The organism is Methanosarcina baikalica (genome assembly GCF_031461075.1).
GTDB classification, from domain to species: domain Archaea; phylum Halobacteriota; class Methanosarcinia; order Methanosarcinales; family Methanosarcinaceae; genus Methanosarcina; species Methanosarcina baikalica.
The window spans coordinates 57,672-115,342 of record NZ_JAVKPK010000001.1 but is presented as its reverse complement, the minus strand read 5'-3'; the positions used below and the strand labels follow the sequence as shown (position 1 = coordinate 115,342).

Annotated in this window: 42 protein-coding genes and 1 tRNA gene (2 of these 43 cut by a window edge); 8 read left to right on the top strand and 35 right to left on the bottom strand. The window is 41.2% G+C overall.

All coding sequences use genetic code 11. The features are described 5' to 3' along the window. The 7 genes from RG963_RS00475 to larE all read right to left on the bottom strand — a co-directional run. On the bottom strand, window positions 1-151 hold the 5' portion of the coding sequence (locus RG963_RS00475; protein WP_310574307.1) for a PKD domain-containing protein. It extends 1,760 nt beyond the left edge of the window; the window shows 151 of its 1,911 coding nt (coding positions 1-151); the start codon lies at window positions 149-151; the stop codon falls past the left edge of the window. 649 nt (window positions 152-800) lie between these two features. Next, complete coding sequence (locus RG963_RS00470; protein ID WP_449566831.1) at window positions 801-2,174, bottom strand: PKD domain-containing protein; 1,374 nt, start codon at window positions 2,172-2,174, stop codon at window positions 801-803. A 460-nt stretch (window positions 2,175-2,634) separates the two neighbouring features. After that, complete coding sequence (locus tag RG963_RS00465) at window positions 2,635-5,205, bottom strand: PKD domain-containing protein (protein WP_310574305.1); 2,571 nt, start codon at window positions 5,203-5,205, stop codon at window positions 2,635-2,637. Between the two features lie 417 nt (window positions 5,206-5,622). Further along, window positions 5,623-6,987 carry a PKD domain-containing protein gene (locus RG963_RS00460; protein ID WP_310574304.1) on the bottom strand — a complete coding sequence of 455 codons (1,365 nt, stop codon included), beginning with the start codon at window positions 6,985-6,987 and terminating at the stop codon, window positions 5,623-5,625. Window positions 6,988-7,564: 577 nt separating this feature from the next. After that, window positions 7,565-8,932: a PKD domain-containing protein gene (locus RG963_RS00455; RefSeq protein WP_310574303.1), complete on the bottom strand. Its 1,368-nt coding sequence runs from the start codon at window positions 8,930-8,932 to the stop codon at window positions 7,565-7,567. A gap of 380 nt (window positions 8,933-9,312) precedes the next feature. After that, a complete protein-coding gene (locus RG963_RS00450; RefSeq protein WP_310574302.1) occupies window positions 9,313-9,756 on the bottom strand; it encodes a GNAT family N-acetyltransferase in 444 nt (147 codons plus the stop codon). Next, window positions 9,753-10,604 (bottom strand): ATP-dependent sacrificial sulfur transferase LarE, encoded by an 852-nt coding sequence (gene larE, locus RG963_RS00445; RefSeq protein WP_310574301.1) that lies wholly within the window; start codon window positions 10,602-10,604, stop codon window positions 9,753-9,755. Before larE ends, RG963_RS00450 begins: the two co-directional genes overlap by 4 nt. Before the next feature lie 309 nt (window positions 10,605-10,913). Here larE and glmM point away from each other — a divergent pair, with 309 nt between their 5' ends. Then, entirely contained in the window at window positions 10,914-12,275 is a 1,362-nt protein-coding gene (gene glmM, locus RG963_RS00440) for a phosphoglucosamine mutase (protein WP_310574300.1), read from the top strand. 688 nt (window positions 12,276-12,963) lie between these two features. On the opposite strand, the gene RG963_RS00435 is transcribed toward glmM, so the two are convergent. The 9 genes from RG963_RS00435 to RG963_RS00395 all read right to left on the bottom strand — a co-directional run bounded on the left by RG963_RS00435 (window position 12,964) and on the right by RG963_RS00395 (window position 26,006). Continuing rightward, window positions 12,964-14,124, bottom strand: coding sequence for a TIGR04013 family B12-binding domain/radical SAM domain-containing protein (locus RG963_RS00435; RefSeq protein WP_310574299.1), 1,161 nt, complete (start codon window positions 14,122-14,124; stop codon window positions 12,964-12,966). Window positions 14,125-14,158: 34 nt separating this feature from the next. Next, on the bottom strand, window positions 14,159-15,271 hold the full coding sequence (locus tag RG963_RS00430; RefSeq protein ID WP_310574298.1) for a site-2 protease family protein: 1,113 nt from the start codon (window positions 15,269-15,271) through the stop codon (window positions 14,159-14,161). A 93-nt stretch (window positions 15,272-15,364) separates the two neighbouring features. Next, window positions 15,365-15,799, bottom strand: a complete 435-nt coding sequence (locus tag RG963_RS00425) for a DUF126 domain-containing protein (protein WP_310574297.1) — start codon at window positions 15,797-15,799, stop codon at window positions 15,365-15,367. Continuing rightward, on the bottom strand, window positions 15,786-16,991 hold the full coding sequence (locus RG963_RS00420) for an aconitase X (protein WP_310574296.1): 1,206 nt from the start codon (window positions 16,989-16,991) through the stop codon (window positions 15,786-15,788). Before RG963_RS00420 ends, RG963_RS00425 begins: the two co-directional genes overlap by 14 nt. Window positions 16,992-17,085: 94 nt before the next feature. Beyond that, window positions 17,086-18,354, bottom strand: a complete 1,269-nt coding sequence (locus tag RG963_RS00415; RefSeq protein ID WP_310574295.1) for a UbiD family decarboxylase — start codon at window positions 18,352-18,354, stop codon at window positions 17,086-17,088. 163 nt (window positions 18,355-18,517) lie between these two features. Further along, the gene (locus tag RG963_RS00410; protein ID WP_310574294.1) at window positions 18,518-19,585 is read right to left on the bottom strand and encodes a citrate/2-methylcitrate synthase; all 1,068 of its coding nucleotides are present in this window, start codon (window positions 19,583-19,585) and stop codon (window positions 18,518-18,520) included. A 392-nt stretch (window positions 19,586-19,977) separates the two neighbouring features. Further along, window positions 19,978-22,812, bottom strand: a complete 2,835-nt coding sequence (gene acnA / locus RG963_RS00405; protein WP_310574293.1) for an aconitate hydratase AcnA — start codon at window positions 22,810-22,812, stop codon at window positions 19,978-19,980. Window positions 22,813-23,962: 1,150 nt separating this feature from the next. Then, window positions 23,963-24,112 carry a hypothetical protein gene (locus RG963_RS00400; protein WP_310574292.1) on the bottom strand — a complete coding sequence of 50 codons (150 nt, stop codon included), beginning with the start codon at window positions 24,110-24,112 and terminating at the stop codon, window positions 23,963-23,965. 520 nt (window positions 24,113-24,632) lie between these two features. Beyond that, entirely contained in the window at window positions 24,633-26,006 is a 1,374-nt protein-coding gene (locus RG963_RS00395) for a COG1470 family protein (RefSeq protein ID WP_310574291.1), read from the bottom strand. A gap of 386 nt (window positions 26,007-26,392) precedes the next feature. On the opposite strand from RG963_RS00395, the gene RG963_RS00390 reads away from it, so the two are divergent. After that, window positions 26,393-27,124: a hypothetical protein gene (locus RG963_RS00390; protein ID WP_310574290.1), complete on the top strand. Its 732-nt coding sequence runs from the start codon at window positions 26,393-26,395 to the stop codon at window positions 27,122-27,124. A gap of 41 nt (window positions 27,125-27,165) precedes the next feature. Here RG963_RS00390 and RG963_RS00385 read toward each other — a convergent pair whose 3' ends face one another. Both RG963_RS00385 and RG963_RS00380 read right to left on the bottom strand, forming a co-directional pair. Beyond that, window positions 27,166-28,878, bottom strand: coding sequence for a vWA domain-containing protein (locus tag RG963_RS00385; RefSeq protein ID WP_310574289.1), 1,713 nt, complete (start codon window positions 28,876-28,878; stop codon window positions 27,166-27,168). 94 nt (window positions 28,879-28,972) lie between these two features. After that, entirely contained in the window at window positions 28,973-30,487 is a 1,515-nt protein-coding gene (locus RG963_RS00380) for an AAA family ATPase (protein ID WP_310574288.1), read from the bottom strand. A 451-nt stretch (window positions 30,488-30,938) separates the two neighbouring features. On the opposite strand from RG963_RS00380, the gene RG963_RS00375 reads away from it, so the two are divergent. Both RG963_RS00375 and RG963_RS00370 read left to right on the top strand, forming a co-directional pair. Beyond that, a complete protein-coding gene (locus tag RG963_RS00375; protein ID WP_310574287.1) occupies window positions 30,939-31,682 on the top strand; it encodes a HesA/MoeB/ThiF family protein in 744 nt (247 codons plus the stop codon). Window positions 31,683-31,798: 116 nt separating this feature from the next. Next, window positions 31,799-32,740: a hypothetical protein gene (locus RG963_RS00370; RefSeq protein WP_310574286.1), complete on the top strand. Its 942-nt coding sequence runs from the start codon at window positions 31,799-31,801 to the stop codon at window positions 32,738-32,740. A gap of 215 nt (window positions 32,741-32,955) precedes the next feature. On the opposite strand, the gene RG963_RS00365 is transcribed toward RG963_RS00370, so the two are convergent. From RG963_RS00365 to RG963_RS00330, 8 genes are all read right to left on the bottom strand, one after another. Then, window positions 32,956-33,414 (bottom strand): peroxiredoxin, encoded by a 459-nt coding sequence (locus RG963_RS00365; protein ID WP_310574285.1) that lies wholly within the window; start codon window positions 33,412-33,414, stop codon window positions 32,956-32,958. Between the two features lie 449 nt (window positions 33,415-33,863). After that, window positions 33,864-35,087 carry a SufB/SufD family protein gene (locus tag RG963_RS00360; protein ID WP_310574284.1) on the bottom strand — a complete coding sequence of 408 codons (1,224 nt, stop codon included), beginning with the start codon at window positions 35,085-35,087 and terminating at the stop codon, window positions 33,864-33,866. Continuing rightward, a complete protein-coding gene (locus RG963_RS00355) occupies window positions 35,069-35,812 on the bottom strand; it encodes an ABC transporter ATP-binding protein (RefSeq protein ID WP_310574283.1) in 744 nt (247 codons plus the stop codon). Before RG963_RS00355 ends, RG963_RS00360 begins: the two co-directional genes overlap by 19 nt. A 382-nt stretch (window positions 35,813-36,194) precedes the next feature. After that, window positions 36,195-36,857, bottom strand: coding sequence for an MBL fold metallo-hydrolase (locus RG963_RS00350; RefSeq protein WP_310574282.1), 663 nt, complete (start codon window positions 36,855-36,857; stop codon window positions 36,195-36,197). Between the two features lie 9 nt (window positions 36,858-36,866). Beyond that, window positions 36,867-37,838 (bottom strand): DUF128 domain-containing protein, encoded by a 972-nt coding sequence (locus tag RG963_RS00345; RefSeq protein ID WP_310574281.1) that lies wholly within the window; start codon window positions 37,836-37,838, stop codon window positions 36,867-36,869. A gap of 506 nt (window positions 37,839-38,344) precedes the next feature. Next, a complete protein-coding gene (locus tag RG963_RS00340) occupies window positions 38,345-38,878 on the bottom strand; it encodes a DUF5817 domain-containing protein (protein ID WP_396654675.1) in 534 nt (177 codons plus the stop codon). 5 nt (window positions 38,879-38,883) lie between these two features. After that, complete coding sequence (locus RG963_RS00335; RefSeq protein ID WP_310574279.1) at window positions 38,884-39,558, bottom strand: undecaprenyl diphosphate synthase family protein; 675 nt, start codon at window positions 39,556-39,558, stop codon at window positions 38,884-38,886. A gap of 107 nt (window positions 39,559-39,665) precedes the next feature. Continuing rightward, entirely contained in the window at window positions 39,666-40,850 is a 1,185-nt protein-coding gene (locus RG963_RS00330; RefSeq protein ID WP_310574278.1) for a redox-regulated ATPase YchF, read from the bottom strand. 173 nt (window positions 40,851-41,023) lie between these two features. Between RG963_RS00330 and RG963_RS00325 the strand changes: the two genes are divergently transcribed. From RG963_RS00325 to RG963_RS00315, 3 genes are all read left to right on the top strand, one after another. After that, window positions 41,024-41,095 (top strand) — tRNA-Arg (locus RG963_RS00325). A 315-nt stretch (window positions 41,096-41,410) separates the two neighbouring features. Then, window positions 41,411-41,821, top strand: coding sequence for a cupredoxin domain-containing protein (locus RG963_RS00320; RefSeq protein WP_310574277.1), 411 nt, complete (start codon window positions 41,411-41,413; stop codon window positions 41,819-41,821). A gap of 471 nt (window positions 41,822-42,292) precedes the next feature. Further along, window positions 42,293-42,724, top strand: a complete 432-nt coding sequence (locus RG963_RS00315) for a hypothetical protein (RefSeq protein ID WP_310574276.1) — start codon at window positions 42,293-42,295, stop codon at window positions 42,722-42,724. A gap of 1,618 nt (window positions 42,725-44,342) precedes the next feature. Here the strand turns inward: RG963_RS00315 and RG963_RS00310 are convergent. Then, window positions 44,343-46,178, bottom strand: a complete 1,836-nt coding sequence (locus RG963_RS00310) for a hypothetical protein (protein ID WP_310574275.1) — start codon at window positions 46,176-46,178, stop codon at window positions 44,343-44,345. 606 nt (window positions 46,179-46,784) lie between these two features. Here RG963_RS00310 and RG963_RS00305 point away from each other — a divergent pair. Next, window positions 46,785-46,949 carry a hypothetical protein gene (locus RG963_RS00305; protein WP_310574274.1) on the top strand — a complete coding sequence of 55 codons (165 nt, stop codon included), beginning with the start codon at window positions 46,785-46,787 and terminating at the stop codon, window positions 46,947-46,949. Between the two features lie 103 nt (window positions 46,950-47,052). Here RG963_RS00305 and RG963_RS00300 read toward each other — a convergent pair whose 3' ends face one another. The 8 genes from RG963_RS00300 to mtaC all read right to left on the bottom strand — a co-directional run. After that, entirely contained in the window at window positions 47,053-47,841 is a 789-nt protein-coding gene (locus tag RG963_RS00300) for a helix-turn-helix transcriptional regulator (RefSeq protein ID WP_310574273.1), read from the bottom strand. Window positions 47,842-48,179: 338 nt separating this feature from the next. Further along, entirely contained in the window at window positions 48,180-48,965 is a 786-nt protein-coding gene (locus RG963_RS00295) for a helix-turn-helix transcriptional regulator (RefSeq protein WP_310574272.1), read from the bottom strand. Window positions 48,966-49,111: 146 nt separating this feature from the next. Further along, window positions 49,112-51,040: a hydantoinase/oxoprolinase family protein gene (locus tag RG963_RS00290; RefSeq protein WP_310574271.1), complete on the bottom strand. Its 1,929-nt coding sequence runs from the start codon at window positions 51,038-51,040 to the stop codon at window positions 49,112-49,114. A gap of 151 nt (window positions 51,041-51,191) precedes the next feature. After that, window positions 51,192-53,201, bottom strand: coding sequence for a hydantoinase/oxoprolinase family protein (locus RG963_RS00285; protein ID WP_310574270.1), 2,010 nt, complete (start codon window positions 53,199-53,201; stop codon window positions 51,192-51,194). A gap of 394 nt (window positions 53,202-53,595) precedes the next feature. Continuing rightward, on the bottom strand, window positions 53,596-54,549 hold the full coding sequence (locus tag RG963_RS00280) for a cation diffusion facilitator family transporter (RefSeq protein ID WP_310574269.1): 954 nt from the start codon (window positions 54,547-54,549) through the stop codon (window positions 53,596-53,598). Between the two features lie 359 nt (window positions 54,550-54,908). Next, window positions 54,909-55,493, bottom strand: coding sequence for an acetate uptake transporter (locus RG963_RS00275; protein WP_310574268.1), 585 nt, complete (start codon window positions 55,491-55,493; stop codon window positions 54,909-54,911). 57 nt (window positions 55,494-55,550) lie between these two features. Next, a complete protein-coding gene (gene mtaB / locus RG963_RS00270; RefSeq protein ID WP_310574267.1) occupies window positions 55,551-56,936 on the bottom strand; it encodes a methanol--corrinoid protein co-methyltransferase MtaB in 1,386 nt (461 codons plus the stop codon). 14 nt (window positions 56,937-56,950) lie between these two features. Continuing rightward, window positions 56,951-57,671, bottom strand: the 3' portion of a protein-coding gene (gene mtaC, locus RG963_RS00265; RefSeq protein WP_310574266.1) for a methanol--corrinoid protein MtaC. It continues 56 nt past the right edge of the window; 721 of the gene's 777 nt are visible here — the last part of the coding sequence; its start codon lies beyond the right edge, outside the window; the stop codon is at window positions 56,951-56,953.

The window sequence follows — 57,671 nt, the reverse complement described above, 5'->3', positions numbered from 1 at the left end:
CATAAACATATCCAGATGGATTTGCAACAATAGCACATGGTCGATAAAATTGTCCAGCGCCATTGCCCGAAGAACCCCATTTAGTAACAAACGAGTAAGTTTCAGCGTGTGTAATAGAAGCACTCATTAATCCGAGAAAAAGGATAATCAAGCAGATTGACGTTATTCTGAACGTATCAGTTTGTTGATACTTTATTTTAAATTCCTCCTTTGTCTTTCTATTATTTTTTATATAAAAATATTAATAATTTAGACTTATCTACATTCTTAAACTTTCGTATTTGAATTGCACTTTTATAAAAATCATGTAATTTGGACTCAGTACCAAAATCTAGTGATGAATATAAAATTAAAAATCACTAGATTTTGTAATTGGTTACAATCCTTGTGATTCTACTTCTAGGTTAAAGTCTTTAGATATCGAATGTTAATTTTGATTGGAGGCTGAATTCTTCTTACGAATTCAGATTTTCAATCAAGAAATGCAAAAATCACTAGATTTTGGATCAGAGTCGTAATTTGAGAAAATTTATCTGGGGATAAGGATAGAAAAGAGACAAATCTGTGCAAAAATACCGGGTTGTATCAGCACAAAAAAGTAAGAGGAAGACTTTGAGCATCTTAAATTGACTTGAATAAGTTAAAAAATTGGATTGTGAGGATCAGTTACTGAAAATCGTAAAAAAGTACTTCAAATCTGACCAAAAAAGTGAAAGTACTCTTTTTGTCAGACTTGATCGATGATCCTCACTATCCTTTAGCCCTGAACTTTTTATCTGTTTTTCAATTGAAGCTATTCATTACTTTTTGGAGACTTTAATATATCCTGACATTGTTTTAGTGTTACTTCCGACAGCATTCTTTACTGTTAAACTAACAGTGTATTTTCCTGCCGCAGTATATTTATGTACAGGATTCTTGGCTGTTGAATATGTTTTATCTCCAAAACTCCATTTCCATGAAGTGGGTGTTCCTGTACTTTTGTCAGTAAATGTTACTTTCAGTGGGGCTTTCCCAGAGATTGGAGATGCAGAGAATGCAGCAACCGGGAAAGTGGAAAGGGTACCCATATAGATATCCGGGTTTCCATTCCGATAATCCTGCCACACTATCTTGTCACCATAGATATCTGGATAGAACTGATCCGATTTATCGGTAGTGTGACTTTCCTGGCGAGTGGCGAGATCGTACACATAGATATCGAAGTTTCCATTACGATCATCCATCCACGCTATCCTGTCGCCATAGATTGCAGGATAATATGAAGCTGATGGATTGGTGGTTATCCTTTTTTCCTTGGAAGTGGAGAGATCATACATGTAAATATCCCAGTTTCCATTGCGGTCATCCGACCACACTATCCTGTTACCGTAGATTGCAGGAAAGTTTTGACTTGATTCATTTGTGGTTATCCTTTTTTCCTTGGAAGTGGATAAATCGTACATGTAAATATCGGAGTTTCCATTGCGATCATCTTCCCATACTATCCTGTCACCGTAGATAGCTGGAGCGAAATGAAATGATTCGTCGGTGGTTATCCTTTTTCCCTTGGAAGTGGAAATGTCGTAAATATAAATGTTACCATAGTAGTTTTCATCGCGATAACCTGTCCAGACAATCTTGTTACCGTAGATTGCAGGTTCCCACGACCCTAATGTATCGGTGGTTATCCGAGTTTGCTTTTTAGTAGAAAGGTCTTGCATATATATTTCAGAGACTCCATTGCGATCATCTGTCCACACCACCCTGTTACCGTAGATATCAGGGCCCCACTGATGTGATGCATTGAGAGTAGAGATTTCCTTTTTAGTGGAGAGATCATATATGTAGATATCCCAGTTTCCATTACGAAGATCGTGCCATACGATCTTGTTACCATAGATAACCGGGCTCCACTGCTCTGACGTATTGGTGGTGATACGCTTTTCAGTAATCTTGGGTGCGGCAGCTTGTACAGATTCCGTGTCTGTAACAATTTCTTCACCAGATAACTCATCGGACAGAACCTCATCATCGGAGGGGTCCCCTGCTCCACTGGTGATACTCGGTAGGGTGGTGGTGCTCGGTGGATTTTGTCCAGAAGATGCCGATGCCATAGATGAGACGAGAATTAAAAATATAATCATGACTGTTGAAGCTAAAGCTATTGAATAAGCTTTTTCTTTATTTTTCATTTCTCCTTCCTCTTCTATCTTTTCCATTTATTTTAGTGCTTATTATTCCCCGGCGTTGTCAAAATAGAGCATTAATTTTGCTTGCAATTGGCTACCATCGCTAGACAACCTGGGAAACATTAAAAGCTTCTTTTCTTAAGATCCCAACTATTTGCAATGGTTGCTTAATTAATGAAGATATATCCTTATATAAAATACCTTTGAAACTTTTTAATTCCGGGTTGTTTCGGCACAAAAACGTAAGAGGAAGACTTTGAATCTCTCAAATTAACTTAAAATCAGTTAAGAAATTGGATTGTGAGAGTCAGTTACTGAAAATCGTAAAAAAGGTAGTTCTCAAATCTAACAAAAAAAGCGAAAACACTCTTTTTGTCAGACTTGATTTGTCAGACTTGATCGATGACCCTCACTATCCTTTAGCCTTGACCTTTTTATTGGTTTCTCATTTCATATATTCATATTATTTGGAGACTTTGATATATCCCGACATGGTTTTTGTGTTACTTCCGACAGCATTCTTTACTGTTAAGCTGACAGTGTATTTTCCTGCTGCAGTGTATTTATGTACAGGGTTCTTGGCTGTTGAATATTTTTTATCTCCAAAACTCCATTTCCATGAAGTTGGCGTTCCTGTACTTTTGTCAGTAAATGTTACTTTCAGTGGAGCTTTTCCTGAGGTCGGAGATGCAGAAAATGCAGCAACAGGTTTTGTCACAGTTGTAACATTTATGTAGTTGGACTTTTTTAGCGTATTACCGCCCGCCGCATTTTTTACTGTCAAGCTGATGGTATATTTTCCGGCTTTACTGTATGTATGTGTTGGGTTCTTGGCAGTTGAAGTTGTTTCGTCTCCAAAACTCCATTTCCATGAAGTAGGTGATCCTGTACTTTTGTCAGTAAATGCAACTACCAATGGTGAATATCCAGATGTTGGGAAAGCTGAGAAGGCAGCAACCGGAATTTGGGATACTCCCATAGACATCCCGACAGCGACCGGCCTGTTACCTACCTTCACATTGTCTGTGACTTTATTTGTTGCTGTGTCAATTACAGAAATATTATTACTGCCGGAATTTGCCACATATACCTTTTTTCCATCTGGTGTGACTGCAATTCCATTAGGGTTCTTTCCTACAGGTATCGTGGTAACCGTATTCGTTGCAGTGTCAATTACAGAAACAGTGTTTCTTTCGTAATACGTCACATATACTTTTGTTCCCGCCGGATTGACTGCAACTTCGTAAGGATGAGTTCCTACAGTCACTGTGGCTGTAACAGTGTTTGTAGCTGTGTCAATTACAGAGACAGTGTTGCTTTGTTCGTTCGCTACATATATCGTTGATCCATCCGAACTAACTGCAATTCCATAAGGCTGGGATCCTACAGGCACAGTGGCAGTAACATCATTTGTGGCTGTGTCAATTACATCAACATGGTCATCAGCCGCCTCCGTCACGTATACCTTTGATCCATCAGGATTAACTGCAACTTCAGCTGCATCACGTCCATCAATAGACTCAATGTCTGTAACCTTGTTTGTGGCGGTGTCAATTACTAAAATCTTGCTGCCGCTCTGGTCGCCACCCAGCATATATACCTTTTTTCCATCAGGGCTGACTGCACTTCCACGAACACTACCGTCGATTTTTATATATATGGTGTCTATAACCTTGTTTGTGGCTGCGTCAATTACAGAAACAGTATTGCTGCCGGAATTTGCCACATCCACATATACCTTTTTTCCATCTGGTGTGACTGCAACTCCACTAGGCCCATATACTACAGGCACTGTGGCTGTAACTTTGTTTGTTGCTGTGTCAATTACAGAAACAGTATTGCTTGCGTAGTTTGTAATATATGCATATGGCCCCGCTTGCGAAAGAGTGCCCATGTAGATATCGAAGTTTCCATTGCGATCATCCATCCACACTATCTTGTCACCATAGATATCTGGATAGTACTGATTTGATTTATCGGTAGTATGACTTTCTTGGTGAGTAGCAAGATCATACATGTAGATATCGAAGTTTCCATTGCGATCATCCATCCATACTATCCTGTCACCATAGATTGCAGGATAATATGACGCTGATGGATTGGTGGTTATCCGAGTTTCCTTGGAAGTTGAGAGATCATACGTGTAAATATCCCAATTTCCATTGCGATCATCCTGCCACATGATTCTGTTACCATAGATAGCAGGAGCCATCTGAGTTGATTCATTGGTTGTGATCTGACTTTCCTTTTTAGTGGAAAGGTTGTACATGTATATATCGCCGTTTCCATTGCGGTCGGAGTTTTTATCATTGCGATAATCTTCCCATACTATACTATTACCGTAAATTGCAGGAGAGTACGCTGATCCACTATCGGTGATCTGACTTTCCTTTTTAGTGGAAAGGTCGTATACATGAATATCGCTACCTCCTTCGTCACCGTAGTAAGAACCTTCCCAGACGATCTTGCTGCCGTAGATTGCAGGAAAGTATGCTGATCCAGGTTTGTTGATCTGAGTTTCCTTGGAAGTTGAGAGATCATAAATGTAAATATCCCAGATATTATCCATCCACACCACCTTGTTATCGTAGATATCAGGGCAGTACTGATCTGATTCATTGGTGGTAGTAGAAATTTCCTTTTTAGTAGAAAGGTCATATATGTAGATACCCACGTTTCCGTTACGATAATCTTCCCACGCGATCTTGTTACCATAGATAACAGGTTTCCACTGATCTGATGGATTGGTTGTGATCCTTTTTTCAGTAATCTTTGGCGCGGCAACTTGTATAGATTCCGTGCCTGTAACAATTTCTTCGCCAGATAACTCATTGAACACAACCTGGTCATCGGAGGAATCCCCTGCTCCACTGGTGATCTCCGGTAGGGCGATGGTGCGCGGATTTTGTTCAGGAGATGCTGATGCAATAGATGAGACGAGAATTAAAAATATAATCATGACTGTTGAGGCTAAAGCCATTGAATAAGCTTTTTCTTTATTTTTCATTTCCCCTTCCTCTTCTACCTTTTCCATTTGTTTTGGTGTTTATTCTTCTCCAGGATTGTCAAAATCTAACATTGCTTCTACTTGCAATTGGCTACCATCGCTAGAAAACCCGGAAAATGTTGAAATTTTTCCTTCAATCAAAATTCCAATTATTTGCAATAGTTGTTAGATTAATGAAAGCCACGTCCTTATATAAAATACCTCTGAGACTTTTTAACACCAGGTTGTTTCGGCACAAAAACGTAAGAGGAAGACTTTGAATATCTCAAATTAACTTAAAATCAGTTAAGAAATTTGATTGTGAGGATCAGTTACTGAAAATCGTAAAAAAGTACTTCAAATCTGACAAATAGATTACTTTCGTCTTTTTTGTCAGACTTGATCGATGACCTTCACTATCCTTTATCCTTGACCTTTTTATTTGTTTTTCATTTCACATGTTCATTACTTTTTGGAGACTTTGATATATCCCGACATGGTTTTTGTGTTACTTCCGACAGCATTTTTTACTGTTAAGCTAACAGTGTATTTTCCTGCTGCAGTGTATTTATGTACAGGGTTCTTGGCTGTTGAATATGTTTTATCTCCAAAACTCCATTTCCACGAAGTGGGTGTTCCTGTACTTTTGTCAGTAAATGTCACTTTCAGTGGAGTTTTCCCTGAGGTTGGAGATGCAGAAAATGCAGCAACCGGAGAGGTTGAAAGAGTACCCATGTAGATATCCCAGTTTCCATTGCGATAATCCTGCCACACTATCTTGTCACCATAGATATCTGGATAGAACTGATCCGATTTATCGGTAGTGTGACTTTCCTGTCGAGTGGCGAGATCGTACACATAGATATCCCAGTTTCCATTGCGATCATCCTCCCACACTATCCTGTCACCATAGATTGCAGGAGAATATGAAGCTGATGGATTGGTGGTGATTCTTTTTTCTTTGGAAGTGGAAAGGTCGTACATGTAGATATCAGTGTTTCCATTGCGATCGTCACTCCATACTATCCTGTTACCATAGATTGCAGGAGATAATTGATCTGATGCATTGATGGTGATCTGACTTTCCTTTTTAGTGGAGAGATCGTACATGTATATATCCCGGTTTCCATTACGATCATCCATCCACACTATCCTGTCACCATAGATAGCAGGAGAATATGCTAATCTGCTGGTGGTGATCTGAGTTTGCTTTTTAGTGGAAACGTCGTACATGTAAATATTGTACTCTTCGTGTCCTTCATTGGGATAACCTGTCCAGACGATCTTGTCACCATAGATAGCAGGAGAAGATGCTAATCCGGTGGTGGTGATCTGAGTTTGCTTTTTAGTGGAAAGATCTTGCAGGTAGATGTTTTCGCCTCCATTGCGCTCATCTGTCCACACTACTCTATTACCGTGGATATCAGGGGAGTACTGACCTGATAAATTGGTAGTATAGATTTCCTTTTTAGTAGAAAGGTCATATATGTAGATATCGGCTCCATTGCGATAATCTTCCCACGCGATCCTGTTACCATAGATAACAGGGTTCCACTGAATTGATGTATTGGTGGTGATCCGAGTTTCAGTAATCTTTGGCGCAGCAGCTTGTATAGATTCCGTGGCTGTAACAATTTCTTCACCAGGTAACTCATCGGACATAATCTGGTCATCGGAGGAATCCCCTGCTCCACTGGTGATCTCCGGTAGGGCAATGGTTCGCGGATTTTGTTCAGGAGATGCCGATGCCATAGATGAGACGAGAATTAAAAATATAATCAGAGCTGCTGATGCTAAAGCTACTGAATGAAACTTTTTGTTAATTTTCATTATCCTACTCCTTTATCTTTTGTTTATTTTTCATATAAAAAATGTTAATAATCTTAACTCACTTACATTCTTAAACTCTCTCTTTTGGTTCTAAATTTCATAAAAATCGTGTAATTTGAGAGAATTTTCCAGAAAAAAGGTATCCTCTTCAAATTCAAGGGAGAATTTTTCAACCAGAAAAATATGCAACAATTTTATCCTACATTTGGGAAGTTGAATGCGCCTTTTGAGCCTGTTTTTCAGACTTGGTTAAATTTTTAAGTTTTCCGCAAATATGTGAAATTTACTTTTTCCCATACAATTTGAAGAGGATACAAAAAAAGTATGATTGAAAAAAATCCGCAAAGAAATATCAGGTTGTTTCGGCACAAAAACGTAAGAGGAAGACTTTGAATATCTCAAATTAACTTAAAATCAGTTAAGAAATTTGATTGTGAGGATCAGTTACTGAAAATCGTAAAAAAGTACTTCAAATCTGACAAATAGATTACTTTTGTCTTTTTTGTCAGACTTGATCGATGACCTTCACTATCCTTTATCCTTGACCTTTTTATTTGTTTTTCATTTCACATGTTCATTACTTTTTGGAGACTTTGATATATCCCGACATGGTTTTTGTGTTACTTCCGACAGCATTTTTTACTGTTAAGCTAACAGTGTATTTTCCTGCTGCAGTGTATTTATGTACAGGGTTCTTGGCTGTTGAATATGTTTTATCTCCAAAACTCCACTTCCATGAAGTTGGCGTTCCTGCACTTTTGTCAGTAAATGTTACTTTCAATGGTGCTTTCCCGGAGGTTGGAGATGCAGAGAATGCAGCAACCGGAGAGGTTGAAAGAGTGCCCATGTAAGTATCAGCGTTTCCATTGCGCATATCTGTCCACACTATCTTATCGCCATAGATATCTGGATAATACTGATCTGATTTATCGGTAGTGTGACTTTCCTGGCGAGTGGCGAGATCGTACACATAGATATCCCAGTTTCCATTACGATCATCCATCCACGCTATCCTGTCGCCATAGATTGCAGGAGAATATGAAGCTGATGGATTGGTGGTGATCCTTTTTTCCTTGGAAGTGGAAAGGTCGTACATGTAGATATCTGCGTTTCCATTGCGATCATCTACCCACACGATTCTGTTACCGTAGATAGCAGGAGAGTATGCTTCGGATGCTATCTTTTTTTCCTTTTTAGTTGAAATGTCGTACATGTAGATATCGGTGATTCCAGCGTATCCATATCTGCGATGATCCGCCCACACGATCCTGTCACCGTAGATAACAGGCGAGTCTGCTTGGGCAGCTATCATTTTTTCCTTTTTAGTTGAAATGTCATACATGTAAATATTGTAACCTTCGTAGTCTTCCCCGGGATAACCTGTCCAGACAATCTTGTCACCGTAAATTGCAGGATCCCACTGACTTATTTCATTAGTGATTATGCGAGTTTGCTTTTTAGTAGAAAGATCCTGCAAGTAGATGTCTTCGTTTCCATTGCGCAAATCTGTCCACACTACCCTGTTACCGTAGATATCAGGGCTCCACTGATCTGATGCATTGAGAGTAGAGATTTCCTTTTTAGTTGAGAGATCATATATGTAGATATCCCAGTTTCCATTGCGATAATCTTCCCATGCAATTTTGTTACTATAGATAACAGGGTTCCATTCATTTGAAGGATTGGTTGTGATCCTTTTTTCAGTAATCTTTGGCGCGGCGGCTTGTATAGATTCCGTGTCTGCAACAATTTCTTCGCTAGATACCTCATCGAACACAACCTGATCATCGGAGGAATCCCCTGCTCCACTGGTGATCTCCGGTGGAGTGATAGTTCGCGGATTTTGTTCGGGAGATGCCGATGCCATAGATGAGACGAGAATTAAAAATATAATCATAAACATTGAAACTAAAGCTATTGAATAAGCTTTTTCTTTCTTTTTCATTTCCTTCTCCTTCTATCTTTTCCATTTCTTTTAGTGCTTATTATTCTCCAGGGTTGTCAAAATCCAGCATTGATTCTGCTTGTAATTGGCCCCCATCGCTATACAACCCGGAAAATGTTGCAAACTTCCTTCCGTTAAGATCCCAACTATTTGCAATGGTTGCTAGTTAATGAATGAAATGTCCTTATATAAAATACTTATGGAACTTTTTTATTCTCTGAGATCGTCAAAATTTGACATTTATTTCGCGAACATTTCACCTAATCTGTAAAAAATTAAGAAGATGAAAAAGCTTCTTATTTACTTGTTTTTTTGAAATATTGGATGCAAAATATTTGACTTGGAGATTGTGGAAGAGGCTTAACTATTGAATCGGAAGTTTAGCAATTGTAAGAATATCTCATCGCATGCTGCGTGCACTTCTCAAAATGGTCACAATTTTCGCAATCTTCCCAGAGAAACAGCTTTTCGGAATTCTCTATTTTTGTAAAATTAAGTTTTTTAAAAAAGGCAGGAGCAGTTGTCCTAACATACAAGTCGCAGCCTGGACCCTCCATAGTTGTTAGAAGATGCTTAATAAGCCTTGTTCCAATCCCCTTTCCCCGGAAGTTCGGATGGACTGCAATAGAATGAATCTCGAGGAAATCTTTACCGTGGAATGCGGATTTTATAAGGGCAGCACATCCTATAATTTTCCCCTCGATTTCAGCTAGTATGAAGTTTTCTGGTTCAAGTCCTTCCATGTCAAGAAAGTAAGTAGATAGGAGCCTCTGGATTGCCAGTAGATCTGATTTTCTGGCTTTTCGGATAAGGATTTCTGTCATATCTTTCCGTAATTAGTTTTTTCTGGCTCATTAGACTTTCTTCTGGTATAAGGTTCATCCATGCTCCCACTCCGAAAACCTTCAAGGTCAAGGGTTATGTAATCAAAGCCAAGAGCTTTCAGGTGTCTGGAAATTGTCTCTCTTTTTCGGAAAGCATCCTCTAATTCTTCCCGAATCACCTCTATTCTGGCGAGATTCTCGTGCATCCTTACCCTGAACTGGGTAAACCCCAGGGAAAAAAGATAGTCTTCGGCTTTTTCTATTTTCTGGAGAGCTTCGACAGTTATTGGCTGCCCGTAAGGAATACGTGAAGCAAGGCACGCAGCAGATGGCCTGTTGGCCGCTGAAAGGGAAAGGTCCGAAGCGATTTTCCTGATTTCCTCTTTTGTCACATTCAATTCCACGAAAGGAGAAAAAACCTTTTTACCGGCTTCCTGTACTGCCTGATATCCAGGACGGTTTTCTCCCTTTATTTCAGAGGAGTTTGTGCCCTCAAGTACGACGTTATATCCCATTTTCTCTGCAAAATCCAACAGGGTTTCAAGCAAGGCTTTTTTACAGAAATAGCACCTGTTTATTGTATTTGCGGAGAAATAAGGAAGGCTCATCTGGGAAAACGAGAGTACCTTGTGCTGAATTCCGATTTCACAGGCTGTCTGGACAGCTGTTTCCAGTTGCTGCCCTGGAAAAAGTGGGGAGGTTATTGTTACGGCAAGAGCTTTTTCCCCAAGTGCCTCAAAGGCAAGGGCTGCAAGAGTTGCACTGTCAACTCCTCCTGAAAACGCTATAACTGCACTTTCTCTGGCTTTTATAGCCTCTTTTATCGTTTCGATCTTTTCAACGGCCATTAATAACGGATTTTTAGCTAATAAGATATATGTATTTGCCAGCACTACGGTAAGGTGATTTAAAGTAACCAAAAAAGGGATCGATGGATGTATTTAATAGACACCATTTCTAATTTTGAAAACACTCTCAAAATAATATCATTTTTAAACTTTTTATTAATGTCTTGTTCCCGGAACTCTGTTTCGTATCAGAGCTTTATTTACCATGATAACTCTATTAAAGAGCAATTTACCCTGATAATTCTATTAAAGAGCAAATTTACCTCAATGACATAGTTTTTACTTAAATCATAAAGACGGAGACCTTACATGGCATTATTCGGAACTAACGGTGTACGTGGTATCGCCAATGAATACATAAATCCAGAACTGGCAGTCAATTTAGCCAGGAGCCTTGGTACATACATGGGTTCTAAAGGCACGGTTGCTATAGGCTGTGATACCCGGATTTCAGGCCAGATGTTGAAGTCTGCAGCAATTGCCGGGGCTCTTTCAACAGGTCTGAACGTAATTGATGTGGGAATTGTTCCCACTCCTTCCATTCAGTATTATGTGCGCGACTATGCTGACGCAGGGATTGTTATTACGGCATCCCACAACCCAAGAGAATATAACGGCATCAAATTGATTGCAGGGGATGGCACGGAGTTTCCCAGGGATGGAGAACTGGAAATTGAAAAAATTTACCTTTCAGGAAAATATTCCCTTACATCCTGGGAAAAAACCGGCAGTTTCAGAACAGATTTCGGAGTCAATGACTACTATATCAAAAATGTTATCAACTCTGTCGATGCAGAAAATATCCGCAGCAGCACATTTAAGGTAGTTGTTGATACGGGTTGCGGAGCAGGTTCTCTTACTCTTCCTTTCCTGCTCAGGGAACTGGGCTGCCATGTACTTACTCTTGGAGCTCAACCTGACGGGACTTTCCCCTGGCGGAATCCGGAACCCTTACCTGGAGCCCTGACCGAGCTTTCCGAACTTGTGAAGATGACAGGCGCAGATCTCGGAGCAGCTCATGATGGGGATGCGGATAGAATAGTCTTTATGGACGAAAATGGCGAATTCATAAATGAGGAAGTTCTGCTTGCCATGGTGGCAAAATATATGCTTGAACGTGAAAAAGGCCCTATAGTAACTCCTGTTAGCTCTTCGCAGCGCATGGCCGATGTAGCAAAGGATGCAGGCGCCGAGCTTTACTGGACAGCTGTCGGCTCCATCAACGTCGCCCGAAAGATGATGGAAGTAAATGCAGTCTTCGGAGGCGAGGGCAACGGAGGCCTTATTTTCCCCAAACATCAGTATTGCAGAGACGGAGCAATGGCCTGTGCCAAAATCCTTGAAATCCTGGCTAACGGCCATAAGCTTTCCGAACTTACTAAAAGCGTGCCTGAGTATTTCAATGCAAAGACAAAAATCCCATCTGTAGATACGCAGGTTACGATGGAAAGAGTGAAATTCGAAGCTTCAGGGCTTGGTCTCAAAATAGACACCATCGACGGGGTCAAAATCTGGTATGAAGACGGCTGGGTTCTTATCCGTCCCTCGGGCACAGAACCGATCTTCCGGATCTTTGCCGAGGCAAAAAAGCAGGAAAGAGCCGAAGAACTCATGCAGGAGGGCATGAACATGATCATAAGAGCAGAAAAGGCCTCATCCACGGATGAATGATGAATAATATCTATATACTGACTGTAAATTCAGTTTTCATACTATACATTTGCATTTAACTCGCTCACTTACACCTATAATCACGAAAAAACTCCGATAGCACGGAAAAAGCTGTGTCGTCTTTCCTTTCTCCTATATGTTCCGTGCTATCGGTGATTCTAATCTATTTTGTATTTACAACTACAGCAAGCACGGACAACCCCATTCATGTTTTATGATTATGGAAATTTTTGAGTACTTTTATTTTATTTTTTGAGTAAAATGCCTTACTCTGGGAATTAGTACCAACTTTTCTTCTACAAATGTATATTTTGTATCATGTTAGTATGCGCTATTTTTAGATAAGTAACAATAAATTATAAATAGATTAAACTCTTTATGATTTATGGGACTAAAGACAAACTATCCTCCTACAAAACATATGTCATTGTGAGAGCCTCTTGAGCTGAAAAATATGTGTCCTCTGATCAAAAACAGTAGCAGAAGGTTCTAAAACATTATTTACTCAAAAGAACAGCCGGTAGTACAAGATCAACAGAAAACATAAGACCAAAAATTAATTAAAAATGGGAATTCGGTCGAAAACAACCGCAGTGTTCGGAATTCTCTCTAACCGATCTCCGAAATAAGGAACTGTGGTGTTTGGTTTCAAAGCCGGTACTGAAATTTCGGATATCGGCTTTTCACTCTAATCTTTTAGATATTTATCTCGTAGATGTTCTTTTTTCTGATTTTTCGTTTTTTCCCAGTTGCCTGTGAGTTTCCCGCCAAAGGCAAGTTTTCCGAGCTCTCGCCTTACTCCATCACTTACTTTTGCCGGAACGGCAGATGCATAGGGAGTTCCTGGCAGGGGAGTTAGGTAATGAGCCCTTACCGTACCTCCTTTTCTGCAGATCCAGCGAACAAGGTCAAGGCTTTTTTCCTGGTCCTCCTCGGTTTCTGTGGGAAGGCCGAAGATGAAATCAACCGCGGGAACAATTTCATGCTCCAGGCAACACTCAACTGCTGAAATGCTGTCTCCCACAGTATGCCCTCTCTGGATCTCCTTTAGAATTCGGTCACTCCCGGACTGAGCTCCAAGGCTAAGACTATCGTTTGCGCAGTATTTTCTCACAAGTTCGGCCGACTCGTCGGTTACGAATTCCGGGCGCACTTCAGAAGGAAACGTCCCGAAAAATATTTTTTTATCGGGCAGTTCATAAAGGGCAGAAAGCAATTTTTCCACTTTGTCAAATCTGGGCCGAATCCCGTCACTTCCGTAGGCAAAGGCATTGGAGGCTATAAAGCGAAGGTCATTATAATGTCTTGCATTTTTCAGAATGGAATCTATGCTTCTGTGCCTGACCTCTCTTCCGAAAAGTCTGGGAGTCTGGCAGTACCTGCATCCCCAGGGGCATCCCCTGCTAATTTCAATAGGAGCACGGAGCTTTTCAGGGTCGAAACATGGATAGATATCAAGGTCTGCATATGGTCTTTTTGGCGTTATGACAACCTTCCCGGTTCCTGAGTCCCTGTACGCAATGCCCCTGACCTTTTCCGGATTTCCCCCTTTCTGGATAATTTTCACAAGTTCCGGAAGTGTTTCTTCTCCTTCCCCGAGCACGACATAATCGAAATATTCAAGTGTCTCCTCCGGGACCCCGGATGGATGAGGACCTCCTGCAATGAAAATTGAGTCCGTATCTGCATTTTTCACTTCCGTGAAAATCTTTGTTGCCTGCTGCGTCGTAAAACTGTAAATCATGACCCCGTTTAGAGGTTTGTTTGCAAACCCTGCGTCCGGTAGTAAAGGGGAAAGGACCGCAAAGCTGTAAGAGTTTTTCTTGCTATAGCGGAAGTGCACGTCCATTTTTTTCTCCTTTTTTAGAAATCCCGGGTTCTCTTCAGGAAATAGGGTTAAACGGGATTAGAGTAAAGCAGAGAAGGCCCAGGATAAAAGTAATAATTCCCAAAAGGATGCGTTTTTTGTCCAGTTTGACCTTGTCATGCAAGGGAGACGGATGCCCGGCTGCTGCGAAAATCCAGAGTAGAAGAGCCCAGAAAATCCATATAACTCCATCTTCCTTCAGCCAGTAAATTACATAAAGCCCTATCACAAACAGTATACGCGGCATCAGGAAAGAAATTAGATCAGCTTTTTTGCCAAGCATCGCTCTGAGGATATGTCCCCCGTCAAGTTGCCCTGCAGGAAGAAGATTGAGCAAGGTCACGAACATTCCTACCCAGCCTGCAAAAGCTACAGGATGCAGGTTGCTCCCTGTGGCACCGACAAGGTTCTGGATAAATACAAACAAAGGAGGCAGGCCGAGATCAAACATCAGAGAATTCGGCAAAGATTTTGCTGCAGGTACTTCAAGGCTAAGCCCGATGAAAGTAACTGCAATTGACATTATCAATCCTACCAGTGGTCCTGCAATTCCCACATCAAAAAGGGCTTTTCGGCTGGGTACAGGCCCGTTGTAGCGAATTACTGCTCCCATAGTGCCGATAAAAGTGGGGAAAGGGATAAAATAGGGAAGCGATACCTTCATCCCATGATACCTGGCCATTGCATAATGAGCCATTTCATGAGAACCTAGAACTGCCATTATCGCAAGGGTAAAAGGTAAACCCCGGAAAAGCTGCAGAGGTGCGTTTTCGATGTCCACTCCGAACATCCAGGCTCCGCAAATCATGGTTGTAAAAAAGGTCGCTATGAAAAGGACAAGGTTTATCCACGTCTTTCCCTTTGCTTTCTTTTCAGGATAAATCAGCAGTATATGTTCCCCAAGCTCGTACTTTAGGGTACATCCGAATCCAAACTGCTGCAAAGGTTCCCAGAGTTCTCCCCTGACGTTCTCAGCATCGGTTTTCGGAGTTCCATAGAAATAAAGGGCTTCCCCGGAATTCTGGACCTCATACACATCAAATACCCTGACTATGAAAGGGTATAAGCGCGAAACCATCTCTTCGGCATTGAGTTTTTCGTGGTTTTTCGTATGGTTTTCTCGGTTCATTTTGGGTTTCCCGTCTTTACAGTTTAAAATTTCATTTTCAGGTTTATCCATTTCAGGTTTTAAAACTTCATTTGTTGTTTTCCGTTTTGCTGATTATTTTTCAGTTTCACTGGTTTCATGTTTGATAAGTTCAATATATCCTTTGCTTCCATTCACCAGAACCAGGTCTCCGTTATTTAATACTTCGTAAGGGTTCTTTTCAAGCATATCGACGAGTGGGATTTCGGAAATAATGGCTCCGACTGCCACTATAGGTTCTGTTTCCAGGTTTATGATCGCTGCAGGGGCAGCTCCGTTTTTTTTCAGCTGATACAGAACATACGAGCCAACTGTAGAGCCCTTTCCGTGGGGAAAAACAAGAACTTTACCTTTTATCGATTTTCCCATAAGAACATGATTTTCTTCAATTATAATCCCGGTTTTCGGGTCTACACTGCCAAGGAAAGAAATGGGGTCTCTGGAAAGCAGTACTTCCCCTTTTGCACACCCTCTGGAAATGGTCCTGCCTTTCAGTTTAATACGAACCACCTGCCTTTTTTTCTGTCCTGCCGACTGCCTCCTCGATGCAGGCCTCCATACTTCCGTATACGGCTTCAGCCCTGCACATCCCTGGAACGTAAGCAAGCGCTTTTCCTGAGTTTACCATGACGCAAGAATAATTGTTAGTAGCCGGAGAAACTACCATGCAGGTATCACAGATAACCTTAGCTCCGCTTTTTTCAATAGTCCGAACCTGCTCAGGATAACGTTTAGCAAGTTCCCTTGAGGTAAAAATCCATAACTCTTTCGAAACTTTTTTTTCTTTAAGGAGTTCAGCTGCCTGTTCAAGCTCGGCGGCAGAGCAGTGAGGGCATCCTAGAGTTATCAATTCGGGTTCTCTGCAGGCTTTTCTCCGGCTCTCATAAATATCGTCAAGCTGATTTCTCTCAATAGTAATTTTCTCTGCCGGTTCTTCAAAATCCAGCCTGCAAGCTTCAGGCGTGGCACCGTTCACATGGTAAAGGGCAACTGCCCCTGAAGCTGCCATTGCGGCTCCGAGAGATTTTAATTCATCTGCATCTGGAATATTCCTTAAATGAAATAAAGGCACTCTGCTCCCTACAAGTTTGCCAACCACATAACCAAGTGCGCCGTAATCCGATCTATTCAATGAGAATCCCACATCAATTGAGATCTTAGGCACACGGTTTTCGTCCAGATGGAACCCATAGTTTGCAGTTTTCCCGAGGAGTGCCGCAGAGAGGGCAGATGGGCCGCCTTCCCGGTTTGTCCTGGCTCCAATCACGGAGTTTGCATAGGAGACGGCTGATGATTCGCTCCATGCCAGGTGATCCCCGTAACTGACATCAAAACCCACAAGTGTATAGGGTGTGCATGTGCATTCACAGCGAATCCCCAGCTTTTCATATGCCTGAATGATTAGCTTTTGTTTTTCTGCAAAATCGGGCGAGATCCTGAGCCTTTCCCAGTCTTCCAGGTCCATGCCCGCAGGGTTCAGAATTGCAGGAACCTTGACCCTGCCCTGCAGGTCTGAGATCCATTCAAGGCCCGCATCGCCTATAGTTTTGTAAGAGACACCTGCTATTTGGGCGCTTTTGATGGGGATAAGCCCATCTGCACCGTAAATGTCTCCAAGGGCCACTAGGATCTCAATAGCCTGCCGTAGAGTCTCCCCGGCTTCTCCATTCAGGATCCGCTCTTCTTCTTTTGTAAGGTACATGGAAATTCACTCTGTGATTGCCAGATGCTTGAAAAAATTATTATGTCGCGCCTGCATGCCTTCTATTAAAGGGGTTCAGACAAGCTGCCTTTATTTATTCTTCCGGGATCACTGCCCTTTCGAAGTTTTCTTTCTCTACAAGAATTTTTGTAGCATCAATCCCCACTTTTGTGGTAGTTCCGTCAGGAGCCCCTCTTGGGTCTAAGGAACTGCCGCGAACATTAGAGATAACAAGAATATCCATATCCCCTTTTACCCTGGTGGCAATTGCAAACTCAACATCATTAGGGTCAAAAATATTTATATCTTCGTCCACAACAACCACATGCTTGAGGCTTGTGTGAGCTGCAAAGGCTGCCATAATAGCGTTTTTCCCGTCTCCTTCGGTCTGTTTCTCGATCTGAACAACTGCATGAAGATAACAGCATCCCCCTTCTGTCAATACCACATTTTTGACAGTAGTAACTTCCCCGACAGCCCTGTAAATCCTGGGCTCATAAGGTACACCCATCATCAGAAGATGCTCTGGGCCAGCCGGCAGGATCCCGTGATAGATCGGGTCTTTTCTGTGGATAATTCGAGTGATATGGATAACAGGTTCTTTTCTTACCACATCGTAAGTTCCGGTAATGTCCACAAAAGGCCCTTCATCAATCTTTTCCACTGGATCGACATAACCTTCAAGCACAATCTCGGCATGAGGAACCTTCACTCCATTTGCACATTCAAAAAGCTCCACAGGGGCTCCTCGCAGGGCAGCTGCATATTCGAATTCTTTTCCTGCAGGCACCCTTGTCGAAGTCGCGTAAATAATTGTCGGATCGCAGCCAAGCACAATTGCAACAGGTAGAGATTCGCCTTTTTCGGCGGCTTTTTTGTGCAGGAGATAGGTATGCCTTGGAGGAACCAGTCGAGCTGCGAGTTTATCTTTTCCTGCAAGCATAAGGCGGTGAATAGAAGCGTTAATTATTCCCCCATATTCGGAAACCACAATCCCTGCAGTTATATAAGGTGCTCCGTCTTTTTCAAAATGGGTAAGAATAGGAAGTTTTGTCAGGTCAACCTGGTCTTCCACGACTTCCAGAGTTGGAGACTCTGTCACGAGTCTCACTTCACCTTCAGGAGAAACCTCCGAAAGCTTCTTTATAATTTCTTCTTTAGGAACTCCGAGCATGGAAGCCAGTTCCTCCCTTGACCCAAGAAGGTTCATAATAACCTTTGAACCTGATATATCATGGAAGAGAACCGGAGTTTTTGTGGTTTTCGCAATTCTTGAAGCTTCGAATATTGGAGAAACGGGTTGTGGAATTTCTACCAGTTTTCCGTTTTCTTTCAACTGGTCGATAAAATCTCTGAAACTCATGGGTATCTGAGTATCAAAAAGCTGTCAGATGATAAAAAGATTATCCGATTGCCGAACGTTAATAACTACCGGACTCACTAATTTTATCCGCGAGCAAACAAAACAGGACCGAGCAAACAAAATAGGACGAAACAGGGCTGTTACGCCTACAACCCCTGTCATCTTAACATTCATCAAGCATGAAAGCCCGGGGCCTTATGATCTTTTTCTTCTCATACTGGTCAAAGCAGTGAGCTATCCAGCCTGAGACCCTGCCGATTGCAAAGATGGATGTTGCAAGTTGGGGAGGGATATCCATATACTTGTAAATAACTCCCGAATAGAAATCTACGTTCGGATAAATTGGTTTTCCTTTTTTCTCTACAAGTTCACGGATAACAGTGTTTTCGATTGCTTCGGCTATTTCGTACCAGTGCATGTCCCCTTTTGCTTCTGCGAGTTGCCTGGAAAGCTGCTTGAATATCATGCCCCTTGGGTCATAAGTCTTGTATACTCGGTGCCCGAAGCCCATGATCTTTTCTTTCTTTGCGATCTTTTCAAGGATAAATTCCTCTGCATTTTCCGGACAGGCAATTTCTTCGATCATGTTCATGACTTCTGATCTTGCTCCTCCATGCAGGGGGCCTTTAAGGGTGCAGAGCCCGGATACAACAGCTGAGTACAGGTCTGAAAGGGTGGAAGCGGTAACTCTTGAAGAAAAAGTGGAAGCGTTTAGCTCATGTTCGGCACTGAGGATAAAGTCTTTTTCCATGACTTCAGCCTCCAGTTGACTTGGTTTGCTTCCTCTTATCATGTACAGGAAGTTAGCTCCGTGGGAGAGGGATCTATCAGGGGGTAAAGGTTCTTTTCCATTTGCCATTCTGTAATACACAGCAACGATGGTTGGGATCTTGGCAATTAACCGTATGGCTTTTCTAAGATTTCCTTCTGGAGAGCTGTCGTTAATGTCCGGGTCGAATTGTGATATGAAAGAAACAATTGTACGCAGCGCTTCCATAGAATCAATATTTAATTTGCACATGCGGATAATGTCCATTACCTCCCTGTTGATTTCACGCTCCCCATGCAGGCGGGATGAATATTCGGCAAGCTCCTGGTCTACAGGGAGTTCTCCCAGGATCAGCAGATAGGAAACTGCATCATAGGGAAGCTCAACCAGCTGGTTGATATCTATTTCCCTGTACTTTAGAATGCCCTCCAACCCGTCTATGAAACATATATTTTTACTCATTTTCTACCTCACAGAGTTATGCCTAGAGGACTTTCAAAAAACTTTGAAATTTGGGGGATCCTCTGATTATACGTGAAAGATTTAACACGAAGGGTCTTATTAGACCCAAAAATAGGGTGACAATTCATTCCTATTATCGTTGAATAAGTATATTAAATTTGTTGAAATTGTATCGCAAGATCTCTATAATTATTTTTCAAATTAAGGGATGCCACGGCTTTAAAACTTTTAGTTATATTATATATAATCTATACTATTTTCAGAATTTAGTGTTTCTCGAAATACCTGAAGTAATTAAAGTAACCCTTTTTCCGCATAGGGTAAAAGGAAAGGTTCCAAAAATAGGAAACTTTATGTAAAGCTTGCGGAACCTTTTCAAAAAGGCTTTTTTATTACATTCTTGTATTGATAACCTGTTCTTTTTTCTTCACCGAATCCCGCAGGAACTTATGCAGAATTCCACCATTCAAGTAATACTCTATTTCCACAGCCGAATCAAGTCTCAATATTACCTGGAATTGCATTTTTTCCCCATTTTCGTCCTTTGTCCTTACTATAAGCTCTTCGTGGGGTTCCATGTGTTCAATGCCCAGAATATCATAGCTTTCCTTTCCTGAAAGACCGAGAGTATCCGCATTATCTCCTTCCTTAAACTGCAGTGGAAGAACTCCCATGCCAACGAGGTTGCTTCTGTGGATACGTTCGAAAGACTCGGCAATGACTGCCTTTACTCCTAGAAGGAATGTACCTTTAGCTGCCCAGTCCCTCGAACTGCCTGTCCCGTATTCCTTTCCAGCGATAACTATCAGCGGGATATTATTTTCGGCATAAAGCATAGCTGCATCATAGATCGAAATTCCTCCACAGGATTCTTCCGCTGGAAAGTCTTCTTTCTTGAGATGGTATACGGTCCAGCCCCCTTCTCTGGCTACAAGCCTGTTCCTGAGCCGGATATTTCCAAAAGTTCCACGCATCATTACCTCGTGGTTACCTCTGCGGGAACCATAGGAATTGAAATCTTCAGAATCCACACCCCAGGATATCAGGTATCTGCCTGCAGGACTATCTGATGGGATATCACCTGCAGGAGATATATGATCCGTGGTAATGCTGTCTCCGAAAAGGGCCAGGACTCTTGCATCCCTTACGCTCTCCGGTGAAGGTGGAAAAAGCGGAAAATCCACGAAATAAGGGGGTTCCTGAATGTAGGTGGACATCGGATTCCAATCATAAAGGGTACCTGCTGGGACTTCCAGTTCTTTCCAGAGTTTGGGGCCCTCCAGAGCACCGGAATACTCTTTTTCGAACATTGAGGGCCTAATACTGCTCTTTTCAGCTTCCTTTATCTCCTCTTCCGCAGGCCAGATATCCTTAAGGTAAACAGGGCGCCCGTTGGGGTCATAAGCAAGGGGATCAGTTTCAAAATTTATATTCACAGTACCTGCGATCGCATAGGCGACAACAAGGGGGGGAGAAGCGAGATAGTTTGCCCTGACAAGCGGATTGATCCTTCCTTCGAAATTTCGATTTCCGCTTAGTACGGCTGCAACAGTAAGGTCTTTTTCTTTAATTTCCTTTGCAACATATTCAGGTAGAGGCCCGCTATTCCCTATACAGGTCGTACAGCCATAGCCAACCTGATAGAAACCCAGGGCTTCGAGATAGGGCAAAAGGCCTGCAGCTCCCAGATATTCCGTAGCTACTCTTGAACCCGCGGAGAGGCTTGTTTTTACAAAAGGTCTGACGTGCAGGCCCTTTTCTACAGCCTTTTTCGCAAGCAGTCCGGCTCCTATAAGGACTGAAGGATTTGAGGTGTTGGTGCAGGAAGTGATAGCTGCAATCACTACAGAACCATGTGTGACCCTGAAGGCCTTTTCTGCAGATCCCGCTTCATTTGCCTCTACCGCACTCGGGAATTCAGGATCCTCAATAGGAGTTCCTCCTTCTCCTATCCAGCGCTGGTAAGCAGGGTCTCTGGAAAGCTCAATTCCAGCTTCTTTTTTCCGGATAAAGGTCTGCTGCATTGTTTCACGGTAATTTTCAGGCACTTCACTTAAAAAGAGCTGATCCTGAGGGCGTTTTGGGCCTGCCATGCAGGGTTTTACCGTTCTCATATCAAGTTCCAGGGTGCTGCTGAACACAGTTTCGGGTTTGTGGATCGAATAGAGAAGGTCCTGAGCTTCCAGATATTTTTTCACAAAGTCAACCTGCTCTTCGCTCCTACCAGTTCTTCGCAGGTAGTTCAGGGTCTCGGCATCAGGTGGGAAAATTCCAAGGGTCGCCCCATACTCAGGAGCCATATTGGAGATTGTTGCCCTATCCGGAAGACTCAGAGAGCTTAACCCGGGCCCGTAAAATTCCACGAACTTGCCGACGACTCCCTGTTTTCTCAGTATTTTTGTAATTGTCAGGACAAGGTCTGTGGCAGTAACTCCCGGTTCCAGTTTCCCGTAGAGCTTGAAACCCACAACCTCAGGCACAGGCATATAGTAAGGCTGCCCTAGCATTACGGCTTCGGCTTCTATGCCTCCGACCCCCCAGCCGAGTACTCCGATCCCGTTGATCATTGTAGTATGGGAGTCTGTCCCTACAAGGGTATCAGGGAATGCATACAGCTCTCCATCTTTCTCCTTGAGATGCACAAGCGGAGTCAGGTATTCAAGGTTTACCTGATGGATTATCCCTCTTCCGGGGGGCACGACTCTGAAATTGTCAAAGGACTTCTGGGCCCAGCGCAGAACGGAATAGCGTTCTTTGTTGCGCTCAAACTCTTTTTTCTCATTTTCCTCAAGAGCATATGAGGTGCCGTAGGAATCTACCTGGACCGAATGATCGATTACGAGATCTGCAGGGATGACAGGGTTGATTTTCGCGGGATTGCCTCCCAGACGCTGCATTGCCGAGCGGAGGGCTGCCAGGTCTACTACAGCTGGAACACCTGTAAAGTCCTGCATAATTACCCTCGACGGAATAAACGGAATATCTTTCTCACTTATATTTTCAGGATTCCAGCGTGCAAGAGCCTCCACATCTTCGGCAGTTATTATATGCTTTTCAGTATCCGCGTGCCTGAGCAGGGATTCCAGCAGGATCCTTATGGAGTAAGGAAGCAGGGAAATTCCTTCAAAGCCCTTTTCTTTCAGTTTACCCAATCTGTAAATCGTAGCTTTTCCTGCAGCTGTTTCTATAATGTCTCTTACTCCAAACGGGTCCGGACCTTCTCTCATATATTTCTTACCTCCAGCAAAAAGATGAAATTAAAACTATGATATTATAGACTTTATAGACGTTCTCTTTATCCTGTGAAAGCTCCATCTTATCCTTAGACTATTTTATTCCTTCGGGTTTACGCTCACCTTTCTGTACACAGAAGTCTCTGGCACTGACATGTTGCCCTATACTTTTTCCGGTATCCCCGAAAATTGTACTCCATCTAAATATATATTAACCAGTATAAAAATTGCGATTTCCTCTACTGTCAGATACACTGGATCTTTAACTTCTATTTTTCATATTGCGGCAATGCAGGTAAAAAAGAAAAATAAGGATAATTAAAAAACTACTAAGAAAAAATGGGTTTCAGAAGTTCCAAAGCCCTGGAGCGGTCTGAAATTTTCGTATTTTCAAAAATTGAACTCACCTAAAAATTCAAAATTAGTTCCCTAAATCTCGAATTTTGAATGATCAATCGAGTTTCTTGTAATAGAACATGATTCTGAAACTTTTATTGATCTAAGAAGAAACTTGGGTTTGGATGAGCTCATACACAAAATTTTCAGTCACTGGGTTCTTATAAAATACAAAATTTTATAGTCCCAGATATTAAAAATCTCAGTATTCTTTATGCAGACTCCTCATCCGTAAATCATTATTGAATCGAGTCTTGCAGTACCTACCTTTGTCCAGTACTTGCAAATACTACAATACTGAGTCTCGCCATCTGAGCACAATTTCAGATTAGCGTGGCATTCTGGACATATTTTTAGATGTTTCATGAATAAAACTCCTTGAATTTCGATTTTAATTTTGAGCTCATTCCAAAACTCAAAATTGGTTCGCTGAGTCTTGAATTTTGCACGATTAATCAAGTTTTGGGATGAGCTCAAATATTTGTTTAACTTTTTGGAGATCTTTGAAGGTTGGCTGATATGTTTATGGACTACTGAGAGGTCAATTTACTCTTTGTATGTTTATTCCTCTCCCATTTCTTTTCTAAACCCGATGTAATCTCTCTCGACTTCTTCGAGCTCGTATTCCATATTATACCTCATTTTTGTGGTTTCGTTACCTTCAAGTTGGGTTTCTATTAATATGTGGATGACTTTTTGGAAGTTGTCTAAAGGTTGTTTATTAACAAACTTTTTTAATATGGGCCCTTTACCAGTTTGTTTTTAAGTTTAGGTTTGTGTTGCATGAATATCCCTGAAATTTCCCATAAATTTCGTCAGAAGTTAAAAGCATGCCATTATCAAACAAAGATCCTTGTGAAATTCGTTTTGAAAGCTTCTTCTCTGTTATTTTATTCATCAACTGGTCTCCTTTATCCTAAGTTTTATTTTCGTTGTTTAAATGACCACGGAATCCTATTTCCTCTTTATAATATATATACCTTTGTATGCTATTCATAGCTCCAATTTTTTTGTAGGCTATCAGCCTGCTGACAGCCCCAAAATTAACTGGCTTAAATATAAGCTTACTTTTCAGAATATAGAGGATAAAGAGAATTAATTTCAAAAAGAAGCTTTATTGAATACTTATATTTAGGATAAGCCTTAAAAAGCAAGATTTAAACTTATCCAGCTCCTGAAAAACCTTATTACTAAATATTGAGAATTATTACTTTTAGCAATTACACGGTTGAAATAAGGAATCGATAGTATCAAACATTTAACTATGAGCTCATCCCAAAACCAATTTTATTCTTAATCAGTGGGATTTTTAAAGATTATTTTCATGGTCAAAAATTCGATTGATCACTCAAAATATAAGATCCAAAAAATGAATTTTGAGTCATCTTAGGACTCAAACGAAAAAAGTTAGAAGCTGTTTATTCTTCAGCAGCTTCGATTGTGATTGAGTACTCAAAATTTTCTGCATTTTTGGGAAGGATCGAAAGCTTCCATTTCCCCACAGCTCCTGGTGCGGTATAGGTCTTAACAACGGTTGTAGTTCCTCCCTGGTAATTTCCCTGGTCATAAGTCTCCATACCGCCCGCAATTTTCGAGGATATGTACGGAACAGGATACGGCTGCGTGGACGTATCATCTATTATGTTTATCGAGTCGCTGTATTTCGTGTTCACAAGAGTAGGCGTTACCTCATTTCCGGATGGATCTTTCAGGCTGACATTGAAGGAAGGCGTAAGATCCCGGTTTCCTCCGGAGGTATATAGGCCGTATCCGTTCTGGTAGGCTTTAACCTCTACGGTGATGGGGCCGTCTGTCCCGGCTTCAAAGATATTTTCGTAAGGCTCTTTGAGAACTGGGAGGATGCGGAAGCTCAGGGAAACTATTCCTTCGTATTCGCGGATTCCCGGGTCATCAATATTCAGATCAAGGCTGCCGCCGTAGCTGCCCTTTGCATCAGCCGGAACTGCAAGTGTCAGTTTTACGATAGCTGTCTGCCCGGCTTTTATTTTATCAGGGGCTTCCACGCTTATAGCCCTGTTTCCGAAAGCCTGCTGCGGCATTCCTGCAGAGGAAGACGCGCTTTCAGCGTAAATGATGCCCCCTCCCTCAGTAAGTTCAGGGGAGATTGAGATATCTTTACTGCCTGTATTCTTGAGCTTTATTTCATAAGTATAGTTTTTCCCGGCTTCCACAAGGTCATTGACATAAGGCGTAAGGACCTGGACTACAGGTGGGGTCCATACCTGCACGTTCAACTGCATTGTGCCTGGGAAGTTAGGATAAGAACCTGCTACATCTCCTTCAGGCACTTTTTCCGTGAAAGCAATGAGTACGGCATAGTTCCCAAGGTCCGCGTCTTCTGGTATGCTCACCTTTACCTCAAACTCTTCTTTTTCTCCGGGCTTCAGAGCCTTTTCGGAGGGACTTATGCTGATCCAGCTCTCATTTATGAAATTTTCCGTGTAGGGAGTGATTAAAGGTTTTGGCTTCAACTCAATTGTTTTGTTGTCTTTGTTCTCAACGGTTACAGTAAAGTTTTCACTGTTTCCGGGTTCCAGTTGCAGGTACTTATAAGTCGGATCAACCCTGATTTTCTCAAACTCGGGGAAATAATCTCCGGCATAAGCCGAAGATGATCCAACACCTGCCCCGACTTTTGCCTGTACTGCATCTTCGCTTGCAGACACGGCTGTATCTCCATTCCCTGCTCCTGCACAGGCAATCGAAATAATTGATATGGCAAGTATTCCGCATATGATTCCTTTTAATGCCTTCGTATCCAGTATACGCATACTTTTCACCTCACTTACTATTTACTAAGGCATGAAACTTATAAAATAATTCCTTAAACTGCGAATCGATTCGCAGTTATTTCTAAAAAATAAGGAATATGCACGCTTATTCTTCACTCATTTCTATTTTTAAGCCCCTTATCTAAAAAAAGCTGATCTGATTCCTTTTTTAACCCCTTATTTTGTCAGCCACATGTGAATGGTTGGATTTTATATTGAAAGGTAAATAGAAAAAGATATCAAATTTGAAGGTTAAATTGAGTTAGGTAGTTATAATTTATATTTGGCTGCGAATTATACTAAAGTTTAAGGTGAATTGCCCGGTGTAAATAAAGGCATTTGTTTTAATAAAGAAGATACTTTGTTTTAAGAAGAGGTGCATTTTCTTGCTTAAAAAGGAAATACTCGACAGGCTTTCAAATGCAGGTTTCAGAATCGGAAAAAAGCCTGAATCCTGGAAGGCTTTATCACGTGAATCTGGTTTTGAATCCTGCCCTGTAATCGATGCTGATTTTGTTGAAGTAAATGAAGATTTTTTTTGCGCTCCTGATGCCTCTTCTGAATTGAATTCCAAGTCAATTGACTCCGAATTGGTGAAAAACCTCCGGGAATACCTTAAAACGAGGTCTCACGAAGAAATCTCCGAGATATTTGAAGAAATCCGCAAAATTCTGGAAAGCAGAGTTTCTGAACGTGACTTCCGGGAGGCTTCTGAAGAGGGAATCCCTATTAATAAAAAGACGAAAATAAAAGAGATCTCAAAGAATGCTTTTAAAATTTTTTCGGAAACTGCTTCCTGCGGCAAGCAGCGGATAATAAGCGCCTCAAAAGTTGCTTCCTCAAAAGCTTCATTACTAGCTTCCGAAAGAAAAGAATCAATAATGGGCTCTTCGAAAAAACTCAATGAAAAATGGAACAACCTGAGCCCAAGAGACCGCAAAATAATTTCCGAACTGATAATTACAATGATTGAAATCGGACTGCTCAAGAATTCTACCAGAGGCAAAAAAGCAACATTTGCGATTCTGTCAAGTATATCCAGGCATCAGACACCTGGCAAAAAAGACCTGGAAGAATTCGTAGAAGGTCTGCAGAAACTTTTCAAGCGCAGGCATTGAATCGCAAGTTTCGGACCTATCTGAAAAAAATGTCAGGTTATTTAAAACCTGAAGGGTTTGCTTATAGCCTTCACAAAACTTGCAGGGCTTTCCCCGACTTCCCAGTTTTCCGCATTTCTTATGAGATATGTGTGATCCGAAACCTGCTCCAGTCCGCCTGCATCAGAGTTTCCTATTATTAAGGAAAAAATTCTGGCTTTTCTTTCGGTTTTTATCTCATTCCATTCCCTGATAAGAGGCCTTTCTGAAAGTTCGGAAGCGCCATCTGTAAGGAAAAGGAGGTCTGCCCCCTCAAAGGCTTTTTCATTTTTCATAGCTTTCAGACCTGCGCGGAGTGCGGTATTGAAATCCGTGCCGCCGCCGAAAGTAAATTGCAGGAATTCCAGAAACTCACGACCCATACGCTTTTTATCCGTAAGTTCAATCTCAAAGGTCTGCCATTTCGAAGAAAAGAGAATTATTTTAACATCTCTGCCTTCTTTCAGCATTCTTTTTGTAACTGCAAGCAGCACGGATTTTGCCAGGATCTCAGGGCTTCCTCGCATTGATGCCGAGGTGTCCACCAGGGCGACAACAGGCCCTTTTCTCTTCTTTCCTGATGTGTCCGAGTTCCAGTTATCGCCTCTGAGCTGGTATGTCAGGAGTTTTCCTTCCAGCATATCCGCATAGAATTTGAGCTTTAGAAGGGGATTTCTCAGCTTTACGGCTTCTACTGGAAGCAGCGTCTGGATATCACCTGAAAAAGTAATCGAATGTACCTCGCTTTTACTGTATGGCGATAGATTCAGCTTTTTTGAACCGTATTCAAGTTCGATTCTTCCAACCTGTTCCAGAATTTCATGAAGGTCTGAATTTTTTCTGAGCATCGCGGCATATTTTTCCAGGTTTCCGAAGTATTCCCTGTGCAAAGCCTGCAGTGAATGGTCCCACATTCTTCCCGGAAAAAGCATTGAGAGAATTTCGAGCATTTCGAGGTGGTCTTCAAGGGCAGGAATGAGTTCTTCAATTTTTGCAGCTATTTTTTCTCCGATCGCAGAATCAAGAATCTCTCCAGCCTTTTCTGAGGACATAAACTCCTGAGTCATTGAGACGAGTTTTTCGGATTCTGCCGTTGTTCCAGGCCACCGGGCCTGATTTATCCCGACATCGCCCTCCGAACCGTTCAGAAAGTTTTTCTGGATCTTTTTTTCAATTCCCTGTTTCTGTAGCGTATCCTGCTTTTCCTGCCCTTGAGAGTTTTTCTCCGTCCGCAGTAACCTGTTCTTTTCCCATACAGCTTTAGTTTCACTGATAAGATCCTTCAGGGCTTTAATACTTTTTTCCAGGCTTTTAGGAAACTTCTTTGATAATTCTTGCTCTATTTTTTCATAGTCGTCCAGAAGTGTAAAGAGTTCTTCAAGTAGAGTTCTCAGGATAAAGACTCCTGCCATGATGTTGGTTTCGGCAAGAGCTTTTATTTCGGCCCAGACTGAAAAATCCCTCATACTCAGAAGGATAAGATAAAAAGCTCCGAATTTGCCTGTAAACAGTTTTTCATCCTTTATTTCATACCCTTTTTCTGAAAAAAGCTCGTAAATAAGAATTTCTGCAATTTCTTCCCGTAGTTGCCTTGGCACTCTTCGCGGAGTCGCCAGGATTTCTCTCAGTTCGATGTTGAGTATTGCGGAAGGATTGAAGGCGCGGTTGAAGGATAAAGATGAGCCGGATCCTGATACATCTTCAAATTTCTCCTTCTGACTTTTTAATTCCTGCATATCTTTGTTTCCTTTTCCGAGGTTTCTTTAAGCTTTTGAGCTCTTTTATTCAAGGCTTACTTCTATTTTACAGGAATTTCCGTCATTCTCAGTTTCAAGCTACTTCTTCTGCTTTTTCAACTGCCACATCAAATACCTTGGGTTTTTCTAGCAGGAACCGTATTTCATTCAGATTGCTCGCAATTTCGTAAATATCCGTGTTTTTGGAATGATATTTTATAAGAATTTCCTGACTGTCCTGTCCTGAAATCCAGATATTCTCTTTCAGGGTATTCTCAAGGGCTTTTTCTTCTTCCTGGATTTGCTTTCTAAAATAGTCAAGTCTCTCCTCCAGATTCTCATACTCTTTTTCATAGAGTTTTTTATCTCCGTAATCGAGGCTGATCTTGAATTCAAAACCGTATTTCCTGTGGAACTGTTCTGCTACGGATTCAAAGCTCAGGGAACTGTTGAGATTACTGTAATCGAGCCCATAACTGTAGGTATGGGTTGGGAACTCGGTATGGTGTTTCAGTAGATCAAGGGCGTTGTCAAATGTAAGGTTCCTCTGGGTTTTCATTCCGGAAAACCTTGAGCTTTTCATACCACCTGCTGTTTTTCTCTCCTCTTCATAGCACTTATTGCAGGCTACAAGATCCGGAAGTTCCTGTTGCAGGCAACTGTATATGGAGTTTTTCAGGTCAAAAACGTCCAGCTTCAGTTTTCCTGTATCTGTGCCTCCTGAAACAACTCTATCGAGGATAAGCTTCCTGATCGCTTCCTTCTGTTCCGGTACTTCCCAGAGCACATGCTGGAGCAGAACGGCAGTCATTCTGTTTACGCTGGCGTGCCCATTTACGGCTGAAGCTACTCTGAGCACGTTTACAATCTTTTTCCAGCGTCTGTCAGAAACGAAAATATTTGAGTTTCTAAGTTCCTTTCTGAGCCCTTTTATAATCGCCCGAATCTCAGGATCAACCGGGAGATCTCTTGCTTTTTTCTGGATTTCCTTTATATTCTCTATATTGAGTTTCGTTGAGGGTACGAAGTCTTCCGTATTTTTGAAAATAAGATCCTCAAGGTTCTCTTCGTGCTGGATATAGTCCACCCTGTACCTGAAAAGAAAGCGATCATAAAGGGCTTCGAGGCTTTCATCTTCTTCGGGCAGCTCGTTGGAAGCCCCAAAAACGGAAAAAAGAGGCACCTCCATAAGCTCCTTACCGTTGTGGTACTTCCTCTCGTTCAGCACAGTCAGCAGGCTGTTTAAAATGGAGCTATTTGCCTTGAAAATTTCGTCAAGAAGGGCGATATGAGCAGTTGGCAGGTAGCCATCTACTCGTCTACTGAATTCATCCCTTTCGAGTGCCTTAAGGGAAAGCGGTCCAAACACTTCTTCAGGCGTGGAAAAGCGGGTCAGGAGATAATGAAAAAAATTTCCTCCTTCGATAGTTTCGCAGATTTTGTTTGCAAGCAGGGTTTTCGCAGTTCCTGGCGGGCCGAGCAAGAGGACATGTTCGCCCGAAAGGAGTGCAAGAAGAGATCCATTAATTTCGGCATCCCTTTCTTTAAAATAACCTGTAAATTCTTGTTTGATACTGATGATGGTACTTTTTAAATCCAGAACTCTCATAATCCAAAACCTTTGTAAATTTCTTTTTTCCAGCCTCTTGTCTTTAATGTACTGGAGGAATTTTACAATAATGAGCCGCAAAAGGCGGTTAAAACAATATTAAAAATGAACTCATCATTTTTATGGATCTTGCCTTAATTAATTTTTTTCAAAAAAAAATTTCTTATTCCTTATATCTGATGTTTCTGCGGTTTATATCTTTTCCTGGTGATATATTTTCTGCATTTATATACTGGAATCCCCATCTTTTAGCAAACCTCATATGGTGACATAGAGTATACGTATGATTAAAGTCTCTTTCTGTTTTGTCTTTTGCCATCCGAAGAAGTTATGCATAAAGAGCTCAGTCGGTACTGAGAATGATTTTAATTATCGGGAATAAGATTATTCCCGGTGACGAGAAAAATAAAAATCAATATCCTGAATGAATCAGTATTCCGGAAGACCTTACATGAATGATTTTGAGCGTGAAAAATATAGCCGGCAGATCCTTCTTTTTGGGGAAGAGGGACAGGAAAAGCTGAAGAATGCAACAGTACTGGTTGCCGGTGCAGGCGGCCTCGGAAGCCCTGTTTCCACATATCTCGCAATAGCCGGGATAGGTAAAATAATTCTTGCAGATTTCGATTCAGTGGATCTCAGTAATCTAAACAGACAGTTTCTCCATCACGAAAAGGATATTGGAAGGCCTAAGGTAGAGTCTGCAAAGGAAAAGCTTCTTTCTATGAACCCCGACATTGAGGTCGAAACTATAGGAGAGATGCTTACCGACTCAAATATCGAATCTCTTATTCCTGAATGTGATATTCTCGTTGATGCCCTGGATAATCTGGAAACGAGACATATGCTTAACAGGTTTGCCTTAAAAAGGAAAATTCCTTTAATTCATGGAGCAGTTACCGGGTATGACGGCCAGGTAACAACAATAGTTCCCGGAAAAACTCCCTGTTTTTACTGCATTTTTCCGCGCATTTCCAAAAAAGCAGTTTTTCCTGTTTTAGGGACGACTCCAGGAATTATCGGTTCCATTCAGGCAAATGAAGCGATTAAATTCCTGACAGGAAAAGGGAAACTTCTGGAAGGTCGTCTTCTGTTCTGGAATGGACTTTCAGGAAATTTCAGTGAGATTTTACTCTCAAAGTTAAACAATTGTCCGGTTTGCGGGCATCTCAATCAAAAGGGCGAAAAGAAATGAGACCTTTGCCTTTTTTCAGGCCGGGTAAACCTTTGTTTCAATTCCCTGAATATTGATCAGTTTTTATATATCCTCAGTAATAATATCATATAGGATATTTCACACGAGGATATTTGATGAAAAGGAAGGCCGGGCCAGTTGAGAAAGAAAGCAATGATTGGGAAGACAATTCAGGCTTATGGTCTCATGGATTTCCTGATCTTAATTCAGACGCACCTGATTTCTCTTCTGCTTCTATCCGGTACGTTCCTTATTTTGACCTTCGGATCTATCGGGAGTCCAGAGTAAAGTCGCTGATAAAGGTACATAGTAAGGATATTTCTCGACTGCTTGGGAAAGTTCACTTTGATGGAAATTACTACAGGGTAAAGTGTGTAAGTTCCGGAGAATGGGAATACTGCTGGGATCTGGCTGTCAGGATTCAGTTTTTCGGAAAAATGCCGGGCATGACTCTTTATCCCAAACGGCTGGTTTCACAGCAAGAAAAAAAGATTGTCTACAGGTCCCTTATCCTGGTTAACCCTTACCAGATGTGGGATGAAGCTCTTGTAAGCAGATTCTGGAACTTGCAGGATCGAGTTGAATTCCTGATAGCCAGAATTCTTTTTCACGAATGTATTCACGTTATGATCTCGCTTGGAAATACTCTGCCTTCAAGTTTCGGAAACACGGATATTTTTCTAGAATTTAGGAAAATGCTGGAAGTTTCAGTTTCTAAAAAACTTTTAACTAAACTTCACAATGTGCAGTTTCGCCTCTGGAATCTTGTCCTGTTTGGGGCGCCAGGTTCCGAAAGTGAACAAAAATTACTCGAAAGGGTCCAGGAGATCTACGAGTTCCTTATTAATGAAAAATACAGTAACCAGAAAACGGGAAGAGTTTTTGATTTTCCTCCGAACAACAAAAAAATAGCCAGGAGATACTCATGGATGGCAGCCTTCAGAGCCGGAGGAAGCATGCAGGTCAGCAAAAGAGTATGGCAGGTTGAGGTTCGCAGGCTTAACATAGCAGTGAGAGAACTCTATGATAAAATTGATATGGAATTGAATAAAGATTGAACCGGCTAGTCTTCTGACTTTCCAGGAAATTTTTCCTTAAAATATTTTTCCCTCATTGTTTAGTTCCTTAAAAAGCTTTTCTTTAATTTTTCAGTTAATCCTCAATCAGTGTCTCTTAATCCTCAATCAGTGTCTCTTACTTTTTCCTACCTTTTCCCTCTGTTATTTTATTGTTTCCTTTTCCCCTCGATTATTTTATTTTTTAGAGCTGAACCTTATTTTTCCAGGAGTTGTATGATCTCCGCGATATCGGGAAGTTCATGCCCGGGATATACTTTGAAGAATATTATCTTCTGTTCCTCGTCGATGATTATGTTCGCCCTTTCAGATACCCCTTCCTTTTCTCTGAATATTCCATATGCTCTGGCAACCTCCCCATGCGGCCAGAAGTCCGAAAGAAGCTTGATGTGTGTAATTCCCAATTCCCTGGCCCAGGCCCTTTTTGATGGTATGGGGTCCACACTTATGCCAAAGACCACTGTATTTAGTTTGGTGAATAACTCATGGTTTTCTTCAAGTGAGTTCATCTGCTCTGCACAGACCCTGGTCCAGGCAAGTGGATGGAACGATAGGAGCACCTTCTTGCTGCTGAAGTCAGAGAGATTCACCTCTTTGTCTTTGTGGTCTCTTAACCTGAAATCCTGAATTTTATCCCCTATTTTAATCTCGCTCATAATACATTTCCCCTATTTAATAAATTCCTCTATATTTAATAAATTGTCTGTCTCTTAACTTACTAATATCTTTGAAAGCTTGAATACCCAATCTGGAAATCATAAAAAAGAATCAAAAATAGTATAAATTGTAAGTCACATAAGGGACTGGAAAACAGAAATGACATTAACTGACCATATCTTTAATCACGGTTTTATTAGCAGTATTTGCTGTAAGGTTTTCTTTTCCGCAAAGGAAGCCTTTTCTTAACTCATACTTTCAGTTCATTAAAATCCAGAAATAATCCCCAAAAATTCCGGCAGGTTTCTCCGTTTTCCTACCGGATTCGCACAATAAGTCTCCCAATTACGTTTTTTGGTTTAGAATCTATTATTTTCACTTTTGTTTTTTGCATATGCTGTATCTCAAGCATGTTGAAATTAGCTTTTTAAGCCTTTCATATTTTGAATTAATTTCCAAAAGCTGTCTGTGTAATTGTATTTTCTATTTCGTTTCTCAGTTCATCCGGGATACCTCTGATTCCCACGTCAAGGAACCCGCGTACGATCATACCCACTGCCTCTTCTTCGGTAAGCCCTCTGGCCATCAGATACTCCACCTGGTCTTTGGCAATTTTTCCTACGGCTGCTTCGTGGGTGAGTTCGACATCATCTATGTTTGCTTCAAGGATGGGGATTGCCAACTGGCTTCCTTTATCGGTAAGAACAAGCCCCTTGCATTCCAGGTGCCCTTTTGCTCCCTTTGCATTGGCTATCATTTCTCCCCTTGCAATTATTCTTCCCCCGATTGTGATCGTCCTCGAAATAAGTTCAGCTTTTGTGCCACGGGCATTGAAAATAGCCCTGCTTCCAAGGTCGAGTTCAGAGCCAGGATGGGCAATTGCTATAGTATTGAGCCTGGTTACTGCCCCTTCCCCTTCGAGTCTGACAGTTGGGTACATCTGGACAGAACGAACAGGCTTCAGGCAAATGTAATTGCTTATGTAAGTCCCACCTTCTTCCACACGAACCACTGTTCTCGGGCGAACTCCGATCTGCTCAGCCCAGTTATGGATCATTGTAAAGTTCAGGGTGGCGCCTTTTTTTACGTACATCTCAGAAATTCCCAGGTGGAGCCCCTCTTCTACTCCCTTTTTAGCAGTGCAGCCTGTAATTATGTCAAGGCTGGCTCCTTCCTCGACTATCACAATATTATGCACGGTCTGGGAAGTCTTTTCACTGCCAAGCAGAAGACAGGTCTGGACTGGCATGGAGGATTTCTTACCAGCAGGCACGCGGATGAAGTATCCATTTGCGTTCTCAAGATAGGTTTTTGCTGTGTATTTATCGGTATCCACAGCTACAAGCTTCCAGGAGTAGTCTTTGAGCCATTCGTACTTTTCAAGGGCTTTATGGGTGGAAGTAAGTTCTATATCTTTGTCTTTCAGGGAAGAATGCATAACTGAATTATCCAGTACCAGCAGACTGCCTGATCTGCCTTCTTCACTCGGTACCACTCCTACCTGAAGCAGGGTTCTTTTGCTTTCCTCGTCAAGGGTCTGGAGGTCTTCAATAGGTTTGCTAATCTTGGAACCTTCCTCAAACTTTTCCAGCTCAAAGTCTTCTCCGAAAGTTGCCTTTTTTTCGGCTGCGCTCTCAGCTCTCTTTTTCAGGTTCACATCGTCAGTCTGCATCTTATACACTCCTCATACCCTCTATTTTTTATTTCTTCCAGCATTTTCAAGGGATTTCCGGAACACATAACAGTCCCGTTGCAAAGGATATATCCCCGATCTGCCTTCACATAATCCAGTATTCTACCTGTGTGGGTAATAATAAGAGCTGATTTTCCTCTCTTGCAGCTCTCGCCGGGACAGTCTACTCCTTCTTCAAGCAGTCCTTTTATTGTCATTCCGACCTGTTCTATACTTACAAGGTCCACTCCGGACTCAGGCTCATCCAGCAGGTAAAGGCTTGGACTCTGGGCTTCAAGTTGTAGAAGTTCCGAGCGTTTTATTTCTCCTCCCGAAAAACCCACATTGACATCCCTGTCCAGAAAACGCTTCATATCAAGCTTTTCGGCAAGATCTTCAGGATTTTTCTTTCCTTTAGATGCTACTCTTACAAGATCTCTCAACTTAATCCCGGACATATCTGGAGGGCGTTGCATCATGATCCCAAGTCCGAGACGGGCGCGTTCATCCACTGGCAGGCTGGTAATGTCTTCTTCGTTGAACAGAATCTGGCCTTTTACAACTTTGTACTCGCTAAAGCCCATGAGTGTTCTCATCAAAGCTGTTTTTCCAGCTCCATTTGGCCCAAAAAGTACATTAGTATACCCTTTTTTGACTTCGAGGTTCACATCGTGAAGTAAAGTTTTCTCGTTGACCTCTACAGTCAGGTCCTCTATTTTCAGCATCGACATTTTCTCCCTTTATCTCATTTTTGATACGGTTCCCCTTCTCTTTTTTCGTATCGCGAGAAAATAATCATTCAAAGTACCTTATTCAAAAATAATTCTAAACGGCAGAACGAACGGCAAAAATCGGATAATTCCGGCATCTTTGCCTGATCTTTATCATTCCACACTAAGTCGTGTATTCTGTTTAGAGAACATTGTATTTCTAATTATACATTTCCTCTAAATTTTGCGTATTTGTTTCTAAATTTTGTGTATTTGTTAAAACTAAAGCGTTAAAATCTGGGGCTTTTTAAAATACATCTTAAATTCAGGCTTTAAACTAAAAATTTGCAAAAATATAGTTTTTTAATTCCTATTTATTCGTCTAAAACAAATCAATTTATTTCAGATCCAGGCGCAGGGCAACTTTGATTTCGACGAATTCACTGGGAAAAATTTCTTTTATTTTTTCTCTGTGAACAGTGCAATGCCCTGCTGCTATGAGTTCCAGCCCTTTCAGCCTTTCAAACTCCTCACTATCATGAAGCCCGCCAAGGATTCCTTTCACTTTCCCGTAAAGGCGGGCAGTATCTAAAATTGCGGCAAGGCCCGGGTGAGCACAGCCTGTAAGCACATAACATCCGTCCCCTGTGTCGAGAATCAGCGCCTGTTCTTTTACTTTATCTCCGAGTTCTCCTGTACTCGTAATACCCTTACAGATCTCTACAGGCTCTTTTACTTCAATAAGAGTCGCCCTTTTTTCAATCTCTTTTTTCAGGTTCTCCGAAAAAGATGCAGGAACGTATACCTTAATTCCGGGGCTTGCCTGAAGAATCTCAGGAAGGCCTCCTATATGATCCCAGTGCTGGTGGGAAATGATTAATTTTCCGATACGTACATGATCAATGTTAAGTTTCTTCATATGTTTTAAGAGAAGATATCCATCCCACCCGGTATCAAAAAGAAGAGTTTCACTGCTTGTCTCAACAAGAGCTGCAAAACCCCAGCTTCCTGTGAAGTCATCATCGGCTCTGTTGTCATAAATGACCGTAAGCCTGAACATCTGCTCTCCTCAGATTTCTGACAGGGTTCTGTATTCCATAACAGTAGAAACAGGGTTTGTCTCAATTTTAATTCCGGTTTCTTCAAGGGCGCAGATTCCGTTGATACCTCCTACGACCGCAATGCCGAACTTCCCTGTCTCAACAGGCGCTCCAAGTAAAGTCTCGTCAATATTTCCGGGAGGAAAGCAGCCACCAAGCCCTGCTTTTTCTGCAATTTTGATGACTTCTCTGGCGCTGTCATAAGCCGAGGAATTTATCTGCCGTATATTGGCAAGGATTTTGCCTTCCCCTTTTTCAAGCACTTCAAGGACGGATGTAGTCTTCCTGCTCATGAAAATCTGTATAGGGTCGATTGAGGTTCCGCTGTACGAAATAAGATCTATAAAGCGTGCAGGTTTCCGTTTTTCCATCTGGAGAATCCCGCCATAAGCAGGTTCCACAGGAATGCCCGCTTTGAGAAGGAGCCCGTCAAAAGTAACACTGCATACCGTAGCTATTCCGACTTTGCCAGGCGGCAGGGGAATCAATTCGTCACCTTCTTCAAAAATCCTTACTTTGGGGCTTATCATGTATCCTGAATGTGCGGTATATGATATCACATCAATAACGGTTTCCAAATCGTCTTTATCAAAGTAAGAAATATTTACGGCTACCACTCCGTCATTTGTCTCGGGGTTATAAGTAGTCCTGAACGCCATTTCTTCTATCCGGGATATTACGAAACCAAAGCGATCTCCGATGAGAGCATCACTCATCTCGCTTTCTCCCAGTTCAGTAAGCGTACGCCCTGCGTATCCATGTTTGTGTGTGAATCCTCTCTCATCCAGGATCCTCAGATGGTAGCGGACAGCCCGCTCTCCTATATCATAGCCCCGGTTATTAAGTTCGTCAGCTATTGCCCGGGCACCTATAGGTTTGTCACTTTCGTGAATCACCCTCATAATTTCAATGAGTTTTCGCTCAATTTGCGGATCCATCATGTTTAACACCGTTATACCTTTTGAACTGCTTATAATCATGAAAAAAATATATAATCTTTATATAGTTCTTGAATACGGCTTATTCTCTTTCGGCTGCTCAAGACGGATTCAGTTCCTGTTTTTTTAGATTATAGTAAATCTTTTCGTACTTAATATAATTTATCTCTTCCTCCCAAGTTTCGCCTCCCGAGTTTCGCTTCCCGAGTTCCGCTTCGGGAGCACGGGGGGTCCTTTTCGCTTCGCTCAAGAGGACTAATTTATGGAGAAGTAATTTATGGAGAAGTAAGCTTTCTTTTCGCTACACTCGAGAGGACTAATTGAGAGGGCTAATTTACAAAATTACAGTTTTTTCTTGTTTTTCTTGTTTTCCGTGGTTATATGTCTGATGTGAGTCTTTTCGTGTCATCGGTGATTATTGAATTTTGAGTTAGGTATGTGTAAATTTTATGTCGGAGCGATAATGGTATTCATACAGGGTATTCATATATTGTATTCATATATTGTATTCATACCAGTTTTATTATTCCAGGTTCGGGAGAATATATATCTCCTGTTTCCAGAAGTTTTTTGAGAATTAGACTGAACTTTTCCTGACTGATTCCTTTTTCCAGGGCTTTCTGCCGAAGCTCTTCAAATTCTGTTTTTCCGCCTGCGGCTTCCAAAAGTTCCAGAAAAGTCGATTTCTGGTCTTTTTTAGGAGACAGGTTGCCAGAAGTCCTGTTTTCTGACAGCTTAAACGTTTTTACTGTATTCTCAGTTTCGGGGTTCGGGTGTTCATACCCCTTCGGGGAAGGTTCCAGAAAAAAAGTTCTACTTCCTTTTCCGGAAATTTCGGCTTGCAAACGAGTGCGAAAAGTCACCGCATCTGTAAGTTCTTCGGAAGAGTGAAATACCCTGAGTTTTTTGGCTTGCAGGAGGGCGCCGCAGTGCTGGCATTTCAGGGTTTTTTTTCCGATTTCTATGATCTGTGCATGTTGTCTGCATTTAGGGCACACAATTACAGCATAGCGAAAATTTTTTGGTTTTTCTCCAAACTCCAGTTCATTCACCTTCCATACCTTCTTTTTCTCTTTTGGAAATCCCTCATTGCTCTTAGAATATCAAGCCTGCGCACATCTTTCCAGTTGACATCTGTGAAATATAATTCTGAATAAACTGACTGCCAGACCAGAAAATCCGAAAGTTTCTGTCCTCCTGAACGGATCATAATATCCGGCTCATGCTTGACAAGGAGGTGTAATTCAAGCATTTTTTCATCCACTTCCTCAGGCCTGACAGTTCCTGCCTTTACTTCGTCAAGAATGGTCAGCACAGCCCTGGTAATTTCGTCTCTTCCTCCGAATCCCAGTGAAACATTTATAAAAAAATCATTTCCCTGTCTGCTGCCATTTATTTCTCCATTAAGGCCATATATTTTATAACCTGTGCCTGCAGGAAGGTCAGAAAAACTCTCTTCCAACTGGGTTCTGAGCATTGATGTAATTTCGGATTTCAATGAAGGGTCATCCTTAAGAATATCCACATAGATGCTCACAAGTTCTATCTTGAATTTTCTAAAAATGGTAACTGTTGATAGGAGCCTCTCCATTCCTTTAAGCTCAAAGATGTCGGTTTCCTTGAGTATGATCGCCACATGCTTGGGGGTATTTGAAGATGTCCTGGCTATTTGCCATGCCAGGTATCTTTCATAAAACGGATAGGCAAAAGAAAGTAAATCCATCTGGAAAATATCCTCCCTGACAAGCTAAAACAATTCACTATTTCTTCTTTTCCGCGGTTTTACGTTACACGTCAGGTTTTTTCCTGACGTCCAGGTTCTTAGATTAATCATTTTGCAGTAGACACTATTTTGATTACATCTCCATTTTTCATTTCATGCTTTTCTCCAAGCCTGAGCCTTGTCCTTGCATCTACTGCGTAAAGGAATCGATCCCCGATTTCAGTATGGATCTGGTAAGCAAGCTCATGACACGTAGAGCCTCTTTTCATAAGGTAAGCGTCAGGAAGCATATTCCCGTTTTTGTCAGACCATTTACCTTCATCTTCTACAGGATATACAACAATAAGGTCCAGAAGCTCAAAAACAGTCCTGTTTATACATTCCTGGACACCTGTAGTGCCGAGCCTTTCAATTACTTTCTGAATAGCTTCGAGCCCTTTTTTCTGCGCTTTTGGGAGATCCTCGCTCAGCACATCGAAGTTCCTGTCTCCCGGGGTGTACCGGATAATTCCGTTTTTTGCTGCGGACTTAAGTGCCAGTTCGGCTGCTGCACTTGTAGGCACCACTATCCTGTCAAGCTCCTTGAGTTTATTCAGATTTTCTCCTGGGGCAATATCTGCTTTGTTTGCGGCGATAAGCAGAGGCTTGCTAATTTCCCTCATTGCATCGCAGAGCCGGATCATATCTTCCTCGCTCCATTTAAGATGGTCCACCCTTGCAAGCCCTGTTTCCATCAAAGCTGCGTTTACATGGGATTCTCTTATCCCTGCTCCGGCAAGCTGTTCTGTAATTACGACTTCGAGCTTAAGTCCCTCTGCCTGGATTTTTCTGGCAAGCTTGAGCCAGTTTCTTTCCAGAATGCCGTAGAGCCACATGGTAATTTCCCTGTTCAGGAAGATCACATCATCAAGAGGGTTATGGTCTCCTATTCCTACAGGGTTGCCTTCGGCATCTGTCCCGCCTGAGGCGTCTACTACATGGATAATTGCCTGAGCCTGCCTTAGCTCGTCAAGAAAAGTATTCCCAAGTCCTCTTCCTTTACATGCATCAGGGACAAGTCCGGCAACGTCAATTATATCAATAGGTACGAACCTGATTCCGCCCACACATTTTCCACATGTCTTTTCCTTATCTTTGCAGGGGCACTCAACCTGCACATAGGTAACTCCGTGATTGGCGTTAATGGTTGTAAAAGGATAATTTGCAATTTCAACATCTGCAAGGGTAGCAGCTTTGAAAAAAGTGGATTTCCCAGCATTGGGCTTTCCTGCAAGTCCTATGGTCATCGACATAAATTATAAAAACGAACTTGTTGCATTTAATCTTTATTGATAGTGATGCCAGAGAAACAGGATTTTTTTCCTTCAGCTCTCAAGAAGCCCGGAAGGGCAAACTGCGGGTCAAACCAGATATTGAGGAATAAGGTTTATATCCTTGAATGTGCTTATCAGTGGTGCTCGCTTGCGTCCCGATAGGGTAGTGGATATCCTTGAGGCCTGCGGAGCCTTAGACCTGAGTTCAAGTCTCAGTCGGGACGTAAATTCTTATTTTGATTTTATCCTCAATCTGATTTTCATTTTCATTTTACCTCGTCTCATTCCCTATTTAATTATCTTTTTAATTCTCTGATTTCATTCTCTATTTAATTATCTTTTTAATTCTCTGATTTCATTCTCAATTTCTTTCTCTATCACTGATTTTATACTCCTGCTCTTTCTGTTTAATTTCGATCTTTACTTTGCTTCTTTTTCCCCCGACTGCCTTTTTTATCGTTTTGCTCTTAAGAATAATATCACAAAGATAATGAATATACGCTGAACTTATATTATAATCAGCAAAAGATGTGATCTTTATGAAAGGGAAAATTTTGATTTTACTTGTGATGTTTGTGTTCTTATTCGCCTCAGGCTGTGCTGAGAAAGATGCGGCTGTACCCGATGATTCCAATACTTCAACACCGAAAGCCGGTGAGGCAGTACCGCAGGAAGAAAATGAGTCTTCTGAATCCGGAGATTATATTGTCCGCCTTCAGAATTATGGGGTCGTAACACCTCCTGAACTGGATATTTCAAGAGGGGACACCATTTCCTGGTGGAGCGACAAGAGGCAGGGCAATTACGTGCTTGTTAGTGAAGACGGGCTGTTTCCGGATGAAAAACTTTCATACAGAGTGCCTTTCATGTACACTTTTAATGAAACCGGAACCTACCGTTTTATTGTCAAAAATATCCCGGAAATGAACGCTACGATCAGGGTGAACTGAGGTTTCTCCTGCTTTTTCCGGGTTTTTTCCTTTTTATCCGGACGCAGGGTGCTCAACTTCAATGTTTTTATTATCTCATAGATTTTTAATGAGCTCATCCCAAAAGTTATTTTATTCCTGATCGATAAGAGTTTTCAGATTTGCTTTCATGATCAGAAACTTGATCGGTTATTCGAAATACAAGAAGAATTCCAAATACAGATTCAAGAAGCAAATTTTGAGTTTCGGGATGAACTCAAATAAAAACGTTTTTTTATCCCGGAGCATTGATATCAGAAATATTTCCAAAATTGCAACTAAGCCGCAACAGTAAACGGACACGATACACAATACCAACGAGCCTGGAGCCGGGAAAGGCAAGCGCGCATTCGATTGTGAACTTATGTGCGAAAAGAAATATCACCGAGCTCTTTCAAATTGTTTAATAATAATTTGTGTGTAGATACACATTTATTGACCTGGATGATGAAAATGAAGCTCAGATATATAATAAATTTGACAATAATTTTAGCGATAATATGCCTCGCCATAGGTTACGGACCGACTTTAATAAAAGGCTATAATAATGTAACAACAGCGTACAATAACGTAACAACAGAATATAATAATGTAACAGCATCGTATAATAATATAACAGCCGCGTATGATAACGTAACGGCGGCCTATGACAACGCAACGACAACTTATAACAACATAACGACAAAAATAGATAATGCCACTGCCACATATGACAATATAACGGCAGCCTATAACAACGCAACGACAACTTATAACAACATAACAACAAAAATAGATAATGCCACGGTCGCATATGATAACGTAACGGCAGATATTCGCAATGTAACTACGGTCCTCAATAATGTAACGACAGAGTATAACAAGACCATTCATATTATAAATTAAAATGAATTTAAGTCATGTGGTAGTCCATGATTATATGATTGATTCTTTCATGAGATTACCCCCAACACGGCTTATGCTTACGTTTTTATGCTCATACAACGAGATGGCTCCAGTAACACCAAAAATGTGGAAAAAGAAAGAGCTGGAAACTGTTTTCGATCATTTTGGGACAGTATCAATCAACTAATGGTGGACTACCCTATTGCTCATACTGTCTCAAAACCGCATTTGATTTTATTATTAGATAATGTTTAATCTTGAATATAAATTTAGAGAAGCAATTACTTTTAAAGGTAGTGTACCAAAAGTTCTGTAAATTCTAATTACTCTGTACCTGTTTTCATTCCACAAAAACAGGATTTATCTTTCTCCATGATGCATAGGTTTTGTCCATAAAGTACTGCATTTTGCTATTTATCGAAGCCTTTAACCATCGAAATAAGCCTAATAGAGACAATAATGCAGTCGTTTTATGAAAATGAATGTACCCGTATAATCGCAACTGAAAAGAGGAAACCGACAAGGCGTTTAGATTTGTATAAACATTAAATAATAGTAATAAAAGAATATCAAAAAGACTTATATACTCTTGGCAAAAGAAGCTCCAAAAAAGCTTTTTTTAACAATTATACCGTCAAGACCTATGTATGCATTTGACGAAACAAATAAGCTTTTTTAAACCTTAATTTACTATCTGTCATGCAGATAGTAACTCTTTTCTTAAAACGTCTCCTATCTTGAACGAAGATAGTAAATAGAAGCATATTAGTCGTTTTTAGGGTGAAACGTTTAAATAGAGTTAATCGTATAGGAGATTTGGAGACTGTATAACAGCAACTCTCTGAATAACAAATAAAAAAATTTAACAATATTCGGAAAGGCAGGTCCAACTGCCCAACCGAAGGACATCAAAATATGATACAAAAAGAAATAATCAGCATAAACTATAAAAAACTATCAGGAAGATTTGAGGGGTTCACAATTTCAGTTAAGGGTGATCGCCTCATGCTGAACAAACTGATGATTTCAGTAATTGGATTCATCGGGCTGACTTTAAAGGCATTACAAAACCTATTTTGAAAGTAAACAGCTTCCAGCTGTCTTTCTTTTTTTACAAAGTAGTTAATATATTGTTAATCTCTTTTTATTGACATTTGGCAATTTTGGAGACAAATAAACCAACGATATTAAACGAAAGCAAATACGGTAAAATAACGTTTATAGATAATGTTTTAGTATTTGCCTATATGTTTATCTATGTTTTTTTACGTTTGATAGGCCGGTAATTGGTCACATATCCCATATTCCTATATGATGTAGAATAACTGAGTTCAGAAAAGCATATTAAGAGGTTATCAAATTAGCTCTAAAAAATCCAGATCTAATTTGACAATGGTTTTTTATGAAGATCTCCGATGTGTATTCTTATCTCCAACCAGTTCTATGCTATCTTATTAGCAATCCAATCTAAGAAAATAGATACGTCCACGGATAATGAAAAAGAAGATAAGTTTTTAAATCAAAATTCTAATTTGAGAGCCTCTATAAAGAGACCAAGAAAAACAATACAGTTCATATCATTACAAAACTATAATAGATGTATTTTTCTTCTACAGTGTCAGTCTTGTTTATGCTGTAAATATTCTTCAAATCCAAAGTAAAATTCTTGGAATTTTTTGATATAATCTACAATATCTTCAAAATCGTCCCGTCTATCACTAGTGAGGGCAAAATCTGACGTTTCTTGTTGAATATATTCACTCTCAAAAATAGACCTTATATCCTCGTTCTCTGAACGTTTAATTTGCCTAACTATATCATCAGTAACCCCATCTGGGTAATTATTCATGGTATAAGTACCGATAATCCATAAGTATATTAAAGAATGCTTCAATGTTTCATTGTACTTAAATTTACATATGTATATCTTGTTATCCTTATAACAAATCGGTAATACTTTTACACATTCAGGTTCTTTTTCTGCAAATCCTGCATTATTATAAAACTGATGAGTCAAAATTGCCTGTTCATTTTCTCCTTTCAGCTCAAAGCTGTAATTACTTCGATCACCGAAAAGCATTATAGTTTTTCCATTATCTGTTTTTCTCATATGCCGAGCTTTAAACGATGTTTGCATATCTTCTTTGAAAAACTTATTTAGATTATCTAAGTCTTTTTCTTGGTAATTCCTTTCTGTAATATCGTTCCAACAGAACAGGGGTTCCTTTTTTTTAGTTGCTTTTTCAGCTATTTCTAATAACATTTCAACTAAAGTAGGAGTTTTCGAGTTACTCCAATCTCCTTCGAGTAGGCTCAATTGATTAGGGAGAACCATACGTAAGTTACGAGATATAGTTTTCAGAAAAGTAGTCCTAATCTTCTGAATATACATATACCCAATATCAAATAGAGCGTCACACGAGAAAGATACAGTCGCTTCATCAAAATTTCTATCGATACTACCAATACAAATTTCTCTAAACCCGTTTGTGAGATTCCAAGCAATAGGGTATTCGGGTAGAAAAATATAATGATGCATTACTACCCAAGGGACTTTATAATCCCCGATTTCAGTTTTTTGATCCATTGCTTTAAGACCCAACTTATCCAATTCGACAATGACTTGTGCAGTTGAACCTTCTAAATTGTTCTTAATACTAAGATTTCCAAGATTCCTGATAGCGGTTGTACTGAACATAACTTTGTCTGGTAGTGCATCTTTTAATGCACTATATCCTAACCTGCCTAATTTAGAAATGTTATCTGAAGAAATCACCTCATTTCCAGAAATAATTGCATCTCTTGCCTTGCTATATGAATCAGGAATACCTCCTTCATATTTTATTATTCTATTAATTTTAATAGTAAATGGTATTATTCCTAGAACACAGAAAGATACTAAGATTATGTCTAATGTCAATAAGTCTATATTTCCAACAGAACCTATTTTCAGTTGTTGTAAAGGTAAAGCTATACTCATTTTTGGAATTAATGAAAACAAATCGATTGAATATATCTCTGTTATCAATTGCCACAGAGGGAAAATTATACCTACCGAAAATAAGACCATGTACACCTTTGCCCATCGGTCCATTACTTTATCTAGTGCTGTAAATCCTCCCATTGTTTGAGCACCAAAGATAGAAATTGTAAATGCTAGGGCAAAAAGTGCTGCAAGCCCTTGGGAAATAGAACTTAGAAAAGATTGAACATTATCGGTATTATTTTCATAAAAACTTGAATTCAAATGGGTCAGATACCCCACCAATAGAGCACAAATAATACAAGCAATTACCCAACGAGAAACATCACTGCGTAATTCTTTTCGTATTTCCCGCTTAGTATCTATCAAGAAAATTTCTATTTTCTGTATAGGATCTACTATCAATAACTTAACAACTTTCAATATAATTTTTGCCAGAGATTCTAAAATAACCAATATAAGATTTATCAACAACCCTCTAATTTCCCTGAAAATGTTTAGATCAATCGTATCAATAGCCTATCCCAAAAGTTAGTAGTGTGTGTTAAAAAGTCACAATAGGTATATAATATTAGAGTATTTGTTTCGGTTTGAATAGGCTCCTATTAAAAAAACGGATATGTAAGAATGATAAGGCATCACCAAAATTTTCACCACTTCTTTTTTTCCAGGAACTTCAATTGCCTTCTTGTTTATCAAAATTACAACTTTCAATTGTAGTAACTATCGTCTGCAGGTTAAGATACATTGATAACGGCGGAAACACCATAGTTTAACACCAGCGTTTAACACTTGATCACAGTGACCAAACAATTCTAAAATATCTCCCTTCAAGGAAATTTCTTTTTTGATCTAGCTTCAAAAGCCTAAAGCTGAAATAATTTACTACACAGTTGTTTTCTTAAAAGTACTGTAATAAGATTAAAATGGCAAATTTCTCTGAATTAGTTTCCGTTAATTATTAGCTATTGATTGCGTTTTTATCTTTTTTCATTGGTTAGTAATCACACTTATCTGTGATATTAAAATCAATATCAATCAACTGATTTTTGGTAGGCTGAATAGTTACAAAAAGGGTTGAGTTTTGAGGCAACCTGTAAAGGTAAAGAAGCCAGGCTGTCAAATAAGGAGTTCAACACACAGTTGATGAAGTTTTCGAGGAGAAATGAGAGGTTTTTGAGGCTCTGGGAAGAAATTAACCATGCCGATATTTCCAATACCTGCCCCGAAGAAAGCCCGTAAAAGCCGAAATCCTGTCCTTCGGGATAGACTCAATAGAATAGTTCAGGTTTTTAGTTCTCTATAAAGAGAGAACTACATTAATATTTGGAGAAAAATATTTCTTTCAGACTCGGGTAATCGGTCTTGCCACACCCTTATAATGGTCAAAAAGTTCTTTTCCCCATCTAAGTGCACTCTCATCAAAGCTTACAAGATTATGGTTGTAGTAAATACCGCTGTTACAAAAGAGAGAGAGTGCAGTGAACTTTTCCGTAACTATGCTTGAAGCTATTTTCATATTATTATTATTGCAGACGTAAAGTCTGGTGTATTTCATGTTCAGGAAATGTTCAAGTTCTCGCTTGTAATCATTGAGCATTCTATCGTACACGTACTCTGTGAACACCAGGGTTATATCCGTGCCTTTTGCGGCAAGGTCGATACAAAGGGACGGATAGATTGGCAGGAAAAAAGAGGATGAAATCATCACCTTCTCTGATTCGGAAAGATGTTTCACAACCTCTTTAGGATATTCAAACACGTGGTTTCGGTCAGGATTTACTTCTATATAATCTCCAAGCTTTCCAATACTATCAAGAAATTCCGGAGGAATTGATGTCATATCCTGATTTATCCAATAATCGTGATTTTTATCGAAGACATTAAACGTTTCTAGAATTGTCTTCATTTTCGGGACCAGAATTTCTCCGATACTGGTGAGTTTGTAGAGCCTGTTATTCTCAACAACAAGATCCTGCTTCATCAATATTTTTATCTGGGTCATTATCGGGCTTGAGCGGACATCAAGCGTATTTTTGATCTCTTCAATGTTCTTGGGTCCGTCCAGGAGCAGCAGAAGGAGATTTTTCCTTTTTTCTGAAAGAAAGAGAACATCCAGTAATGATGACTCCATCTGATTCCCTCTCTTAGGTCTCATCCTATTATATCTAACATTGTATACATCTCTGTACCAGAAGACTCTGCACTTCTCACACCTTTCTCCCTTGCCATTATAATCTTTTTATGGGAAAAAGGTTCTTTGGGGGGTGTACACTTGGGGGTGTAAGAGAATTACCATTTTTATGCAGCAGATTAACTACTATTAAATATATAATTATCATTCATTATTTTCTTATATTTGCCATAAGGAATATTATCTGGCAATTCTCTGAGAGTTTTCTTTGCCGGCTTATTGGGACTGTAATTACATTTGAAAGTAGATGGGTTTATCGGATCTCCTATCATTCTTTTTCATATTTTGTTTACCCGTCTGGAAAGCCTCTTGAAATAATCAAATAACTCCTGACCCCATCGAAGGGCGCCGGGTTCAAAACTCATGATAAACTGCTGGTCGAATTTTCCTTTTTTATCAAAGAGCCCAAGAAGCATTATCCTATCCGTTACAGTAACTTCACTAATCTTTATTCCTTCTTTAGAGACATAAAGGCTTACATTATCCATGCCCATTAATTCCTTTATCATATTTGAGTGCTCGTTTGAAAGATGATCCCAGACAGACTGGGTAAAATTCAGGGAAAGTTCTGCATCTTTTCTGCCAAGCTCTACATACAGGGGGAGATAGGCGGGGTTGAAATAAGAAGCAAAAGTCGAAGCCCGTTTTGCATTGTCCATGCTGTCAATAATTTCCTGAGATGGCTCATACATGTGGTTCAGGTCGGGCTCAATAAGGATGCAATCCCCAAGTTCGGATATACGTTCCAGCAGGTGGCGTGGAATCGAGTTCAGATCATGGCCTGTCCAGTAAATATTATTTTTCTCCACTACTTCAAGGGCACTTATCAGGGGCTTTATTTTTTTTATGATAAACTCTCCCAGAACTGTGAGTTTATACATTCTGTCTTCCTGGACAATAAGATCGTTATCTATCAGTTTCTTTATCTGGGGAAGAATCGACGTGGCTGTAACATCAAGTTCGTCTCTTATTTCATCAATATTTTTTGAGCCGCTATCCAGCAATATAAGAAGGTTTTTTCTCTTATCTGAGCGGAAAACAAGATCAATAAGTGAAGAATCCATATTTCCTTACTTCCTGTTAATCAGTATCTTGCATTTGCCGCCGATCCTTCTTTCCGGCAGGCTGGTTCCTTTGCTATTCACGTTCAACTTAAGCATTTCTCCGGTTTTTTAGATCAACCCTTTAATCCAGTAGATTATTGTCTTTTTTAGTTAAGCGAAATTCCAGGGGTACAGATCCCTACAAAAATAATTTTTGTCTCCATCGGCGTCTGTTTCCAGCCCGGAGGGGAAAGATATTCCACGCTGGTGCCTATTTTTATTGAGCCTTCCGGAAGTCCAAAATCTTTCATTGAATTCAGGATAAGTTCTTCGCCGGTTTTATGGGAATATTCTACTGCAGTCCTGTATTGCTCAAATTTTTTTCTTCCTGCAGGGGTAAATACCAGGAAGTTCTGGTCCGGATTTTCCATCGAGGATGGCCTGATAATTATCTCAATTCTTTTAATTCCTTTCCCGACGAGAGCCCCAACTGCATTTCCTACTCTGGCCTGTTCAGGAACTATGATTTCCGCATCAATCAGAGCCTTCATTTCTTCATAATAAGCCTTTACAGGCCCCCCGAGCAGGACTATAGGGATATTTAATTTGTACTGGACAGGGATTTCTCCCTCAAGCATTTTCTTTATCCCTTCTTTTCCCCTGCCTTCCATGATAAAAGATATCAGACTGTAAGCCATATTTCTTGCAACTTGCTGCTTTACTTTTTTGCAAAAGGCATGAACTCCCATATGAGTGAAACGTGAGAGTTTTTTGGCTCCGATCTTAGCAGTTTCTACATCCCATTCAGTATATTCCCCAAGGACGTGCAGGGCATCAGTTGGTGTAAAACCTATAGCATGGATCAAACGCTGTTGAATCAGAGAATCCAGGACCGTTGTAGAAGGAAACCTCTTCATTTTATTTAAAATATCGTGGATAGAAAGAGGCTCATCTTTTATAATTTCCAGTAATTTTTTCTCACTTTCTGTGGGATTAATGGGTGTTACTCCAGTACTGACAAAAAATTTTGTGGGCTGAATATGCTCATTGAGCATGGTTCTCAAGGGTATGGGGTTTTTCTCCAGCTTTTCCTTAAAATTAGGGTACTTTACCGCAGCAAAGCAGAGGGGCATCACTCTTCTTGGGCCTATCCTGATGCATTTCTTGAACCATACGTGGCTATCTCCTCCGTTTGCTGAACTCTCCATTTTTATTGCCTTTACCCGGGTTTGCCAGCCTCCTACGACTGCCCCTTTCTCACAAAGATCCGGAACTCCTTTTTTTATTATGGAGACATCCGTGCTTGTCCCTCCGACATCGATCACAGCGCAGGTATCCAGTTCTGAAAGGTGAGAAGCTCCCATAATACTTGCTGCAGGGCCTGAGAATATGGTTTCAATGGGACGCAATTTTGCTCCTTTTATATCAATGACTGAGCCGTCACATTTGAGCATGAGGATCTTCGCATCAAGATTTCTTTCCCTTACTTCAGCCATGATTGAATGAATAAACTGATAGGTTATTGGAATTAGCTGGGCGTTTAAGACAGCTGTGGCTGCTCTTTCGTAAGCTCCCAGCTCCTGAGAAAGTTCATGTCCGCAAACTACAGGATGCCCTGTCAATTTAAGGATTATCTTCTTAATTTTAAGTTCATGTTCCGGATTTCGTGTACTGAAATATGAAGAAACGGCAAATGCAGAAACTTTCTTTTTCAGGCTCACTGCAAACTGTTCTACGGCAGTGAGATCCAGAGGTTGCAGCTCGTCTCCGTTGCTGTCATGCCCTCCTCTTACAGTAATACAGTAGTCTGCCGGAAGTTCCCTCGGGACGGTATAGTCCCCTACAAGGATCAGACCAACAGGATAGCCGGTCCTTTCGAGAATAGTATTAGTTGAAAGAGTTGTGGAAACCGATACCAGTTTTACTTTACTGAGGTATTCCGGATTCAACTTATCAATTGCATTCCGAATTCCGGTCATAAGGTTTGGATAGGTAGTAATCGCTTTGCTGGCATCAAGAATCCGGCTATCCGAATCTCTTAAGATTACAGCATCGGTGTAAGTTCCGCCTGCGTCAATACCCAGACTATATTGCATGTCAAAACAGCCCCATTTTTACTCAATATTACGCAATTAATGTCCTTTTAGCCGTACACATCCTTTTTATCCGGATTTGTGAACTTATTTCTCAAGATATATATCTCTGTTTATAATCTGCAGCTACTGACATCCGATCGATCTTATTTTTTCAGACCGTCGCCGCAGTTCTCGGGATCCCTACTCCTACAAAAACAAGTTTTGTTTCCAGAGGTACGTCCGTCCAGCCACCCGGAGCCAGATGCTTTCTACTTACGTCTATTTTTATATTTTCTTTTTCAAGCCCTGCGTTCACCATGTAATCCATAACAAGTTGCCGCCCTAGCTTTTCCGCATATTCAAGGGCTTCACTATATATTTCAAATTTCTTCCTGCCAGAAGGAGAAAAAACAATGAACTCGTTTTTCTTTTCATGCTGCAAGGTACCTTCTATAACACAGCTCTCTTGAGTTTCGTAATCCCCGCTTTCAGCTTCATCCTCGCGGGACTTAGGGATAACTCTTGTTTTTATGAGAATCTCTACTCTTTTGATTCCTTTCCCTACAAGGGCTCCGACAGCATTGCCCACATCAGCATGCTCGGGAACTATAAAATCAGCATTAATCAGGTTTCTCAGTTCCTCAACATATGCTTTTACAGGCCCTCCGAGGAGAACCACCGGAATTTCCACTCTGAAGCGGGTAAAGTTTTTTCCCATAAGAACCCGGTCGATCTCATTTCTAGGCATTCCCTCTATAAGGTAGGCAATCAGGTCTTCGGCAATATTACGCGCAACTTTATGTTTTGCTTCCTCACTGAAATCCTCAGGGCTCTGTTTCAAGATTCTTCCAAGCATGGAAGCCCCTATTCTTGCAGCTTCCACGTCCCATTCGGTGTATTCTCCAAGCACATGAAGAGCGTCAGTAGGTGTAAAACCTATTGCCTGAATCAGTCTTTTCTGGATTAATGAGTCCAGCATCGAAGGAGAAGGACGTTTTTTAAGTGCTACTAGCAGATCCCCGAAGGAAACAGGCCTTTTTCCTATCTGCCGGTAGATTTCTCGCTCTCCTGCCTTTAACTCGATAGGCCTGAAGTCGGTCCTGACAAAAAATTTTGTTACCTGGATGTTTTCGCAGAAATATCCTTTTGCAACTCTGTTCTGCTTCAATTTTTCCTTGAAATCAGGGTATACCGCAGAAGCCCTGCAGAGAGGAATGACCCGACGGGGGCCTACATAAATTCTGTCGCCCTTTACCCAGACATGGCTGTCTCCGCCGGTTGCCGAGGTCTCCATGCGGATGGCTTTTACACGTGTCTGCCAGCCTCCAACGACTGCACCCGAATTGCTGAGTTGCGGGAGTCCATTTTCCATCATAGCTACATCCGTGCTCGTGCCACCCACATCAATCATAGCACAGGTATTGAGCCTGCTCAGGTGAGACGCACCCACAAGGCTTGCGGCAGGCCCTGAGAATATGGTCTCTATGGGTTTTTCCAGGGCTTCTTCGATTCCAACTACTGACCCGTCACATTTCAGCATCAGCAGGGTTGCAGTAATCCCTCTGACTTCTAATTCCTCGATTATTGACTGGATGAACTTATGGGTAATGGGAATTAACTGGGCGTTAAGAAATGCAGTTATAGCCCTTTCATAGGCTCCAAGGTCCTGGGAGAGTTCATGCCCGCAGACTACAGGGTGCCCTGTCAGTTCCTTAACGACTTTTTTGACAGCAAGCTCATGTTCAGGATTGCGGTTGCTGAAATATGACGAAACCGCAAAAGCCGACACTTTATTTTTTACATTGAGGGCGAATTCTTCTACGGAATCAAGGTCAAGGATCTTCAGTTCTTCACCGTCACTGTTATGCCCTCCGGAGACGGTCACCCAGTAATTCGTAGGGAGTTTTTCAGGAATTATATAATCCCCTACCATAATCAGCCCTACAGGAAAACCGGTACTTTCCAGAATAGTATTTGTAGACAGGGTTGTAGATACAGATACCAGCTTTATATCTTTAAGATACCTGGGATCCAGCCGGTCAATAGCATTTTTCATTCCAGGAAGGGGATCGGGATAGGTAGTCAGGGCTTTATTGGATTCGACTACTTCTCCATCAGAATCCCTTACAATTACGGCATCAGTATAAGTGCCCCCCGCATCGATTCCAAGACTGAAGTGCATCTTTTTTACTAACCTCTTTTGCGAATTGGATATAATTTTTCCCGGGTTTTCCAGATCATTTTCAAATTCTAATAATTAAGATTTCTTCAACAACTGATAAATTCAGATCTCTGTAGACCAGGCACTGGTTAAACCTGTTATCATGTAAGGTCCGAATACCTGTTAAACATTAGAGTAGCTAAATGGATAGTTATCCTAGATTATATACTAAAAGTGATGCGTCGGTCGTCTTTCTAACTTTCCGTTTTCAAGTCTGGTTTTTTCCACACCATTATCCCCCTATTATTATTATTATTATTATTATTATTATTATTATTATTTTATTTCTGATATACTATCTTTATTATTATTGGTTATTATTGTTGTTAGTTTATTTCTTCTATGTTTTACCCTGTCAAACTAAAGTTCCTGTTTTTCTTCTCTCTTCTTCAGAAGATCTGCCCCTGGTTTTAAAAGTTTGCTTCTTTTCCTGGTTGGGTTCGATTTTTATAAGTACGTATGTATCTTCTTCAAAAGCTGCTTTCAGTCTTTCTTCGACAAGGTTCGCAATCTCTACAGCTTCCCGGATACTGAGGGAGTTATTAACACTGAGACAGACATTGATTGCTATTCTTCTTCCTATCCTGCGGGTTTTAAGCTCCCCCCAATCCGTAACGTTTTCGGTTTGGCTTATTATTTCTCTGATTCTGCGGTTATTTTCGTCCTCAAGGGAAGCTTCTATAAGCTCGTCTGTAGTCCTGTAGAGAAGCCGACCAGAATTCCAGAGGAGATAAAGGCTTAAAAGAACAGCGGCAAAAGAATCGGCTATATCAAAACCTTTTCCGGGCAGGAATGTGCACCCCATACCAAGGATAACAAAACCAGAGAGGAATAAATCTTTAATACGAGTTCGGGCCTTTGAGGGCGACTCTTTAACTCGTGATTCGTCACTCTCTGCAAAGATGATATCTCTTAATACTAAGGCTGAGACTGCTGCAAAAAGTGCAATCATTCCAGGAGCTTCTGGCTCTTTACCCTGTATAAACATGAGCAACTCTCCAGAACTCAGAGAAAAGGTATGAAAACCTGCTAAAAGAAGCATACAAGCCCCTGCTCCCGTACAGAGAGTTGTAATTTTTCCGTGTCCGTAATTGTGGTTTTTATCTTCAGGCTTGTTTGCGATAGAAAGATCCAGGAACCTTATAGACTCGTTGATAAATTCGGAGAAGGAACGGACTGCATCAGCAAGAAGCAATGTACTGTTTCCTGAAAGCCCCGCGAGCAGTTTGAATACAGTGAGCAAAAAACTCAAAGCAAGCTTCTTATAAGATTTGTTTCGGGTTTTATCCAGTTTGTTATCCGCTTTCATTCGAAGTTCACCGTTGATGAATTTTCTAATTTTTCTTCGTAAAGCGGACCCTTTTGTACCGGGCCGATAGAAAATAAAAACTATATTTTATAAAAATTGCACCAGCCCTCAAGTACCTGTATTTTCCCTAACGCGGTCATAACACAGAATTTTCGCCACTCAAGATAGCAACAGATTGACGGAGAAGGCCGAAAAACACAGATCTGAAACCGATGTTTTCACGGGCTGAGACTTAATTTGAGCTATCTTTTCTATTCCTGCTACTTTTACGGGTTTCATACAGGTCTTCGAGGCTGGTACAGGTGTCTCACTATATTTTTTGATTTTATTGAGGGTGTAATGCTGTCATTACTTTATCTTTAGAGTGGAGCAACGGTCTTTCCATGGACTTCGTTCATTACCATGGCAAGAGCCGTATACATAGATGCAAGGCCCAAAAGAAGTCCAACGTAACCAGCCACTACAAGCAGTCCGGCGCTTCCGGTTGCGTTTACAACAGCCAGCAACATAAACAATATAAATAATGTTAAAAATACTACCTGAAGGGCTCTGACTCCTATTTTCATTGTAATGATTAACATAACAAAGGTATACACACCCCAGATAAAGAGATATGCGGCCATTGCCATTCCGGAAGAGGCTTCAATCCAGCCCATTGCAGGCATTACGATCAGTCCGGCCAGTGAGAACCAGAAAAGGCCGAATGCTGAAAATGCAGTTCCTGCAAAAACATCTCCTTTCTTCCAGCACATGATTCCTGCAAACACCTGGGCAAATCCTCCCAGGAATATTGACATGGAGACAATCATTGACCCCACAGGGTATACGCCAATATAACTCAGACTTAACAGAACTGCAGCGAGGCCCAGTCCGGTAAAGCCAAGAGGGGCGGCGTTTGCGGTTTTATCAACTATTATGGTAGAAGTTCCTGCGTTTTCGCTCATGATTATTCCCCTGAAACCAGTTATGTAAAAAAAATTAAAAAAAAAGAAGTTTAGGGTTTAAAGCCCGTAGTTTTCAGGTCTGAAAACTGCAACTTCTTGCTTGAATTTGGTCAGGTTGTCGCTCATGAACTTGTCAGCATCGTCGGTGAGGGCTACAAGGTCGGCTTTAACCTTTGCAAGAGCGCTGGCTTCGAACCTTGTGAGTCTGAGCTTGCCCGAGTTGACACCTTCTTCGACAATCTTGCAAGATTCGATTGCGGCATTCTTTGAACGGAGATAGTTGTTGTTTCCGTCCTTTGCGATTGCCTCTCCTACCTTGTATGCGTTGTCGTAGGCAAGCACATATCCCTGTGGGTCTCTGAATTTGTCAGAGAGAACGAGAATGTCCCTGAGGTCTTTTGCTTTTCCTGTCTTAAGGGCAACATTCATCATGGAGCAGTCGTATGCCAGGGTTTCGGACCAGCACTGAACAGTTGTGCCACCGAATTCACCATGGTATTCAACAGACTCGTTGGACCAGAGGTCACAGCACTGCATGGTCAGGTTACCCATAAGGTCAGAGTGGGCACAGGTTGAGGTCTTACCTTCCTGAGCAATTGGAACACCTGAGATTGATTTTACAATGGTGTTCTCATATCCACAGTCCTTTCCAGGGCCGACTGCACCGGCTTCGTATGCACAGAGGGACCTTGCTGCAGAGATTGCCCTTGCAACAATTGCAGTTGTGTGGGCAAGGTTCTTGTCAAGCAGACCGCCTGCGATAAACATTGCAGTGTTTGCCTGGGCACAGTCGGTGTCACCAGCACAAACGGTTCCTGTCTTCTTTGCAATTGCTGCAATGTCGGCCCAGATCATTTCCATGTCCATGCTGCCGAGCACACCGATACCGAAAAGCATACCGGCAGTGTCGTTTCTCAGGATGGAGTAGTCGAATACTTCCTTACCACCCATGCTCTCTACTGAAAGCAGGTCTGCACCGGCCTTGGCGCATTCTTCGAAGGCTTCCATGAAGGTGTTGTACTTGTCTCCTCTTAGCTGGAGGTAGTCACGGTCTTCACGGATGTCACCGATTGTGTGGCGGAGTGCGCACTTTATGCCGTATTCATCGTGGTATTCTTCCATGATGGTCTTCTGGGCATGTGCAACTGCTGCTCCCCAGGAGGGGTTGTTGGACATCTGTTCTACGTGTTCGGTTTCAAGCACTATGGAAGGTGCACCGATCTGGACCATTCTTGCCATTGCGTCGGTGGTGATCCTTTCGTATTCCTTAACGAGTTTTTCCATAGACTTGCCGGCCTGAGGTCTCGGGGCGTAGTTCAGTTCAGGGGTTGTGTATCCTGCACCGATCTCGAGGCCAAGCCCTGCCTTTACCGGGAATTTTGATTCCCCGAAAAGCATGTCATCAGCTTTAGCATAAGCCATTGAAGTGTATTTATTTACCATTTTGCTCCCTCCCATTAATGCTTGTGGAATTCCTCTCTTAATGCTGCGATATCAGTAGTACCTGCAACGATCGCATCAGCAATCTTTGGGGCATCTGCAGCTTCTTCACCATAGACTCCAAGGTCATACTGTGACACGAAGTCCTGGTTAACGGCACCGCCACCGCATGCGAATGGAACCTTTATTCCCTTTTCAAGGAGTTTGTCGTTAATTTCCTTGAATGCATACATGGTGGTGGTCATGAGAGCAGTACCTGTAAGCAGTAGGGGCTTCTCTTTTGTAACTGCCTGGATAACTTCGTCTACAGGGACATCTCTTCCAAGGTCAATTACATCGTAGCCGGCTGCTCTCAGGAGGGCAGCAACAATATTCTTTCCGATGTCATGGACGTCGCCTTCTGCAACATGGCAGACAACTTTCCCCTTTGATTCAGGAACTTCTGTTGTCTTACTCTTGCAGTATTCGATACCATTCAACATAGCATCAGCGGACATCATAACGTTTGGCAGGAAAATGACGCCTTCATCATAGAGCTGGGTTACAACTCCCATCCCTACCATCAGGGCATCATCTATAAGGTCGATTGGCTTCTTGCCCGCATCGATTGCGGCTTGGAGTGCGTCAACCACGTCATCTTCTTCTCCCTCGTAAATTGCTTTTGCAATCGGGTAGATGAGTTCATCCTTAGGATAAAGCTCTTCTGCAGCTTCGTCAGGGGTCATTTCCTTTTCGAGG

Coding starts and splice junctions, on each gene's coding strand:
- RG963_RS00420 (WP_310574296.1), bottom strand. CDS start 16,991: ATGTACCTTACAAAAGAAGAAGAGCGGATCCTGAATGGAGAAGCCGGG.
- RG963_RS00315 (WP_310574276.1), top strand. CDS start 42,293: ATGAAGCTCAGATATATAATAAATTTGACAATAATTTTAGCGATAATA.
- RG963_RS00280 (WP_310574269.1), bottom strand. CDS start 54,549: ATGAAAGCGGATAACAAACTGGATAAAACCCGAAACAAATCTTATAAG.
- RG963_RS00435 (WP_310574299.1), bottom strand. CDS start 14,124: ATGGACGTGCACTTCCGCTATAGCAAGAAAAACTCTTACAGCTTTGCG.
- RG963_RS00345 (WP_310574281.1), bottom strand. CDS start 37,838: ATGATGGATCCGCAAATTGAGCGAAAACTCATTGAAATTATGAGGGTG.
- RG963_RS00330 (WP_310574278.1), bottom strand. CDS start 40,850: ATGTCGATGACCATAGGACTTGCAGGAAAGCCCAATGCTGGGAAATCC.
- RG963_RS00300 (WP_310574273.1), bottom strand. CDS start 47,841: ATGGAGTCATCATTACTGGATGTTCTCTTTCTTTCAGAAAAAAGGAAA.
- RG963_RS00450 (WP_310574302.1), bottom strand. CDS start 9,756: ATGACAGAAATCCTTATCCGAAAAGCCAGAAAATCAGATCTACTGGCA.
- RG963_RS00410 (WP_310574294.1), bottom strand. CDS start 19,585: ATGAGTAAAAATATATGTTTCATAGACGGGTTGGAGGGCATTCTAAAG.
- mtaB (WP_310574267.1), bottom strand. CDS start 56,936: ATGGTAAATAAATACACTTCAATGGCTTATGCTAAAGCTGATGACATG.
- RG963_RS00290 (WP_310574271.1), bottom strand. CDS start 51,040: ATGCAATATAGTCTGGGTATTGACGCAGGCGGAACTTACACCGATGCT.
- RG963_RS00430 (WP_310574298.1), bottom strand. CDS start 15,271: ATGAACCGAGAAAACCATACGAAAAACCACGAAAAACTCAATGCCGAA.
- RG963_RS00415 (WP_310574295.1), bottom strand. CDS start 18,354: ATGAGTTTCAGAGATTTTATCGACCAGTTGAAAGAAAACGGAAAACTG.
- RG963_RS00275 (WP_310574268.1), bottom strand. CDS start 55,493: ATGAGCGAAAACGCAGGAACTTCTACCATAATAGTTGATAAAACCGCA.
- RG963_RS00355 (WP_310574283.1), bottom strand. CDS start 35,812: ATGCTGAAAATAGAGGACCTGACTGTAGAGGTCAACGAGAAAACTTTA.
- RG963_RS00320 (WP_310574277.1), top strand. CDS start 41,411: ATGAAAGGGAAAATTTTGATTTTACTTGTGATGTTTGTGTTCTTATTC.
- RG963_RS00460 (WP_310574304.1), bottom strand. CDS start 6,987: ATGAAAATTAACAAAAAGTTTCATTCAGTAGCTTTAGCATCAGCAGCT.
- RG963_RS00455 (WP_310574303.1), bottom strand. CDS start 8,932: ATGAAAAAGAAAGAAAAAGCTTATTCAATAGCTTTAGTTTCAATGTTT.
- glmM (WP_310574300.1), top strand. CDS start 10,914: ATGGCATTATTCGGAACTAACGGTGTACGTGGTATCGCCAATGAATAC.
- RG963_RS00380 (WP_310574288.1), bottom strand. CDS start 30,487: ATGAGAGTTCTGGATTTAAAAAGTACCATCATCAGTATCAAACAAGAA.
- RG963_RS00470 (WP_449566831.1), bottom strand. CDS start 2,174: ATGAAAAATAAAGAAAAAGCTTATTCAATAGCTTTAGCTTCAACAGTC.
- RG963_RS00335 (WP_310574279.1), bottom strand. CDS start 39,558: ATGGATTTACTTTCTTTTGCCTATCCGTTTTATGAAAGATACCTGGCA.
- RG963_RS00365 (WP_310574285.1), bottom strand. CDS start 33,414: ATGAGCGAGATTAAAATAGGGGATAAAATTCAGGATTTCAGGTTAAGA.
- RG963_RS00285 (WP_310574270.1), bottom strand. CDS start 53,201: ATGCACTTCAGTCTTGGAATCGATGCGGGGGGCACTTATACTGATGCC.
- RG963_RS00465 (WP_310574305.1), bottom strand. CDS start 5,205: ATGGAAAAGGTAGAAGAGGAAGGGGAAATGAAAAATAAAGAAAAAGCT.
- RG963_RS00350 (WP_310574282.1), bottom strand. CDS start 36,857: ATGTTCAGGCTTACGGTCATTTATGACAACAGAGCCGATGATGACTTC.
- RG963_RS00295 (WP_310574272.1), bottom strand. CDS start 48,965: ATGGATTCTTCACTTATTGATCTTGTTTTCCGCTCAGATAAGAGAAAA.
- RG963_RS00400 (WP_310574292.1), bottom strand. CDS start 24,112: ATGAATAAAATAACAGAGAAGAAGCTTTCAAAACGAATTTCACAAGGA.
- RG963_RS00360 (WP_310574284.1), bottom strand. CDS start 35,087: ATGCAGACTGACGATGTGAACCTGAAAAAGAGAGCTGAGAGCGCAGCC.
- larE (WP_310574301.1), bottom strand. CDS start 10,604: ATGGCCGTTGAAAAGATCGAAACGATAAAAGAGGCTATAAAAGCCAGA.
- RG963_RS00395 (WP_310574291.1), bottom strand. CDS start 26,006: ATGCGTATACTGGATACGAAGGCATTAAAAGGAATCATATGCGGAATA.
- RG963_RS00375 (WP_310574287.1), top strand. CDS start 30,939: ATGAATGATTTTGAGCGTGAAAAATATAGCCGGCAGATCCTTCTTTTT.
- RG963_RS00385 (WP_310574289.1), bottom strand. CDS start 28,878: ATGCAGGAATTAAAAAGTCAGAAGGAGAAATTTGAAGATGTATCAGGA.
- RG963_RS00370 (WP_310574286.1), top strand. CDS start 31,799: ATGAAAAGGAAGGCCGGGCCAGTTGAGAAAGAAAGCAATGATTGGGAA.
- acnA (WP_310574293.1), bottom strand. CDS start 22,812: ATGAGAGAAGGTCCGGACCCGTTTGGAGTAAGAGACATTATAGAAACA.